At 70.0% G+C, this 57671-nt stretch carries 37 protein-coding genes and 1 pseudogene (1 of these 38 running past the window's edge); 14 read left to right on the forward strand and 24 right to left on the reverse strand.

The window, feature by feature from the left end; all coding sequences use genetic code 11:
* The 3 genes from CcI156_RS11885 to CcI156_RS11895 all read left to right on the forward strand — a co-directional run.
* A partial coding sequence (locus CcI156_RS11885; protein ID WP_076805730.1) for a branched-chain amino acid ABC transporter permease occupies window positions 1-1404 on the forward strand: 1404 nt, incomplete at its 5' end.
* The gene (locus tag CcI156_RS11890) at window positions 1401-2411 is read left to right on the forward strand and encodes an ABC transporter ATP-binding protein (protein ID WP_035733612.1); all 1011 of its coding nucleotides are present in this window, start codon (window positions 1401-1403) and stop codon (window positions 2409-2411) included. The genes CcI156_RS11885 and CcI156_RS11890, both read left to right, overlap by 4 nt.
* Window positions 2411-3139, forward strand: coding sequence for an ABC transporter ATP-binding protein (locus tag CcI156_RS11895; RefSeq protein WP_011434810.1), 729 nt, complete (start codon window positions 2411-2413; stop codon window positions 3137-3139). The genes CcI156_RS11890 and CcI156_RS11895 overlap by 1 nt, the downstream gene beginning before the upstream one ends.
* Window positions 3140-3208: 69 nt before the next feature.
* Here CcI156_RS11895 and CcI156_RS11900 read toward each other — a convergent pair whose 3' ends face one another.
* The 6 genes and pseudogenes from CcI156_RS11900 to CcI156_RS11920 form a co-directional block, all read right to left on the reverse strand.
* On the reverse strand, window positions 3209-4561 hold the full coding sequence (locus tag CcI156_RS11900) for a D-arabinono-1,4-lactone oxidase (RefSeq protein WP_023840859.1): 1353 nt from the start codon (window positions 4559-4561) through the stop codon (window positions 3209-3211).
* Window positions 4562-4732: 171 nt separating this feature from the next.
* Window positions 4733-5881 carry an acyltransferase gene (locus tag CcI156_RS11905; RefSeq protein WP_254847385.1) on the reverse strand — a complete coding sequence of 383 codons (1149 nt, stop codon included), beginning with the start codon at window positions 5879-5881 and terminating at the stop codon, window positions 4733-4735.
* A gap of 287 nt (window positions 5882-6168) precedes the next feature.
* Window positions 6169-7011, reverse strand: a complete 843-nt coding sequence (locus tag CcI156_RS11910) for an SDR family oxidoreductase (RefSeq protein ID WP_011434813.1) — start codon at window positions 7009-7011, stop codon at window positions 6169-6171.
* A 265-nt stretch (window positions 7012-7276) separates the two neighbouring features.
* Window positions 7277-7363: pseudogene (locus CcI156_RS27730) on the reverse strand (VapC toxin family PIN domain ribonuclease); the annotation flags it as partial.
* 188 nt (window positions 7364-7551) lie between these two features.
* A complete protein-coding gene (locus CcI156_RS11915) occupies window positions 7552-12117 on the reverse strand; it encodes a cation-transporting P-type ATPase (RefSeq protein WP_076805685.1) in 4566 nt (1521 codons plus the stop codon).
* Between the two features lie 125 nt (window positions 12118-12242).
* On the reverse strand, window positions 12243-13403 hold the full coding sequence (locus CcI156_RS11920) for a hypothetical protein (protein ID WP_076805687.1): 1161 nt from the start codon (window positions 13401-13403) through the stop codon (window positions 12243-12245).
* 333 nt (window positions 13404-13736) lie between these two features.
* Between CcI156_RS11920 and CcI156_RS11925 the strand changes: the two genes are divergently transcribed.
* The gene (locus CcI156_RS11925; protein WP_011434816.1) at window positions 13737-14612 is read left to right on the forward strand and encodes an SDR family oxidoreductase; all 876 of its coding nucleotides are present in this window, start codon (window positions 13737-13739) and stop codon (window positions 14610-14612) included.
* Here CcI156_RS11925 and CcI156_RS11930 read toward each other — a convergent pair.
* The 12 genes from CcI156_RS11930 to CcI156_RS11985 form a co-directional block, all read right to left on the reverse strand.
* Window positions 14500-15567, reverse strand: coding sequence for an LLM class flavin-dependent oxidoreductase (locus CcI156_RS11930; RefSeq protein ID WP_011434817.1), 1068 nt, complete (start codon window positions 15565-15567; stop codon window positions 14500-14502). The genes CcI156_RS11925 and CcI156_RS11930 overlap by 113 nt on opposite strands.
* A gap of 55 nt (window positions 15568-15622) precedes the next feature.
* Window positions 15623-16216, reverse strand: a complete 594-nt coding sequence (locus CcI156_RS11935; RefSeq protein ID WP_023840855.1) for a hypothetical protein — start codon at window positions 16214-16216, stop codon at window positions 15623-15625.
* A 105-nt stretch (window positions 16217-16321) separates the two neighbouring features.
* The gene (locus CcI156_RS11940) at window positions 16322-17398 is read right to left on the reverse strand and encodes a hypothetical protein (protein ID WP_076805690.1); all 1077 of its coding nucleotides are present in this window, start codon (window positions 17396-17398) and stop codon (window positions 16322-16324) included.
* 135 nt (window positions 17399-17533) lie between these two features.
* Window positions 17534-18019, reverse strand: coding sequence for a hypothetical protein (locus CcI156_RS11945; RefSeq protein ID WP_011434820.1), 486 nt, complete (start codon window positions 18017-18019; stop codon window positions 17534-17536).
* Between the two features lie 247 nt (window positions 18020-18266).
* On the reverse strand, window positions 18267-19166 hold the full coding sequence (locus CcI156_RS11950) for a hypothetical protein (RefSeq protein WP_076805692.1): 900 nt from the start codon (window positions 19164-19166) through the stop codon (window positions 18267-18269).
* Window positions 19163-19642, reverse strand: a complete 480-nt coding sequence (locus CcI156_RS11955) for an OmpA family protein (RefSeq protein WP_232235168.1) — start codon at window positions 19640-19642, stop codon at window positions 19163-19165. Before CcI156_RS11955 ends, CcI156_RS11950 begins: the two co-directional genes overlap by 4 nt.
* Before the next feature lie 140 nt (window positions 19643-19782).
* Window positions 19783-20883: a methyltransferase domain-containing protein gene (locus tag CcI156_RS11960; protein WP_369808177.1), complete on the reverse strand. Its 1101-nt coding sequence runs from the start codon at window positions 20881-20883 to the stop codon at window positions 19783-19785.
* 74 nt (window positions 20884-20957) lie between these two features.
* Window positions 20958-22817, reverse strand: a complete 1860-nt coding sequence (locus CcI156_RS11965) for a serine/threonine-protein kinase (protein ID WP_076805694.1) — start codon at window positions 22815-22817, stop codon at window positions 20958-20960.
* Window positions 22818-22947: 130 nt separating this feature from the next.
* A complete protein-coding gene (locus tag CcI156_RS11970) occupies window positions 22948-24474 on the reverse strand; it encodes a serine/threonine-protein kinase (protein ID WP_076805696.1) in 1527 nt (508 codons plus the stop codon).
* A 103-nt stretch (window positions 24475-24577) separates the two neighbouring features.
* Window positions 24578-25741, reverse strand: coding sequence for a TAXI family TRAP transporter solute-binding subunit (locus tag CcI156_RS11975; protein ID WP_076805698.1), 1164 nt, complete (start codon window positions 25739-25741; stop codon window positions 24578-24580).
* A gap of 194 nt (window positions 25742-25935) precedes the next feature.
* The gene (locus CcI156_RS11980) at window positions 25936-27822 is read right to left on the reverse strand and encodes a hypothetical protein (RefSeq protein ID WP_254847386.1); all 1887 of its coding nucleotides are present in this window, start codon (window positions 27820-27822) and stop codon (window positions 25936-25938) included.
* A gap of 308 nt (window positions 27823-28130) precedes the next feature.
* Window positions 28131-28631, reverse strand: coding sequence for a hypothetical protein (locus tag CcI156_RS11985; RefSeq protein ID WP_076805701.1), 501 nt, complete (start codon window positions 28629-28631; stop codon window positions 28131-28133).
* A gap of 355 nt (window positions 28632-28986) precedes the next feature.
* Between CcI156_RS11985 and CcI156_RS11990 the strand changes: the two genes are divergently transcribed.
* Window positions 28987-30063 (forward strand): non-ribosomal peptide synthetase, encoded by a 1077-nt coding sequence (locus tag CcI156_RS11990; protein WP_108913197.1) that lies wholly within the window; start codon window positions 28987-28989, stop codon window positions 30061-30063.
* 49 nt (window positions 30064-30112) lie between these two features.
* A complete protein-coding gene (locus CcI156_RS11995; RefSeq protein ID WP_011434831.1) occupies window positions 30113-30304 on the forward strand; it encodes a hypothetical protein in 192 nt (63 codons plus the stop codon).
* A gap of 43 nt (window positions 30305-30347) precedes the next feature.
* Here the strand turns inward: CcI156_RS11995 and CcI156_RS12000 are convergent, their stop codons facing one another.
* Window positions 30348-31109, reverse strand: a complete 762-nt coding sequence (locus CcI156_RS12000) for an SDR family NAD(P)-dependent oxidoreductase (RefSeq protein WP_011434832.1) — start codon at window positions 31107-31109, stop codon at window positions 30348-30350.
* A gap of 264 nt (window positions 31110-31373) precedes the next feature.
* Complete coding sequence (locus CcI156_RS12005) at window positions 31374-35258, reverse strand: diguanylate cyclase domain-containing protein (protein ID WP_254847387.1); 3885 nt, start codon at window positions 35256-35258, stop codon at window positions 31374-31376.
* Window positions 35259-36736: 1478 nt separating this feature from the next.
* On the opposite strand from CcI156_RS12005, the gene CcI156_RS12010 reads away from it, so the two are divergent.
* Both CcI156_RS12010 and CcI156_RS24795 read left to right on the forward strand, forming a co-directional pair.
* A complete protein-coding gene (locus CcI156_RS12010; RefSeq protein WP_076805704.1) occupies window positions 36737-38422 on the forward strand; it encodes an acyl-CoA dehydrogenase family protein in 1686 nt (561 codons plus the stop codon).
* Between the two features lie 1379 nt (window positions 38423-39801).
* Entirely contained in the window at window positions 39802-40647 is an 846-nt protein-coding gene (locus tag CcI156_RS24795; protein WP_139341484.1) for a DUF2165 domain-containing protein, read from the forward strand.
* Window positions 40648-41171: 524 nt separating this feature from the next.
* Here the strand turns inward: CcI156_RS24795 and CcI156_RS12020 are convergent.
* The 3 genes from CcI156_RS12020 to CcI156_RS12030 all read right to left on the reverse strand — a co-directional run bounded on the left by CcI156_RS12020 (window position 41172) and on the right by CcI156_RS12030 (window position 44988).
* Window positions 41172-42161, reverse strand: a complete 990-nt coding sequence (locus tag CcI156_RS12020; protein ID WP_076805707.1) for a hypothetical protein — start codon at window positions 42159-42161, stop codon at window positions 41172-41174.
* Between the two features lie 230 nt (window positions 42162-42391).
* Window positions 42392-43570 (reverse strand): cystathionine gamma-synthase, encoded by a 1179-nt coding sequence (locus CcI156_RS12025; protein WP_076805709.1) that lies wholly within the window; start codon window positions 43568-43570, stop codon window positions 42392-42394.
* 38 nt (window positions 43571-43608) lie between these two features.
* Window positions 43609-44988 (reverse strand): cystathionine beta-synthase, encoded by a 1380-nt coding sequence (locus CcI156_RS12030; RefSeq protein ID WP_076805731.1) that lies wholly within the window; start codon window positions 44986-44988, stop codon window positions 43609-43611.
* Window positions 44989-45497: 509 nt separating this feature from the next.
* Between CcI156_RS12030 and CcI156_RS12035 the strand changes: the two genes are divergently transcribed.
* The 4 genes from CcI156_RS12035 to CcI156_RS12050 all read left to right on the forward strand — a co-directional run bounded on the left by CcI156_RS12035 (window position 45498) and on the right by CcI156_RS12050 (window position 53164).
* Complete coding sequence (locus CcI156_RS12035) at window positions 45498-45902, forward strand: YccF domain-containing protein (protein WP_076805733.1); 405 nt, start codon at window positions 45498-45500, stop codon at window positions 45900-45902.
* A gap of 297 nt (window positions 45903-46199) precedes the next feature.
* Window positions 46200-49265 (forward strand): diguanylate cyclase domain-containing protein, encoded by a 3066-nt coding sequence (locus CcI156_RS12040; RefSeq protein ID WP_076805711.1) that lies wholly within the window; start codon window positions 46200-46202, stop codon window positions 49263-49265.
* Between the two features lie 207 nt (window positions 49266-49472).
* Window positions 49473-51206 (forward strand): ABC transporter ATP-binding protein, encoded by a 1734-nt coding sequence (locus tag CcI156_RS12045; RefSeq protein WP_076805713.1) that lies wholly within the window; start codon window positions 49473-49475, stop codon window positions 51204-51206.
* Window positions 51203-53164: an ABC transporter ATP-binding protein gene (locus tag CcI156_RS12050; protein WP_076805715.1), complete on the forward strand. Its 1962-nt coding sequence runs from the start codon at window positions 51203-51205 to the stop codon at window positions 53162-53164. The genes CcI156_RS12045 and CcI156_RS12050 overlap by 4 nt, the downstream gene beginning before the upstream one ends.
* A gap of 106 nt (window positions 53165-53270) precedes the next feature.
* Here the strand turns inward: CcI156_RS12050 and CcI156_RS12055 are convergent, their stop codons facing one another.
* Window positions 53271-54503 (reverse strand): ABC transporter substrate-binding protein, encoded by a 1233-nt coding sequence (locus CcI156_RS12055; RefSeq protein WP_076805717.1) that lies wholly within the window; start codon window positions 54501-54503, stop codon window positions 53271-53273.
* Window positions 54504-54647: 144 nt separating this feature from the next.
* Here CcI156_RS12055 and CcI156_RS12060 point away from each other — a divergent pair, with 144 nt between their 5' ends.
* Together CcI156_RS12060 and CcI156_RS12065 are read left to right on the forward strand one after the other, a co-directional pair.
* Window positions 54648-56726, forward strand: coding sequence for an ABC transporter permease (locus CcI156_RS12060; RefSeq protein ID WP_076805719.1), 2079 nt, complete (start codon window positions 54648-54650; stop codon window positions 56724-56726).
* Window positions 56723-57671: the 5' portion of an ATP-binding cassette domain-containing protein gene (locus CcI156_RS12065; protein ID WP_076805721.1), read on the forward strand. It continues 686 nt past the right edge of the window; only the first 949 of its 1635 coding nucleotides appear in the window; its start codon is at window positions 56723-56725; the stop codon falls past the right edge of the window. The genes CcI156_RS12060 and CcI156_RS12065 overlap by 4 nt, the downstream gene beginning before the upstream one ends.

A 57671-nucleotide genomic window follows, 5' to 3' on the forward strand; every position in this document is an offset into this window, starting at 1 on the left:
GCGACGTCGTCCGCCCGCCCGCCGAGGGCCGGGGCGCCGCTCCCACCCGCCGGGCCGGGTGGCGGGTCTGGTGGCGACCCGGCGGGCGCATCGCTGCGTCCGGCCGTGCTGTTCTCCCCGGCCCGGCTGCGCCAGCTCGGGGTGCTGCTGCTGGTGGGTGTGCTCGCCGCGGTGGTGACCGGTCCGGCCGGGGGCTCCGACAAACCGCTGAAGGCATTTCAGGATTCGGTGCTGGACGCGCGGATCCTGCCCTACCTGGGGCTCGCCGTCGCGTTGTGGATCGTCCTGGCGCTCGGCGTCGAACTGCGGGGCGCGGCGGGCCGGCTGACGGCCGGCATCCGGGGGCCGGTGAGCGCGGCCTACGCCACCCGGGGCGGCCCGATCGCGCTGAACCTGGCGCTTCTGGCGGTCGCGATCATCGCCCCGCTGGTCGTCTCGACCGCCGCGCAGCAGTCGATGGTCAACGACATCGGCATCTACGCGCTGCTCGCACTGGGCCTGAACGTCGTGGTCGGCTACGCCGGCCTGCTCGACCTCGGCTACATCGCCTTCTTCGCCATCGGTGCCTACGCGACGGCCTACTTCACCTCACAGACCGCGATGCCGTGGCACGCGCCCTTCGTGCTCAACCCGTTCTTCGTCTTCCCGATCGCGCTGGTCCTTGCCGCGCTCGCCGGCGTCGTCCTGGGCGCGCCGACGCTGCGGCTGCGGGGTGACTACCTGGCGATCGTCACGCTCGGTTTCGGTGAGATCATCCATTTGATCGCGAACAACGCCGACAACATCACGAACGGTGCCCGGGGGGCCTTCGGCGTTCCGCACCTGTCGATCAACCTGCTCGGCCTCGGCTACGAGTGGGGCATCGATCCGCTGCCGTATTACTACCTGCTCCTGGCCATCATCGTCGGAGTCATGATCGCCTTCGGTCGGCTGGAACGGTCCAGGATCGGCCGGGCCTGGGCGGCGATCCGCGAGGACGAGATCGCAGCCGAGGCGACCGGGGTCGCGACCCTGCGGATGAAGCTGCTCGCCTTCGCTATCGGCGCCTCGGTGTCGGGCTTCGCCGGCGTGCTCTTCGCCTCCAAACAGTTCTTCAACCCGCAGAGCTTCAGCCTGCAGGCGTCGTTCTTCGTCGTCGCCGTCGTCATCTTCGGCGGGATGGGTTCCCGGCTCGGGGTGGTGGTCGGTGCCGTCGTCCTCCAGGGCATCGCCTTCTACCTGCGCGACAAGGTCCCGCCCGCGGACCGGTACATCTACTTCGGCGCTGTCATCGTGATCATGATGATCTTCCGTCCGCAGGGACTCGTGCCGTCGCGCCGGCGGCGTCGGGAGATCCAGCTCGCGGAGGCCGGCATCGGCGCGGCGGACTCCCTGGGCGCCGCGCCCACGGGGGGCAAGCCGTGACCAGGGGCGGAGCGCACCGCGTCTCCCCGCCGGGACACCGGCGCTCCCGGGACCGGCAGCGCGGGAGCAGCCAGGGCCGCGGGAGCAGCCAGGGCCGCGGGGACAGCCAGGGCCCGGGGGAAGCCGGGCGCGGCGGAGGCCCGGAGGACCTAGTGGTGGAGGCCCGCGACCTGGCGCTGCGGTTCGGGGGTGTGACCAGCCTCGACGGCGTCTCACTGCGCCAGCGCCGGGGCGAGATCCTGGCGGTGATCGGACCGAACGGGGCCGGCAAGACCTCGCTGTTCAACTGCCTCACCGGGGCATACCGCCCGCAGCAGGGATCGGTCACCTTCTGGCCCCGGCCCGGCCGGCAGGCCGAGCTGGTGGGGCGCAGCCCRCACGCCATCACCCGGCTCGGCGTCGCCCGGACCTTCCAGAACATCCGGCTCTTCCCCGCCCTGTCGGCGCTGGAGAACGTCCAGATCGGGACCGAGGTGCGGCAGCGGTACGGGCCGCTGGCCGCGGTGCTGGGGCTGCCGGGCGCCCGGCGGGCCGAGCGTGACGGCGTGCGGCACGCGCTGGAGCTGCTTGAGCTCGTGGGCCTGCCGCACCGGGCGCACGAGCTCGCCTCGTCGCTGCCCTACGGCGAGCAACGCCGGTTGGAGATYGCCCGGGCGCTCGGTACCGAGCCGCGCCTGCTGCTGCTCGACGAGCCCGCGGCCGGCACGAACCCGGCGGAGAAGCGTGACCTGGCAGAGTTGATCATCCGGATCGCGGGCACCGGGGTGTCGGTCCTGCTCATCGAGCATGACATGCGGCTGGTCATGTCGGTGGCGACCTCGGTGGTGGTGCTCAACTTCGGCCGGATCATCGCGTCCGGCACGCCGGTGGAGGTCCAGCGGGACCCGGCGGTCATCGAGGCGTACCTGGGCCTGGCCGACGCCGGCGCGGTGGATCCCGATGTGGTGGATCCCGATGTGGTGGATCCCGGCGCGGCCGGCCCCGCCGGGTGGAAGGAACTGCGCTGATGCTGCTGACCCTGGCCAATGTCGAGGTCGCCTACGGCGCCGTCACCGCCCTGCGCGGCGTCAGCCTGGAGGTGGCCGAGGGCGAGATCGTCACCCTGCTCGGGGCCAACGGCGCCGGCAAGACAACCACGCTGCGGACGGTCTCCGGACTGCTGCGGCCCCGGGCGGGACAGACGTGGCTGGACGGTCGCCCATTGTCGTCAATTCCGGCGCACGAACTCGTCGGCCGGGGGGTGAGCCACGTGCCCGAGGGCCGGCGAATCTTCCCGAGCATGAGTGTCCGAGAGAACCTCCTGATGGGCGCCTACCACGATCGCCGGCATGTGCGGACCGACCTCGGCCGGGTGCTCGCGCTCTTCCCCCGGCTGGCCGAGCGGATCGCGCAGCCGGGAGGCACGTTGTCCGGCGGCGAGCAGCAGATGCTCGCGATCGGACGCGCGCTGATGAGCCGTCCCCGGCTGATGCTCCTCGACGAGCCGTCGATGGGGCTGGCCCCAATGATCGTTCAGACCATCTTCGAGGTGATCGCGGAGATCAACCGGGAGGGGGTCGCGGTACTGCTGGTCGAGCAGAACGCGGCCTCGGCGCTGCGGATCGCGGGCCGCGGCTACGTGCTGGAGACCGGCGAGGTCGTGCTGGCGGGTACCGCCGCGAGTCTGCTGGCCGACGACCGGGTCCGGCAGGCCTACCTCGGGGAGGACGTCGGCGGCCGGACCACCGCAGGCTGAACCGCCCGCGACCGCTGCTCCGCCCGTCGCCACATCGGCGAGAAACCGCCGTGGCGTGCCGCGGTCGGGTCACCGAGCGTTGGTGGCGCAGGCCGGTGAGCCGAGGACGCGGTCGAGATACGCGTTCGCGAACACCCCGGTCGGGTCGGCGGCGTCGCGCACGGCCAGGAAGTCGTCGAAACGGGGATAGAGCCCACGCAGCGTCGCCGCGTCCAGTGAATGCAGTTTGCCCCAGTGCGGCCGGCCGCCGACCGACAACATGATTTTCTCGGCGAGGCCGAAGTAGTCGCCGTGCGCACCGCGATGATCCACGTGCACGGCGATGTAGGCGGTGTCGCGGCCGTACGCCGTCGATATCGGGATCTCGTCCGCGGCGGCACATCGGACCTCCACCGGGAAGACGGCACGCACGTCCGCGCTCCCCATGGCGTAGACCAGCTCACGCAGCGTCGCGGCGAGATCGGCACGGGGGAGGGCGTACTCCATCTCCTTGAACCGGACCCGGCGGTGGGAGGTGAACACCCGGTAGGACAGGTCGCGGAACGTGCGGCTGCCCGAGGCCCGCGCGCTGACGTGCGCGATGGGCCGCACCGCCGCGGGCATCCGCCGGCCCGTCGTCATCAGCGCGCCGAAGAGGGTGTTCGACACCAGTTCGTCGTCAACCCAGCAGCGCAGCCGGGGCAGCGGCGCCAGGCCGTCGTCGAGCGGACGCCGCTGCCCGCGTCTGACCAGGGCCGTCGTGGTGTGCGGAAACCACGAGAAGCGGAGGTGGTCGGTCTGGTCGACGAGCTCGTCGTAGGTGTCGAGGACCTCGTCCAGGCGCATCGGACCCTCCTGGACCTGCAGGGCGAACAGCGGCACCGCCTGCAGGGTGACCGACGTGACGACGCCGACGGCACCCAGGCCCAGCCGGGCGGCGGCGAACAACTCGGGACGTTCGCCGCGTGAACAGGTGACCACACTGCCGTCGCCGAGTACCACCTCGAGTGCCCGGACCTGGGTGCACAGGCCGCCGAAGCGGCTCCCGGTGCCGTGGGTGCCGGTCGAGATGGCACCCGCGATGGTCACCTCGTCGACGTCGCCCTGGTTGGTCAGGGCGAGCCCGGCCTCCGCGAGCAGCCGGTTCAGCCGGCGCATGGTCATCCCACCGCGCACCGTCACCAGGCCGCTGCCGCCGTCCAGAGCGACGAGGTCGGCGCACCTGTCCAGGCGGACCTGGACGGAGCCCGGGTCCGGGCGGCCGATGGCGCTCATGGAATGGGACGATCCGATCGCCCGGATCTGATGGCCGTCCCGGATGGCGGTACCGACCAGGGCGGAGATCTCCTCCGCGTCGCGGGGGCGGGCGAGGCGCACCGACCGGACGGTCTCGTTGCCCGCCCAGTTGCGCCAGGCCGAGGACTTACCAACGGGCGAGCCCATGGGCACCTCCGTCTGCCGGGACCGATGGCCGCGGTCCGGGGCCGGTCCGAAGTCGGGACCGGCCACCATCGTGAACCGGGCCTTCCCGGCTCCGTCACGCGGGGGGCGGGTGATGGCCGTTCACAGGGCGATGCGTCGTCCGACCTCCGTCCGGGCGGGATGGGCCGGTGGTCACGGACGAGCGACAGGTACGACATGATCCGCGCTTGCGGACTCCGGTGGGATCCGCGGTCGCACATCGGGCAGCAGACTCYGGTAGGCATGACGGGGGGACGATCGTGACCGGAGTACCCCCATCAGCCATCGGCGGGCCGGGCCTTCCACCGTGTGATGCAGGGCCGCGGCGAAGGCGAAGGACAGGGCGAAGTCGGCGAGGATGGCGAGCGCCGTCCCGGCCGCGGTGGTGGCGTCGACCCAGCCGAGTTCCCCGCTGATCGTGAGTGTGGCGGGGTGAATGAGATAGAAGGCGTAGGAGATCTCGCCGAAATAGACGAGTGGGCGGGAGCTGAACACCGGAATCCGGCGGCCGTCCGCCTCACGGGTGCCGGCCAGGAAGATGATGATGGCAAACGCCGGCAGTGTGAGCGTGTCCATGAATCCCTGTAGATGGCCGTAGCGGTAGCCCAGGAGTATCGGGACGACCAGCCAGGCGCAGGAGAAGGCGGTGAGCATCCGACGCTGCCACGGCGTTGCGCGGGCACCCTCACGAGCCAGCAACCCAAGGACCACGCCAAGGACGAACTCGCCGAGCCGCACCGCCGGGTTCGCGTACGCGGCAAGATCGAACCGAGAGCCCGCGGTGCTCGCCGCACATGCCACGGCCGCGGCAGGGAGAACGAACAGGAGCGCGGCGCGGATGCGTTCGGGGTTGGTGCGGGTCGCGAACCTGCGGTACACGTGGGGGAAGACCAGGTAGAAGAACGCCTCGCAGGACAACGACCACAGCACGGCACCACCCCAGCCGAAATAGATCGACTGGGTTGGAACCCATGCCTGGACGAGGAGCAGACTCGGCAGGATGGAGAGGGGCTTCGAGCCGAAGTCCCCCAATGTCCCCAGCGGCCACGCGATCGCGAGCCAGATCCAGATGGCKGCGAAGTACAGGGGATAGACCCGGGCGAACCGGCGCCAGTAGAACTGCCCCGCGGTGATCGGCCTGGTCGCCCAGGTGAGGACGAACCCCGACAGCACGAAGAAGAACGTGACGCCCACGTAACCGATGTTGCCCAGCACCGCGACCACCGGCAGGGTCCCCTGGACGTCCGCGTGGATGTGGCGGAGGAACACCAGAGTGGCGGCGACTCCCCGCAAGCCGGTCAACGTGGGCAGCTCCAGCCCGGTCTGAGGTGCTGGGAGCTGCCGCGAGGGACGGAAGCTCTCCTGCTGGGCGGATTCTGGCGAGGTCCTCCGGGTCAACGCGCCCCCTTGATCGTCAGCCGTGCGTGCCGTCCCAGGCGAGGCCACGGCGATACCTCGGAGGAACAAACACTAACGTAGGTGTTGAATTGCCCATCGCGCCCCCGATCRGGTGAACATCGTGGCGCCGGCAGCCGGCTAGCGGGCGAACCTGGGACCTGGGCGGCAGTCGCCGCACAGCGTTGTGAGGTCTAGCCCGTCTGCGGACGAGCTACGAACGAGTCCACTGGTCCGGGTCCATAGGTGGGGCGTATCACGATCTCGGTGATACTCGCGCGGTCGGGAAGTGCCACTGCCCCGGTCACGACGTCGGCGATGTCGTCGGGCGCGATGAGCAGGTCGGCATTCCACGCCCGCCCCTCGGCCTGGAAGATTTTTTGCTGCATGGGGGTCGCCGTGCGGCCCGGGAAGACCGTGCACACCCGCACCCCGGCAGCCGAGACCTCCGCCCGCAGGCTGTCGGCGATCGCCCGCAGGGCGTGCTTGGCCGCGGCGTACTGGCCGACGCCGGCGCCGGCGGACAAGCCCTGGGTGGAGTTGATGAACACCACGTCGCCACCGGTCCGGACGAGGTCCGGAATCAGCATCTGGGTGAGCACATAGGGCGCGCGTACATTGATGTCCAGCTGTTCGTCAAGGTCGGTCAGTGGGGCGTCGGCGATCGCGCCGCGGTGGTAGGCCCCTGCCGAGTGCACCAGGATCTTCAGGTCCGTGGGCTGATCACGGACCATGTCGACCAGACAGCCGCGGTCCGCGGGATCGGTGATGTCCGCAGCCTGGTGATGGATGGTCAGACCGACCTCGTCGGCCTCCTTGACCATCCTCGCCAGCACCTCCTCATCGCGACCGGTCGCGATGACAAATGCGCCGGCCCGCGCCAACCGAAGGGCGACGGCGCGCCCGATCCCGCTGGAGGCACCGGTGACCAGTGCGCCGCGGCCGGCGAGCTGGGGCAGGTGGGGCAGGTGGGTACGCGGACTTCCGCCTAGCAGATGGTCGGCACAGGCGATGGCCAGGTTCTGCTTTGCCGTCACTGCTTGGACGCTCCTCGGCAGAGTGGCGCAGGTCGCTAACCTGGACGAACACGAGCAGGCTGCCGCTGGGATCCGCGGACGGGTCCCGTTCGCCAGCGCGAACACGCGTCGATGCGGGTCGATCGCGGCTATCTGCGGCGAAGTAGCCACATCCCGCACGGTTGCGACTGTACCATCACGTAACGGTCGAGTATGCGTTGGCGCCCAGGGCCGCCCCAGCTCTCCAATCCCCGCCAGGAACGCGGTCAGGTCGAGTGGAGCGACCGAGGCCGGCGGCTTCCGCTGTCGCTGCGATCAGCGGATCGGGGACGCTCGGGGCCCGGTGATGGCCGGCTGCGGCGGCAAGCGTGCGGYGCGGATACTCGACACGCGAGATTCCGGCTCGGGCGGAGGCAGCGTCGAGCTTGGGGAGAACCGCGTCGGCACGTCACGTACGAGGATGTCRGCCACCGGCGTCACCTCACAGGTTCAATATCAGATTCCTCAATCGCGATATCATGGCCGCTTCTGTGCGGGCACCTACCCCACTCACCTCGCAACTCACCTCGCACGTACCCAAAGGTGTCCTGCGGCGGACTGCAGCCCGGCGGAGGCTTGGAGGAGGAAGGAGAGCAACGTCCCCGCCAGCGACGCGCCGATCGCGATCGACCAGCCCGCCGGACCGAGCGGGGTGCAACCGAAGAACTGGCTGACGCCTGGCATCTGCACGATGGCGGCCAGGACGACCGCCGAGGCGGCGATGCTCAGCAGGACCGTCCGGCTGCGGCCGCCGACGAGCAGCGTCTGGCCCAGTTGCGAGCCGACGAGCGCGGCGAGGCCGACCGTGTTCGCGTGCCGTCGGYGCCCGGTGAGGCGGGCGATGATCCAGGCACCCGTGGCGGCGAGGGTCGTGGCGACCGCCCGCACCGCGATCTCCCGGTTCAGGGCGGTACCGAGGGAGCGCTCCGGGCCCTCGCTGAGGAGCTGTCCGGTCGCCTCCGGATCCGGCTCGCGCAGCGCGACGGCCAGGGCCGGGGCGAGATCGGTGAGCAGGTTGACGAGCAGCAGTTGCCGCGCGGACAGTGGCGACCGCCCGGTGGCCATGGAGCCGAGGAGAGTGAACGCGATCTCGCCGAGGTTCCCGCCCACGAAGATGCCCAGGGCCTGGCGGACCGAGGCCCACATCGAACGGCCCTCGACGAGCACGTCGATGATCGTGTTCAGCTGGTCGTCCGTCACGATCACGTCGGCGGCGGCCCGGGCCGCCGGCGTGCCACGCCGGCCCAGCGCGAGGCCGACGTCGGCGAGCCGGATGGCGGGCGCGTCGTTGGCGCCGTCGCCGGTCATCGCCACCGTCTTGCCCAGCCGCTGGTAGGCCTCCACGACCCGCACCTTATGCAGCGGAGTGCTCCGGGCGATCACGGCCACCCTGGGCAGGACCGCGTCCAGGGCCTCGTCGTCCATGGCTTCGAGCTCGACACCCGTCAGCATGATCTGGTCGTCGGTGAGCACTCCCAGTTCGGTGGCGATCGTCCTGGCGGTGGCCGGATGGTCTCCGGTCATCATCAGCACCTGCACGCCCGCGGCGCGCAGCGCCTCCAGCGACGCCCCGGCCGTGGTCCGGACCGGGTCGGACAGGACGAGGAAGCCGAGGAAGGCCAACTCGGCCACGCTGTCATCGGTGAGTTCCTCGTCCGCCGGTCGGGGCGCGGACCCCAGGTCGCGATCGGCCACCGCGAGGACGCGGTAGCCCGCGCCCGCGAGCCGGCTGTGCTCCTGGATGAGCCTCGCCCGCCGGCGGTCGTTCAGCGGTGCCGTTCCGTCGGCGGTCCGGATGCGGGCGCACCGTGGCAGCAGCACCTCGGGCGCCYCTTTGACGCTCAGCACCGTGGTCGTGCCGGCATCCCCCACTGCCGCGTGGTAGCCGCGGCCCGGCTCGAAGGGAAGCGAGGCCGTCGGCGACCACACGGCGAGACCGTACTCGCGGGTCACCGCCGCCGCGGCCGCTCCCTTCTGCACCGCGCGATCGGTCGGATGCGGCAACTTCTTCTTTCCTTTGCCGCGCGGCGTGGCGCGTAGCCCGGCGGCCAGCACCCGCCGATGCGTCGCTCCGAACTCGGTCACCGCGGCGGTGTGCGTGCCGTCCGAGACGGCGTGCAGGCGGATCCTGCCCTCGGTGAGCGTTCCGGTCTTGTCGAAACCCAGCACGTCCACCCGGCCGAGGGTCTCGATGGTGCGGGGGTTGCGTACCAGCGCGCCCCGTGCCGAGAGCCGTCGGGCGGCGGAAAGCTGGGCGGCGGTCGCGAGGAAGGGCAGCCCTTCGGGCACCGCCGCGACGGCGAGCGCCACCCCGGCGCTGAGCGTGTCCCGGATCGGCAGGCCACGGATCAACCCGGAGGCCAACAGTGCCCCGGCGGCGGCGAGCGCCACCGGAATGGTGAGATCGGTGATTGTGGACAGTCGCGCCTCGACGCCGCTGAGCCGGGCGGGACCGGCGGTCGCGGCCATGCTGCGCCCCGCCTCGGTGGCCGAGCCGGTGGCCACCACCACGCCGGCGCCCCGCCCGCCGGCGACGGTCGTTCCTTCGTAGATCATCGAGGAGCGGTCTGCCAGGTTGGCGGCTGCCACCGGTCCGGGCGATTTCGTGACCGGCATGGACTCGCCGGTCAGCGACGACTCGTCGACGTCGAGCCCCGTCGTCGACAGGAGCCGGCAGTCCGCGGGGACGACATCCCCGGCCCCGACCATGATGATGTCGCCCGGGACCAGGTCGTCCGCCGGCAGCTTGGTCTCCTCGCCGTCCCGCAGCACCCGGGCCGGAACCGCCGAGACGGCGAACAGTCGGGCGAGTGCCCGGTCCGCCCGTATCTGCTGGACCGCGCCGGCGAACGCCGAGCCGATCGCGACGCTGAGCACCAGACCGGCGTCCAGCACGGAACCGGTCGCGGCCGACAGCGCGGCGCCGCCGAGGAGGACGGGGGTGAGCGGGTTGGCCAGTTCGGCCGCGAACGCCCGGACGAGGCTGGGCGCGGTCGCCTGCATCGACACCGCGCCGTCCTGGCGGCGTCGCGCCGCCTCCTCGGTGGACAGCCCACCCGGGCGGCTGTTGTCCAGCAGAGCCAGGCAGTCCTCGGCCGGCAGGATGTGCCACGGGGTACGGGGGACTGCGGGCGGCGGGGGGCGGCGACCCAGTTCCCGCGCCGCCCAGATCCCCTCGCCGAGGGCGGCGGTGACCGCCGCGGTGACCATTGTCATGGCCCGGGAGACCAGCCGCGGGTCGGCCCCGGTGAGCATGGCCAACGCACCGGCACCCGAGCCCACCTGGGCGAGCCGCACCGCGTGCCGGCTCACCTGGGCGGCCGCGGCGACCGCCTCGATCACGAGGCTGGCGGCGGCCAGGTCATTCCCAACCAGGATGTGCGCCCCCCAGGCCGGCGAGCCGTCGTGGCCGTTCACGCCGACGCCGCAGTCCGCGGTGCCGACCGCGGCCCGTCGGCGGGACACGACCAGGACGCCGCCGCGCTCGGCCTGCAGACCGCGGATCGTCCCGACCAACCGGTCCCCCCCGGGTACCCCGGGAAGGTTGTTGGTGTCCTCCACTGTTCCGCCGGCGCCGGCGGGAGGGTCACCGGCGATGAACACCGCCCGCCCGGAACGGCGGCAGGCGGCCAGCAGGTGGTGGCTCCCCTCCGCTCGCCCGGGTTCGACCGACACGATGGCCATCAGCCTGCTGCCCTGAGCCAGACCGAGCACCGTGTCCGCCCCGGACCGGGCCAGTTCGCGGCGCTCCCGGACACCGGTCCGGCCGCGCAGGCCGAGCTGTTCCACCGGCCCGAGGGCCCAGCCCTCCGCGGTGGCGACGGCGCTGATACCGGCCGGACGGAACAGGGCGTGCGCGCGGACCGCGACGTCGCTGCGGTTCGCACCGGCCAGCGGCACGACGTCGGCGATTATGCGTTCCTCTCCGCGCAGGACGTCGGCGTCGATGACGATGGTGTCGACGCGGTCGAGCACCCGCAGGGCCGCCGAATCCATGACGTGGACGCCGCGGCGCGCCAGGACGCGGGTCAACTGGGCGGCGAAGCCCTCCCGCCCGACCCGGGCCGGGCGTGGCAGCGAGGTGGCGGCCAGCGCCACGGCACGGCGCGGATTCCCGGTGGCGGCGGTGGCGGCCGCGAACCCGCCGAGCCCGCCGAGCACGGCGAGGTCGGCGTAGCGCTCCACCGGACCGTCCGGCAGCGGTCGCGGCCGTTCGGTCACCACCGGCTCGGCCGCGGCCCAGTCCGGATGACCGAGCAGCCCGTCCCGAGCCGCCATGAAGGCGTCCCGGCGCGCACGCGCCTCGCCCAGCGCGACCATCCGGTAGCCGGCGTCGACCGCGAGACCGAGATTCCCCTGCGCCAGGGCGAGGGCACCGGCGTTGACCAGCCCGAGGACGACGTCGGCCCGGCCCGCGCCGAGCATCTGCTCCACCCACCGGCGCAGCCGGGGTTGGGTGTCGACGAGGGTGACCAGCGATGCGATCTCGATGGGCAGTGGCACCGCCCGGGCGAGCCGGCCCGCCGACGCCAGCGCGAACGCGACCCCGTCGGCCGCCAGTGCCGCGGCCGTCCGGCGGACCGGCGCCGCGAACCTCGCCACCGCTCCCGGCTTCGGTTCGAGCGCGACGCCCTCCACCCGGCCGAGGGCCGCGACCAGGTCATCGAGGGTGGGGGGCGGTTCGGCGAGCCCGATCAGGACACATTGCAACGGCTCGTTGACCCGGGCCCACGCCACCCCGGGCTGATTCTCCAGTACTCGTTCCAGCTGCCGGCGACGGGATTCGCCGGCAGGCCCGGAGATCCCCCGGATCCCGAGACTGAGAAGGTGGTGGGCGTCGGCCCTCCCCCGCGGTTCGCCGGCCGCCGTGGAGCCGGCGATCTCGCGATCGGCGCCGTCGCGATCGGCGCCGTCGCGATCGACGCCGCGGGGCGTGGGGGGCCCGGGTGCGAGGGAACCGGGCTTTGAATCCGGACTCCACCCGGTCCGGGTATGGGCAAGAACCGTATGGGCGAGAACCGGCTGGGCCACCGCCCCCAGGAGGGCGCTCGGCACGCGCAGGACGGTCCGGGCTGCGGGCAGACGCATCCGCGMGGCCTCCTCCTCATCATTGCGTGATCATCGCGTGCGGCGGGCGCGGGCCACGGCTGCCTCGTAGTCCTAACCGACTACCCTCTCCGCACGCGTACTAACTGATCGTTCTAGGAGATCAGTTAGTACGAGGACCGGACGCCGTGGCTCTGCACCGCCCCCCGGGCGGTGGCCAGCGCCTGCGGTGAGAAGTTGATGTTGGACTGGTCCATGAAACTGAAGGCGAACAGCCCGTCCAGGCTGAGCTTGCGCACCTCGTCACCGGCGAGCAGGGCGTGCATGTCCGCGTCCCAGGCCGCCTGCGACCCCGACTTGAAATGCGCCACCATGACCGGGCCGTACTGTCCCAGCAGCTTCGTCATGTTCCGCACGTCGGCGGCGTTGGAATCGTTCCCCATCGCCTGGAAGCTCTGGAAGTCCGACGCCCGCAGCACGTCCGCGAAGTGTGTGATCAGAGAGCGGCCGCCGCCCTTCACCGGATCGTCCCAGCGGCTCTGCCAACCGCCCCAGCCCAGCGACAMCCGGGCGTTGGGCGCCCCGGCATGGAAGATCTCCTGGGTCGCCAGATAGCGGTCCTGCAGAGCCCGGTAGTAGTTCGTGGTCTCGGGTGTGGCGGCCCACTCGTTGGACTGGCACGGATATGTCTGCAGTTCGGTGAAGAGCGTGACGTAGAGCGCCGGGCCGTTCGCGGGTCCGGCGAAGATCGAGGCGAGCTCGCGGGCGTCGGTGAGAAAGGCGCCGGACAACGGGTACTCCCGGCCGCAGGCGGGGCCATGGGAGGTCTGGAAGGTCCCCACGCTGCCGGTGCCGTCGAGCCAGACGACGAGATGAATGCCGTGGCCGGAACGGTAGACCTCGGGAATCAGGTCCGCCCGCCACTTCCGTAGAAAGCTCAGGTCGCCCGGGCCGTTGTACCAGGTGGTGAGAAAGTCCAGGTTCCCGGCGAGCGGCGAGGCGAGGGCGCTGTCGAGCGCCGGCCCGAGACCAAAGCGCAGCTTGCCCGGCTGGGTCGCCGGGACGGGTCGGATTCCCGCCGCCAGCGCCCGGCCCCAGGGGCCGGGCCGCGKATCCCCTTCATCGTGTGGTGCATGGGCGCCGGGTGGTGCATGGGCGCCGGGTGGGCCGGGAAGGCTGGCCGCGCTGGTGGGCCCTGGTCTGTCCGGGCTACTGGGCCCGGCCGCGCTGCTGCCGTCGCGGCCGCGGTGTTCGTGACCGAGGGTCGCGACAAGAACAGCACTCATGGCGAGGAGGACGAGGACGAGTGCGCCGGGATGTCGCGGCATTCGACTACGTAGGGACACGATCCTCCTGCCGCGGTTGCCGGGTAGCGGCGAAATTGTAGTTGATTAGACGCGCATCGGAGTCATTCTTCGTGGGTGAGTCGAGCGGAGCGGGTGAGGGACTCTGACGGCGATGGTGACTTWCCGTAGTAATTTTCGCCGGGTTGTCGATGCTTGGCGTGAGCGATCTGTCGCCTAAGGGAAAATCCGCCTAGTGCCGGGTGAGTGCTCCTCCTTCCGGGTGTTCGATGATGGCGTTTCCTGACATCGCCCTGTGGCGTGCCCGGCGCGCCCGGCGCGGACGCCCGTGCGGAACCCCGGCTGAGCAGGAGGAGCATGACCGCCGACCCGGATCTTCGGATGAGCACCGCTCTCATCACCGGCGCATCCTCGGGCATCGGCGCGGCGTTCGCCGAGGCATACGCGGACCGTGGAGCCCGGCTCGTCCTCGTGGCGCCGTCCGAGCCGAGGCTGTGGATGGTCGCGGAGCGCCTCGGCGCCCGGTACGGCACCGAGGCGCACGTCATCGCGGTCGACCTCGCCGACGAGCGTGGTCCGGACCGCCTCGCCGAGGCGGTCGCCGAAGCGGGCCTGGAGGTCGACATCCTCGTCAACAACGCCGGGTTCGGGACACGCGGTCCCTACCACGAGCTGTCCGCCGACCGGGATCACCGTGAGGTGATGCTGAACGTGGTGGCTGTCGAACGGGTCGCGCACCTGTTCCTGCCGGGCATGGTGGCCCGGGGCCGCGGCACGGTCATCAACGTCTCCTCCACCTCGGGTTTCCAGGCCGTCCCGTACATGACCGTCTACGGGGCCTCGAAGGCCTTCGTCCTGTCGTTCTCGATCGGCCTGTGGGCCGAGTACCGCCGGCGGGGGGTGCGCGTCCTCGCGTTATGCCCCGGACCGACCGACACCGAGTTCTTCGAGGTGCTGGGAACCCGGATGTCCGCCGGTGGCCGGTTGCGGACCACGGACGAGGTGATCGCCACCGCGTTCCGTGCCCTCGACCGCGGCCAGCCGTACGTCATCGACGGACGGCTGAACTACCTGACCTCCAACGCCTCCCGGCTGCTGCCGCGCGGACTGGTCGCGCGGATCACCGAACGGGTACTGCGCCCCGGCCGCTCGCGGCCGCCGGACCCGTCGATGTCAGTCCGCCGAGTTCGGCCACCAGCTCGTAGGAGCGGATCCGGTCCGCCAGCCGGGTGACGTTGGTGACGACCATGACCTCGTCGGCACCCGTCTCGTCGAGCAGCGCGTCGATCCCCGCGCGAACCGTCACCGGGGAGCCGACGATGTGCGAGGCGGTGGCGGCCTCCGCGATCGACCGCTCCCGCGAGGTCCACGGGTAGGCGGCGGCCTCCTCGGGCGAAGGGAACACCCCGGGGCGGCCGCTACGCAGCCGCAGCATCGCCAGCCGCTGCGGTCCGGCCAGCCACTGCGCGTGCTCGTCGTCGGCGGCACAGAGCACCGCGGCGGCGACGATCGCATACGGTCGTTCCCGGCCGGGCGAGGGACGGAAGGACTTCCGGTAGAGCTCCAACGCCGGCACCGTGTTCACCGAGCTGAAATGGTGCGCGAACGCGAACGGCAGGCCGAGCATGCCGGCCACCTGGGCGCTGTAGCCACTCGATCCCAGCAACCAGATGGGCGGTACCTCGGCCCGCGGGAACGCGGTGACGCCGCGCCTCGGGTGCGAGTCGGGGAAATTCCCCCCGGCCAGAAAGGTCGTCAGTTCGGCGAGCTGCTCGGGGAAGTCGTCGATGGCTGACAGATCGCTGGTGCGGCGTAGAGCCCGGGCGGTCGCGGGATCGGTGCCGGGAGCACGGCCGACACCCAGATCGATCCGTCCCGGGAAGAGGGTGCCCAACGTGCCGAACTGTTCGGCGATGGCGAGTGGCGCATGGTTGGGCAGCATCACCCCACCGGACCCCACCCTGAGGGTGGTGGTGGCCGCGGCGACCTGACCGATGAGGATCGAGGTCGCCGAGCTTGCGATCCCCGGGATGCCATGATGCTCGGCCAACCAGTATCGGGTGTATCCGAGCCTTTCGGCATGTCGGGCGAGTTCGAGTGTCCCGTGGACCGCGTCGGTGGCGGGGACGCCGGTGCCCACCGGGACGAGATCCAACACGGACAGGGGGACAGGTCGGGCCGGGCTCACGGCTGGTTATAACGAAGCATCCGGCCGCGCTCTTCCCCGGGCACCCCGGGGGCCATCAGCCGCCGACCGTCTCCATGTAGTCCTCGGCCACCTCGTCGAGATCGTCCGTCGGATAACCGAGGGCGACGCGCACCCGCCGCCGGCCGACCAGCAGGAGATCGAGCATGAAGTCGGGGACCGTGGCGTGCTCGCAGCGGTGGTAGCCCATGGTGAACCAGGCGTGGGCGTCGGTGAGCAGACCGATTGACTCCAGGCTCTCGGCCACGGCCTCGTAGACGCCCGGATCGACCGACCGGGACGCCTTCAGCTCGGCCCGCAGCGCGGCCGCGTCGTCCTGCTGACCGTTGCGCAGCAGGCCGTCATGCAGCCAGACGCGGGGATCGACCGGGCACTTGCCGCCGTCCGCCACCGCCGCCCGGTAGCAGCGGATCGCCTCGTCCCAGTCGTCCGCGAGCCCGTACTGGCTGCCCGCGTCGACCAGCAGGGATGCCCGGGTGACGCGTTCGCTGTGCGTCTCGCTCCGTTCGGCCAGGGCCTCCAGAGTGGCCGCCGCGCCGCGATGGTCGCCGTTTCCCGCGGCCTTGAAGACGATCTCGTCTACGTCGTCATCCGAAAGGCCGTCATCCGAAAGGCCGTCATCCGAAAGCATGGGAATATTGTCACCCCCGGTTGTGGGGCCGGCRCGCGGGCGGCGTGCTCTTCGATGGCGGTCTCATATGGTACCCGTCAGCCGGATCGGTACCCGTCAGCCGGATCAGGATCGACGGGCCATCTTGAGGGTCTTCTCCAACTGCTCGCGGTCCACCTCGGCGACCCGGCCGTTCGTCGGGACGGTCGGGATGTGGCCACCGCCGAGGACGAGGTCGGTGGTGTGCCGCAGGCCCATGTCCTTCTGCTCCACGTCAAGGATGGCCTCCTCGACCCGGTAGAGCTTCTCGATCCTGGAGACCTTCGCCTCGACCTGGGCCGCGACGATGCGCAGCCGCCGTTCGGCCTTGGCCAGCCGCCGTTCGAGCCGACGGTCGACGATGTTGGGCATCGGCTCGTCCCGTTCCGTCGGGTCGTGCAGGTAGAGCTCGACCGCGACGGCGACCAGCGKGATCAACGCCTGGAACACGATCACCGCGCCGCCGGTGCTCTCGCTGGCCGATCCCTGGGTGCGCACCAGCACTCCGGCGATGGACAGCAGCAGGAAGATCGCGGTGGTGAGGGTCAAGGCCAGCGGCGACGACTTCGACTCCACCAGCTGCTCGCGGATCTCCGGATCGATCTTGAACCGGCCCGCGTCGGCGTCGGCGAGCATCTGCTTCTGGGCCCGTGCGAGGATCGACGCCTTGATGCCGTGGGCGAGCGCCACCCCGGCGATGAACACGGCGACCCCCAGCAGGCCGCCCAGCCACCATTCGGGCCCGTACCCGCCGACGTCGGCGAGGACGGCGTAGGACTGGGCGAAGACGTAGAAGTCCAGCGCCGCGAGCACCGTCAGCACCGCGGCCCGGGCCGGGCCCGCCAGTGCCATCTGCGGGATGCGTTCCTGCACCCCGACGCTGCGCCACAGCCGGCCCTGCTCGACCTTGTTCTTGATCAGCTCGGTCCGCCGCTCTCGGCGTTCGGCCCGGGAGTCGATCTCCATCCGGAGCTCGGCGATCAGCTCTTCCAGGGTCCGTCCGTCGGCCCGGACCGCGGCGCGGACCTCCTGGACCTCCGCGTCCTCGAGGCTCTTGAGGACCTTCGGGCGGGTCTCGGCGCCCGCCAGCGCAATGTCGGCGTCTCCCACCCGGCGGATGAGCTGCTTGGCCAGACGCCCTGGCTGGTTTCCCCTACGCAGCACCTTGGAGGTTCCTACTTTCCGATCTCGGTCCTTCCGGGTTCGACCGGACGGGTTCGACGGGACATTCGACGAGAGGTTCCACGGAGCTGTCGGCCTCGTCGGCTGCTGGTCGGTGTGGTTGGCGTGGTCGGCCGGTCAGTCGATCGGACGGGCGAAGGTGCCGCCGACGAAGCAGAGCATGGCGCAGACGATGCCGAGCACCGAGGCGACCATCGCCTCGCGCGCACCCTGGGCCTCGTCACCGGAGAAGACCATGGTCAGTACGAGCGTGCCGACCCCGACGACCGCACCGACGGCCCCCAGCAGGAACCGTCGCTGGATGGTCTCCCGCGGCGGCAGCCTGGACAGCGCGTCGATCGGGGCGATCCGGCCGGCCCGGGCCTGGTTGCCCACACGGCGGCGGATGTCGCGCAGTCGGAAGGTGTTCCCGGTGATGAAGAAGCTGAGCGCGGTCACGATCATCGAGCCGGTGACGGAGACCTTCGCGAACGGCGACGAYAGGGTCAGCCAGACCCAGATCTCCAGCACCGCGAGCATGAGCAGACAGCTGGTGATCACGACCGTCGAGCGCATGAGGGCCGGGCTGAAATGCTGCTCCTCGGGCTCGTGAAGAACACCCATGGGTCGCCTCCTTGCGTGGGTTTCCACCGGTGCTGTCGCGATCATCAGTGGCTCGGACGTGTCGGCGTGGTGCGCGCCGCGGCGGATGCGGACGGGGTGTTCCGGGATCTCGGGTGCTCCGGCGACGGTCGCGGCYGGACTTGAGGTGGCGGTGAGAGTGGTCAGTGCAGTGCCGCTTTCGATGGGGCCGGGCTGGTCGGGGGCATGAGGATGATGACGCCGGGTGTCCGGCCGGGGCGGGGCCGTCCTAGCTGCAGTCACTGCTGATCCGTCGGCACAGCTCGCCCTTGAGGTAACGGGCGAGGTCCTGCTGCGGGCGGTCCGCTGATCCCTCGTTGACGCCGATGAAACGCACCCTGTCGTTTCCGACGGAGGTGATCTGCCGCGTCTCGAAGCACCGTTTGACCAGTGCCTCGGCGATCGACACGGAGGCCTTCTTACCGTCGACGTTGAGGCAGTCGGACTCCTGGCCGGTCCCCAGGAGGTCCGTCCAGACCAGCACGGTCACCTCGTTGACCTTCACATCGGGCGTGGAACGGACGGCGTTGATCTCGTCGTTGATGCCGGCGAGCAGGCYCGTCACGCTGCCCTTCGGGCTGACCCGCTCGGTTTGGACGATGTGGTCGATCTCCTGACTGAGCACCTTCGACGCGGCGAGCCGGTCCTTCTCCTCGCGTCGGTCGTTGTTCCGAGTGATCTGGAACATCCGGTCACCGTGGAAGCAGTCCGAGTAGGTCATCGGGCCGCCGCCGCTGGCGACCAGCCGGATGTACTCGCCGTTCTTCAGCGCGGTGTCGAGATAGGGCTGGGTCCGGGCGGTCACCCGCCCGGCCGTCTCGGGCGAGTTGTCGGACAGGTCGAGAAGGATCAGTAGCAGGGGTGCGCCGTTGTCCGGGGCCTTCTCCTGGTATCGGGTGCAGTCCAACGGAGCGGAGGCGTCGGCCCTGCCCAGCAGACCGCCGGTGTTGCAGGCGGTGAGCATCGGCGTCGCGAGCAGCGTCGCCGCGACCAGACCGGCGAGCCGCCTGCGCCGGGCCCGTCGCCGCGGCCCGGCAACCATCAGATCGTCCTCGGTGGCATCCTCGGCCGCCACCGTGGGAGCGACGGGAACAGCGACGGGAACAGCGACGGGAACATTGCTCGTCATCGCAGCACGATCTCCACTCGGCGCCGGCTCGCGTCGGCGACGCCGTCCTGCGCGCCTTCCTCGCCCTTGCCCTCGACCTCCAGCACCGAGCCGGGGATGCCCTGAGTAGCAAGCCACGACTCGACCGCCTTGGCGCGATCCTGCGACAGCCGCAGGTTGTCCTCGGTCCGACCCAGCCCATCGCTGTACCCGATGACCGCGATGTGGCCGGGGTGTTCACGGATCGACGGCAGAATCTGCCCCAACGCGGTCACGGCCTCCCTCCGGAGCTCACTGCTGTTCGAGTCGAACAGGTAGTCAGCGCTGACCGTCGTCACCTGGCTGCCGTCCGGCTGGGTGATGAACTTGCTCARCGGTGGCAACGGATCAGCCGCGACGGCAGGCGCGATCCGGGTAGCCCGTGGCGCCGGAGTGAACGAGGCGGTGTCGCCGCCGCTGGAGGAGCACCCGGCCACGAGCCCCAGCGCCGCTGTCATGACCACGCCCGCGCACGTGCGGACGGCCGGATTGCCGCGTCGCCTGAACGTGGCATCTCCGGGTGTGGAGTGAGCGTGATACACGGTCTGCCCCTAACGGCGAATCCGGGGCTCACCATAACGGGGGGGATCGGGCCGTCTCACCGCACCCTGGGGCGTTGTTCGCATAGTGTGTCAGCCCGTCGCGGCGTTGAGTCGGTGGCCTGGTACGCGCCGCATCCATGCTGATCGGCACCCGAGGCCCCGGAAGGGAGCTGGGTTACGAAGATCGAGGTGGAGGGGACGTATCCGCCCCGGATCGGTCCCCATTGCCCCCAGGCCCGCTCCTGGCCAGGAGGCCATTCCGGCTCGATGACGTCGAGCAGGATCAATCCCGCGGCGACGATCTCGCGGACCCGGTCGCCCATTGTGCGGTGCGTCTCGGTGTAGATCGCGCTGCCCTGCTCGTCATGCTCGGTGTAGGCGCGTCGGTCGAAGTAGCTGTGGAAGACCCGCAGGCCGTTCTCGTCCGGGTCATCCGGCAGGCACCAGACGAACGGATGGGTCGTGGAGAACACCCAGCGGCCGCCCGGCCGCAGCACCCGGGCGATCTCCCGCATCACGGTGCCACTGTCGGCGACGAACGGGACCGCGCCGAACGCCGAGCAGGCCACGTCCACGCTGGCGGCCGCGAACGGGAGCGCCGTGGCGTCCGCCTGGACGAGCGGCACATCGATACCGGTGCGGATCCCGAGCGCGCGGGCCTGGTCCAGCTGTCCGCCGGACAGGTCGAATCCCACCACCCGGGCGCCCTGCCCGCGCAGCCAGCGGGCGCACTGCGCGCCGCCGCAGCCGACTTCCAGGACCACCTTGCCGGCGACGTCGCCGAGCAACCCGATCTCGGACTCCCGCAGTCCCTCCGGGCACCAGCAGAAGTCGCTGTCGCCGAGGAACGCGCCGTGCTCCGACTGGTAGTCCGCCGCGGCATCGTCCCAGTAGAAGCGGCTCGCCCGGCGGGCCGTGTCCGGGTCGATGTCACGGTAGCCGTAGGCCGGCAGCGGCGCGGAACCGTCCTGATCGGTGTGGCTTGGGCCGGTGTGGCTTGGGCCGGTGTGGCTTGGGCCGGTGTGGCTTGGGCCGGTGTGGCTTGGGCCGGTGTGGCTTGGGCCGGTGTGGCTCGGACTGGTGCGGTCGGTCGGGCCGGTGGTGCCGATGCTGTCGATTGTGCCGGTGCTGTCGGCGATGTTGTCTGGACTTTCCACGGTGACCCATGCTGGCATCCGGACCCGCGGCCACTCCGCTCGGGATGGGCGTTCAGGTCACGACCGGGGCCTGTTTACGGAGCGTGATGGGTGACGGCCGCGCCGATCACCGCGCGGTCCTCGGTGATGGTGACCGGCGTGTACACCACCACGCCGGCGGGATTGCGGTCGACGAGACGTCCGCGGCGGCTCTCCCCGACAAGACGGGCCCGGCCCTCCAGCGACCCCACGCCCACCTCGTGGTCGGCCGGGCCGAACGGGCCGGTACCGACCAGCCCGGCCTGCTCGGGAACCTCGGTCACGTAGATCCGCACGATCGCTCCGGGCACGGTCGTCCAGCGCAGGACGGTGCCGCCCAGGGTGGAACGGGCCTCCAGATCCACCACCGCGCGCGGCCGTGCGACGACCCGCACCAGTACCTCCGCGGCACCCGACGGGGCGACGAGACTATCCGAGGCGTCCGCTCCGGCGACCCACACCTGGTAGCGGTAGATCGCGCCGGGCGCGGTGTCCTGGTCGAGGAAATAGCCKTCGGATCCGCGGAACCGGCGCTTCGCGCCCGACAGCGGGGAGGTCTCGGCGAAGGTCCGTTCGATGACGATGCAGCCCTGCCCCGGAACCGGTCGCCAGGACAGCGCGACCGCGTCGTCGATCATGCTCGCCCGCAGYGCCGTGACGGGCGGGAAGAGCGTGCGGGTCGGGGTGCGGACCGGTACGGACCGCAGCTGGCCGGATTCGCCGGACACCGTGGTGACCACCTCGTGCCAGTGCGGGACGCCCCTGGGCACGCCGGCGTCGAACAGCTCGGTGGCCGTGGTGATGCCCAGGCTGCGTTCGCGGCGGCCGCCGGGGGCCGTGGGGTCGACAAGAACACGCGACACCCGGTAGGAGGCGCCCTGCGTGGTCGATGGTTCCCATCGGAGCAGGACCGCGCCGTCCTGCTCCACCGCGGTGAGCTCCGTCGGGGCRGCAGGACGGCCGGTCTGCGGCGCGCCGGGATCGACGTGTCCGCTGGGCGCCTGGCCGGGCACCTGGCTGGGCGCCGCTCTGGCGGTGGGCCCTGGATGCCAGGACAGCTCGTCAACGTGGGCCGCCCGACGCGGCGGATCGGCCTGGGCCGCCCGGGCGAGCAGCTCGTGCGCCCGGGCCGGGGTCATCCGCCGGCCGGGGTCCTTCTCCAACAGGCCGTCGAGCACCGCGGCCAGCTCGCCGGCCCGGTGCGCCTGGGCGGGCGGCTGCAGCAGGATGGCCGCGAGCATCGCGCCGAACGTGTCCCGCTCGAACGGCGGCCGGCCCTCGACGGCGAAGTACAGCGTGCCGCCCAGGCTGAACAGGTCCGCCTCGAAGGTGGCGGGCTGGTTGTTCAGCCGCTCCGGCGCCATGTAGAGGGGGGTCCCGAGGACACCGGTGACGGTGAGGGTCGGGTCGCCGTCGCCGGTGGCGATGCCGAAGTCGGTGAGCACGACCCGTCCATCGGTCCCGATCAGGACGTTCGACGGCTTGACGTCACGGTGAACGATGCCATGCGCCCGTGCCGCGACGAGGGCATCGAGCACCGCGGTCCCGATCCGGGCGACCTCGGCAACGGGCAGGGGCCCGTCGGACCGGACCACCTCGAACAGGGACCGGGACGGCACGAGCTCCATTACGATCCAGGGCAGGCCGTTTTCCAGGAGCACGTCGAGGATGGTGACGACATGCGGATGGCCGCGAAGCTTGGCCGCATGGCGCGCCTCCCGCAGGGCGCGTTCGACCCGGTCTGCGCGTTCGGCCTCGGCGACTCCGCCGGCGAACTCGATCTCCTTGAGGGCCGCCTCGGTCTCCAGTACGGAGTCGAAGGCACGCCACACCGTCCCCATCGCACCCGCACCCAGCCGCGCGACGAGTCGGTATCGGCCCGCCACCATACGGTTGCCTACCGGAACGGTAGCCACGACACCCCCTTGGCTTCCTCCATTGTCGCAGGACAGCTTCCCAGGTGGACGGAAATATCGAGACGCTGCCGAGCAGCCCGCTCGCCGGGGTCGGGTCGGGTGACCCCGGGCTGGGCCGGGGTTGGGTCGGTCAGGACGGGTCGGGGCGTTCCGGCACGAGGTGCTGGCCGGGGGCCGCGGCGCCGTGCAGGCGCAGGGTCGCCCCGGCGGCGTCCGTGCCGGCTTCCCCACCGGTGTTCGTACGGGATACCGGGTGGGTCGGTTCCAGGAGCCGGTGTGACCCCACCGGCTCACCCGGTCCGTCGGTTCCAGGCCGATCCCCCGGGGCCGGCCGGGACGGCGCCATGGCGCCCGCGAAGGCCGTGGCGACGATCAGGGCGCCGGCGACCGACAGCAGCACGCGATTCGGCTCGTCAACATCCAGGACGCGCGCGAGCAGCAGACCGATCCCCGACCCGCTCACCGCCGCGGCCACGGTCGTCAGGACACCGATCCGCCGGTCGCTCAGGAAGATCATTTGCCCGCAGATGAGGCCGATTATCGCGGCGGCCACCGGCCCCACGACGGCATGGCCGGTCCGCTCGGTTTCGGCGGCCCAGACCCCGACCGTGGCGGCCAGACCGGTCAGGGCGAGCAGCGCGGTCAGGACCGATGGCCGTGACGAGGACGGGGATGGCCGTGACGGATGCGCGGGCCCGACTGCGGGGAATGACGGCGTCGGGACGGGTGAGGGTGTGGGGGGAGGGGTTGCCGGCGGGCCGGGATTCGGGGTCGGCCGGGTCTGCTCGCGGTTCGGTTCCGCACCCGTGACCGGGGGGACGTCGTTGCTGGCGTCGGCCGTCTCCTCGGGGGAGAGCCGCTGGGTGAGCAGGCGGACGAGCTCGCCGGCGGAGGGCCGGTGCCCGGGGTTCTTCGTCAGGKCCTGACGAACGGGACCGAGCAGCCGCTCGGGCACGCCGTCGAGCTCCGGCTCGGTCGAGCTGATGTGCAGCGCCACGATCTCCGGCGCCTCGCCGCGGAAGGGCCGCCGCCCGGTCGCGGCGAAGACCACGCAGCATCCCCAGGCGAAGACGTCCGCGGCCGATCCCGCCTGCTGGCCGTTGATCTGCTCGGGGGCCATCCAGACCACGGTCCCGACGAGTTCGCCCGCCTGGGTGTAGCCGGTGTAGTCGGCCGACCGGGCCACCCCGAAGTCGATGACCTTGGGACCGGCCCAGGACATCACGATGTTCGCCGGTTTGAGGTCGCGATGCACCACGCTGGCGGCGTGGATCGCCTCGAGGGCCGCGGCGAGACCGATCGCGAGCCCATCCAGAGGGCGGCCCGTGAGCGGGCCGCCCTCCTGGACGGCGGCGCGCAGGGTGGGGCCCGCCACGTATTCGGTCGCGAGCCAGGGCTTCGGCCCGTCCACCTCGGCCCTGATCACCCGGGCGACGGTGTCGGCTCGCACATGCCGGGCAGCCGAGACCTCGGAACGGAAGCGGGCACGGAACTCGGGGTCACTGGCATGCACCTCGTGCGGCACCTTCACCGCGACGGGCTGGTCGTCCGGTCCGAATCCCAGGTAAACAACGCCCATGCCGCCGGCGCCGATGTGATTGTGCAGGCGATAGGGCCCCATCACCCGCGGGTCGGTGTCGTTCAGTGGTCGTAGCACGGCTGGTCCTCGAGCGTCCCTGTCCCCGGCGGCACTGCCTTTGGTGGCGCTGTCACGTTGGTGGCGCTGTCACGTTGGTGGCGCTGTCACGTTGGTGGCGCTGTCACGTCGCACCACAGCCCGGTGGCCGTCGGAATCTCTGAACGTAGTATTCCGCGGCGGCCCGATGCAGCGGTATATAGCAGAAAAGTGGCCCCTCGTAGACGGACAGCGCGTCCGGGACCGTCCGTCCCCSGGGGTTGTCGCCCCACAGCTCCTTCGCGTAGTCCTGCGGATCCCGGAACAGTTCGGCGGTCGCCCGCCTGACCAGCACCGGATCGGCGTCCGCATGGGCGAGCAGGCCGTTGGGGATCGTGACGGTCCGGACCGGCGAGATCCCCCGGTAGTCGTCGGGTCCGAGGCTTCCGGTGCCGAAGACCGGCCCGGCGAAGAAGTGCCCGCGGGACCGGTAGAACTGGTCCCAGTCGGCGGTGATGCCGTCCTGGTAGCTGGACAGGTCGAGCAGGCGCAGCCTGGCGCCACCGGCGATGGCGTTCTTGATCTGCCGGGTTCCGGCTCCGCCCGCCCAGACCACCGCGTCCACCTTCCCGGCGGACAGGCGGCGCAGGGCCTCGTCGATGGAGGATTCGTCCAGTTCGCCGCGGCAGTCCTCGGACAGGGCCACCCGCAGGAGCACCTCGCTGATCTGCCGGACCCCCGATCCCGACCGGCCGGCGGCGATGGGTCGGTGGCAGAGATCGGCGAAGCGGGTGATGTCGACGTCATCCGACCTGCTGGTGGGGTCGCGCACGATCACGTGCAGCAGGTCCTGATGGACGGGTCCGATGGTGCGCAGACCCGCCACCGGGTGGCCACCGCGGTTCGGATCGAACTGGTTGACCCCCTCCGCCGCGTCGACCGTCGTGTTGAGCTGCGCGATCGCCAACCCGCAGACGCGGCTGTCGGGTGATTCCAGGTTATAGATGTTCTCCGTGGAACCCGCCGTTTCCACGACGTCCACGTCGAAGTGTTCCGGGGCGGCTTGCAACCGGGTCCGCAGTACCCGGGCAAACTGGTTGTAGGGTGACCCGACACTGCCAGTGAAGATCTGTACCGAAGTGCAGGCGGATCGGCCCGCCGGCGGCCAGGCGGCCGCCCTGGAACGATCGGACGTGGTAATGAGCAAAGTGACGACGGCGACGGCGAGAACCACACCGATCACCACGGTGAGGCGTTGCCGTCGGGTCAGCCTTTCCGGCCGGGACCCGGCCGGTTGGTCCGTCGACACCGCGCATCCTCCGCTCTGGGATGTGGATCATTGACGACCATGGTCGCGGAATGCGGGAAATCGTAGAGGAATCGGCAGAGCAGGTTCACAGCCGGGGGTGCGGTGGTAAAGCGCCCCGCTGCCAGCTTCTCGGAAACTCTTCCGGAGCGCGATTCCCGGCGGGCCTTCGGGCTTGTCCGGTGGACGACACGGGGTCACCGGTGGCGAGGCCAACGTCCGGCTTCCCGGCCTGGGAGCCACAGGTCGACCCCGCCGACCCGGCTGGGAGCCGCGCCGACGAGTTCGCGCAGCAGCGTGCGTAGCTCGGCGGTCCGCCGCGCCGGTCCCAGCACGACGGCGTCCGGGGCGAGCCGTTTGTAGGCCGCCCGCAGCCGCGGCGATCCCGACATGGCAGCGGCGGTCGTCGCGCCGTTGTCGATGTCGATGAGGGCGGACGTCAGCGCGTCCGGCGGGCTGTGGAACGCCGCCCGGCCATCGGGCCCGGGGACGGTGCAGTAGCAGCCGGGGATGACGAACCGGAAGTTCGCCCTGGYCTGCCACAGCATGGCCTCGGCGTTCTGGGGATGGGGAAAGGGGACGACGAGTGCGGTGGCACCCTGCGGAATCAGGGTCACCCCGTCACTGGTGAAGAACGCGGGCGTCGTCATCGACGTGGTGAGCATCGGGGCGGGGACGAGCGCCACCAGGGCCGCGAGTGTCAGCAGGCCGGCTCCCAGCCGGACGGTCCTGGTCCGGACCCGAGCGGGGATCTCCCGTCCGGGGTCCGGATCGGCGGGCACCGTCCGGTCCGACGCCAGCCGGTCAAGCCCGGTCGCCACCACGATGGCCGCGCACATCATCACGTATAACGCCAGGCGGGAGGGCAACACGTTGCCGAGTACCGGCACGTGCTGAAGGGGCAGCCACGGGAGGGGAACGCCGGTGTCCCGGCCGTCGACATGCAGGTGACCACCGAGTGAGAGCACGGCCATGACCACGCCGAGCGGAGCGAACACCCCGACCGGCGGAGGCCGGCGCGCGCCGCCCGTCGCGACGACGACCACGACGACCAGAACGATCAGTGGAGCGCCCAGGTAACCGCTGACCTCGACCGCGTTCCCCGTGAAACCGAGGCTGTGGCGCAGCGCGCCGTCCGGGGCGACGGCCTGCATGGGCGTCGGCGTGACGAAGGTCAGCAGATCCGTCACGGCGATTCCATCGGGTTGGATCGAGCCATGGATCCGCTGGGCACCCAGGAACTGGGTGCCCAGCGGCCAGGCGAGCGCGACCGCGGCGACCCCGCCGGCCGTGGCGAGGCCGGTCAGGGCCGGTCGTAGCCGCGATCGGATCCGATCGCGATGACGTACGGCGAGGATCACAAGGCCGAACGTGGCTGCCAGCGCGGATGTGGCGAGCAGCTCCTCGCCGATCAGCGCCTGGGCGATGATCGCCAGGCCGAGCAGGACGCCGGTGCGCCGCGGCCCCCGCCCGCGGACCACGAGATCGTCGAGGAGCAGCAGGAGAACCGGCGGGAACGGCGCGAAGGTCAGATGCAGATGACCGTAGGACGCGCCGATCATGTGCGGTCCGAAGCCGTACAGCAGGCCCGCCAGCGCCGCCGGTCCCGGACGTACCCATCGGCGCAGCACCCAGAACAGGGCGAATCCGCTGATCACGGGCGCCAGAGTCAGCAGCACCGTCAGCGTGGTCACGGGGCCGCCCAGCAGCGTGATCGGYGCGGCCAGCGCGCCCAGTAGGAGCACGGGTGTGCTCCACAGGACGTCGGCCCCGTCGGGGGCGTTGATGTGGTGCGTCAGGAACGGGTTGAGCCCGTCGGCGAGCGCGTGCGGCGTCCAGCCGAGGAACCAGGCGAACAGCATGGCGTCGTTGCCGCCGTAGGAGACGTTCCCGAGATTCCCCCACGCGGAGTGGAAGATGCCGATGGCCACCGCCAGGTATCCCACCGCGACCAACAGCGGCGGAGGAACCTGGATCCGCCAGGACCGGATCTCCGGCGCCGGGCGTGCACTGTGGCCGGGAGCATGATCGGTACCGTGACCGGAGATGCCTTCGGCGGCCCCAGCGGTTTCGGATTGCGTCACGACGGCCCCCCTCGTGTGCCCGTAGACCCCGATCCGCCCCCTGCGGACGGGATGTACGGGGCGTTCACGACCATAGTCGCCCTGATTGCCTCCGTAGCTACATAACGTGATGATTTGGCGGTATGGGGTGACGGTCCACCCGCGACACGGCACAGGGAGGGATACCCGCCGGGGGAGAGTTCCTCAGCCGGCTGCGGAAACCCTCGCCGGTTTTCCGGGACCGCGTTCGTTCCCGCGGGTCCGGCGGTTCCCGGTGCTGGGCTGTCCGGTGCTGGGCTGTCCGGGCCGTTCCGGTGCGGCGCGCGGTACTACCCGGCTGCCCGGTCCTGGCCGCGGGGCGTGGCGCTCGGATCCGCCCATTCCRCCACCAACGCGGCGTAGCTGCGATAGCGCGCAACGGCGTAGTCGTCGGAGACGACGCCGTCGCGGTCAAGCACGGCGACGGGATAGCCGCGCTCCGCGCGATAGCCCCGTTCACCGACGATGACCCGCCCCCCGAGCCGGACCACTCCGACGACGTACGGCAGGGAGGTCCAGCGGGGCGGGCGGGCGGCGGCCAGGATGCTCGGGTCCCGCCAGGCATACAGGCCGCAGGCGCAGTGCTCGTCCGGGACCCGTCCGTGGCCCGCGCCGGGCTCGCCGGGCTCGACGTCCCGGTCCGGCCGGYGGGTGCGCAGGCAATGTGCCTCGGTCATGCCGTCGGCGCGCCAGAGCAGCAACCCGGGTGGAAACGGCGACCACGGCGTCCAGGCAGGGCGTAGCTGGCCGCGCGCGTCCACCGCCCACTGCCGCCAGCCGAGCAGGCTCACCMGGGAACCGGTTCCAGGTCCGGTTCCGGCGCGGCCGGGACCGGGATGGTCAGCGGCTCGGAGTCGGGAAAGCTGATCGGCTCGTCTTCGACGATCCGTTCCGGTCTGCCCACATCACCCACACGTCTACGGTGAGCGCCCGATACCGAGCCGTCAATGCCCCCGGCGGGTAGCAGGCACCCCATCGGGGTACGGGCCCTCCCGCCGGGGGCGGGCCGACCGGCGGAACCAGGCGCAGCGCCGCAGGCCGCGACCACTGGTTCCCACGAACGCCTGGTCGGCGTGTCGATGATCTCCACCGGTGGTGTTCAATGTGCTCTTCGCCTAGTCCTGTGGKGTGATGTCGTTGCCGGGCATGTCTGCGGCCGATCCGTACCAGGTGGCCGCGGCCCTGCTGTGGGCCCGCGTCCTCGGTCTCGAGACCGTCGGTCTGCATGACGACTTCACCGATCTCGGCGGTGATGCGGCGACCGCCCAGGAGCTGGTGGCGACCCTGTGCGACGAGTTCGGGGTCCGGCTGCCGAGCTCCGTGGTCGCCCAGGCGCCGACGCCCGCCGCGTTCGCCGAGGTGTGGGCCGCCCGGCAGAGCGAGTCCGTCGGGCATCCCACCGTGATGCCGCTGACGCCCGACGGTTCCGGCACCCCGTTGTTCTGCTTCCCGGAGGCTGGTGGGCCGGCGATCGGTCTGCTCCCGTTCGCCCGGTACTTCGCGGGCGAACGGCGAGTCTACGGGATGCAGGCGCACGCCCTGGAACGGCGGGGCGTCCCCGACTGGTCGGTGTCGGCCGCCGCCCGGCGGCACGTGGGGGAGATCCGTCTTCTCCAGCCGACGGGTCCCTACCTGCTGGCCGGGCACTCCTTCGGCGGACTGATCGCGTTCGAGGCCGCGCAGGTCCTCCGGAAGGCGGGCCACGAGGTCGGCCTGCTGGCGTTGATCGACACCTATCTGCCGGGTACCTCGCGGCTGACCCGATCCGGGGCGATCGTGCCGACCAGTCAGTTGGAGGGAGCGCATCCGGACTCCCCAACACCGCCCGACGCCGGTCGGGGGATCGGCCCACTCGCCGCCGACGACGGGCCCACGCTGACCCCGCGGGTGGTGGTCGACCGCCTGCGCCAACTCGTCGAGCTGCCGCTCGCCGGCGTGGTCCGCTTCCGGGGGATGCACCAGTACGACGTCTTCTACAACCAGGGGCGCATTCTGACGATGACCTACCGCCCCCGCACCTACGATGGCCGGACGACGGTCTGGCTCGCCGACGACCACGACGAGATCGAGGCCTGGCGGGGCGTCCTGACCGGGCCCGCCGCGATCCGCCGGATCGGCGGGGACCACCGCGGCGTCCTGCGGGAACCGCTGGTCGCCGAGGTGGTGGCCGAGCTGCGCCACGAGCTGGCGACGGTGCCCGGCATCGACGGCCGCCGGGTCTGATCTCCTGCGGATCGCCATCTCCACGCCGCCCGCGGAGACGTTTGCCGCATTGCGGCGGCGCTACCCGCAGGTCGACCCCGAGCGACTCCTCCCGGTCGGGTGGGACGCGGCGCGTTCGTTGATCGCCGAATATCTTGCCGCCGGGATGAGTAAGTTCGTCGTTCATCCGGTCACGACACCCGGCGGATGGCCGGATTTCTTCGACGCCTTCGCCGCCGAACTCATGCCGCTCGAGACCTGATCGGCGGGCGTTTCTGGCGAGTCGGACGATATGGACGGAGGGCTCAGGTGATGGTGAAACCGCCGTCGACGGCAAGGGTCTGCCCGGTGACGAAACTGCCGGCGTCGGAGGCCAGGAAGAGCAGCGCCGCGGTCAGTTCCTCCGGTTCACCGAAGCGTCCGCCGAGGACCCTCGGCAACTGGGTCTCGAGGTACTCGGGCTGGTACGCGTCGGTCATCTCAGAGTGGAAGAAACCCGGCGCCAGCGCGTTCACCCGGATGCCGCGTCGGCCGGTCCATTGCTGGGCCAGATCGCGGGTGAGGCCGACGAGTGCGGCCTTRCTCGCCGCGTAGGCCGCCTGCGGCAGGCCGGCGGTCGTCAGACCGAGAACGCTGGAGATGTTAACGATGCTGCTGCCGGGTCGCATGACCCGCGCCGTCGCCTGCGCCATCCAGTAGCAGCCGCCCAGGTTGACGTCGATGACGGAGCGGAACTGTTGCGGGGTCTCCTTGAGCGCGGGGACGGCGGTGCCGATCCCGGCGTTGTTGACCAGGATGTCGACCCGGCCGAAGGTCTCCATCGCGGCGGCGACAAGGTGTTCGCAGGAGGCGGGGTCGGTGACGTCGGTGGCGACGGGCAGGGCGCGGCGGCCCTCCTTCTCCACGAACTCGGCGGTGGCGGTGAGCCGGTCGACCCGGCGGGCGCCCAGGGCCACGTCCGCGCCGGCCTCGGCCAGGCCCCGGGCGAAGTCCACCCCGAGACCAGAGGACGCCCCGGTGACGACGGCGACCCGACCGTCCAATCGGAAACGGTCCAATACGGACATAGAGTGCTCCTTCACGATAAGGCGGCTCGCGCCTGATCATGGATCCCATCCCGGGCCGGCGAGCGATCCGGGCTTCTCGCGCCGCCATCCTTGCAGGTCCCGGCGGCTGGCCCTACCAGGCTGCCGGCAAACGTGTTCCGGAACATGTGATCTGTGGGTCGGGGGGTACTGACGACGTGTCGGTTACTTCGACCTCACCGGCTGTGAAGCGCGACAATCCCGCGCACGTCGACAGGGCGACCGAGGGCCTCGGGAGAGCGGAGGTCATCGCGCCGCGGGGGAGATGGAGCGTCGGGCCCGGGCGCTCGTCTTCGCCTCGTACATGTCCGTATCGGCGTGCCGGACCACGCTCTCGGGACTGTGCGAGCCGGCGCCCCCGACGGYCTGCGAGGACGCCAGGCCGATCGTTGCTTTGACCACAAGGGTGTTGCCGGCCACGGTGAGGGGTGCCTCGACGAACTCGCGCACCCGCTGCTCGGTCTGGCGCATCGTCAGGGGGTCGGCCCCGGGCAGCACAATGACGAACTCGTCACCGCCGAGTCGGAACGCCTGCCCAGCATGTGCTTCCGGTCGGATCATCTCGGGACCGATCATCTCGGGACCGATCATCTCGGGACCGATCATCTCGGGATCGATCATCTCGGGATCGATCGTCTCGGGATCTATCAGCGCGGGACCGATCGGCTYGACCGGTCCCGCGCTGGCCACCGACGGGCCCGGGGCGAGGACGTCGGCCAACCGAGTGGCGACCGTGCACAGCACATCGTCGCCCACCTGGTGACCGAACGTGTCGTTGATCGGTTTGAAGTCATCCAGATCGATGAGTAGAACCGCGAACGGAGTCTGCTCCCGAGCCAGTTGATCGAGGAATTCGGTAAGCGCCGCCCTGTTCGGCAGGCCGGTCAACGGGTCGTGGGTGGCACGTTTCCGTAGCTGCTCCTGCAACTGACGACGTTCGCTGATCTCGTGGCAGGTGAGCAGGACACCACCGTCGAAGCAGCCCGGCCCGGACGCGGGCCGCCAGGCGCCGGCCTCGATGTCGAACCAGCGATGGTCGCCGTTAACCGTCTGCATGCGGACGTCCAGCAGGGACCCCGGTCYACCACGCTGCCGGTCCGCGAGGAAGGCCCGCGTCGCAGCCTGGTCCTCGGGATGGACCAGGTCGATGAGCGGCAGCCCGATCATGGCCTTGACCGGGTAGCCGAGCAGGCTTTCGACCGCCGAACTGATGAAGGTCGGCCGGCCCGCACGGTCCAGGTTGACGATGATGTCGTGCGACTCGTGCAGCAGGGTCTGCAGCCGCGCCCGGTCGCGCCGGACCGCCTGCTCTCCCCGGAAGATCATTTTTGTCAGGCCTGAGAACGTGACGGTCACAATGCCGAGCAGCAGCAGATCGCCGACGGCATGGTTGTCTCGCGGGTCGCGCGGCAGCGGGCCGTTCTGTTGCAGGATGAGGTATCCCCACGTGGGATGGCCGGGGATCGCGGCGGCGACGGCGACGTGACCGCCGCCGTTGCGCACCGTCACCTGCCGGCTCTGGCCTGGCTTGATTGACCGCAGCTCCGTGYCGTCAATCAGGGCGATCCCGACCGCGGACGGATCGTCGGACAGGGCGATGCGCCCGGCCTCGTCGACGATGACGATCCGGGTGTCCTCTCCGGTGCCGCTCGTCCCGGTACCCCCGCCGCCAAAAACGCGGACCATCTCGGCTCCCGGCATCCCGGCTCCCGGTCTACCCATGACCAGAAACGCGGCGCTGCGTCCGTCCCGCACGATCGGCACGATGCTGTACGCCCGAACCCGATCGCCCAGGTGGAAAACAGGGATGTTGATTCCGCTGGTGCGGGCGAGAGCCCAGATCCGGTCCCGTGGGGGGAACGGGATCGTTGCGCCGGTGGGTTGGACCGCCGTCGGCCTGCCGTCGAGATCGACCAGTGCCAGAACGGTGTCGGGGCCCGCGAGCGCCGATCGGGAGACCGACGCCAGCACCCGCTGGTCGACAGCGGGTTCGGTCAGCGACCAGGGAAGTCTGGAGATCRGGTCGATCAGGCGCACGGGTTGACCCAGGTCCGCGACATACTCGGCCAGACGGAGGACGAGGGAGTGGGTCTCGGCGGTGTGTTGGGCCTCGTCTCGCCGCCGGTTGGCATTCTCGATCTCCAGGGTGACCGCCGTGGCGGCCAGGATGACGGTCCCCAGCACGAGCAGTGGGATGGCTCGCCCCAGCTGCTCGCGCACGGTTGTCCGCCAGCGTCGAGGAGACAGCGGATGCCCGGTCCGGCCCGCGGGTGACGATCCGGAYGCGCCTGGGGATCTGGGCGGGCCTGGGGATCTGGGCAAGGCTGGGAAGGACATCGAGCGCGGTCGGGTGACCGGGGATCGCGGCATGATCCGGTCGGTGGCGAGGAGCACAGACGCGGACGGTGCGGGCGCCTTGAGCGTGGTGGTCTCGGCCGCTGGGGGGTCCGCCATGGCATATCGTCCCGGACCAGCCTGCTTGGCCTTGTACATGGCCTCGTCGGCCGCGCGCAGCAGCCGCCCGGAATGGCTGGGCCGGCTGACGGCCAGCGCTACTCCGACGCTTGCGGCGACGCAGACCTCGTAGCCGTCGACGAGGATCGGTTCCCGTACCGCGCGGATGACCCGACCGGCCATGGTGCGAGCGGCGATTTCGTTCGCGCGCAGCAGCAGGACCCCGAACTCGTCGCCGCCGAATCTCCCGGCGACATCGTCGGGGCCCAGCAGTGTTCGGATCCGTCCACTGATGACCTGCAGCACCCGGTCGCCGGCCGCGTGGCCGAAGGTGTCGTTGACCGGCTTGAAGCTGTCGAGGTCGATGAACAGGACCGCGACGCCCCCAGCCGCGGCGAGGGCATCCTCTAGCTGCTCCTCGAAGGCGGTCCGGTTACACAGTCCGGTGAGTACGTCATGGCGCGCCTGATAGCCGAGCTGGTCCAACAACTGCTTCCGTTTACCGACCGCATGGCAGGTGATCAGCACTTCGCCGGATCCATCCCGGGTGGACAGGTGGCGGGTCGCGACGTCGAACCACCGGGATGTGCCGTTCGCCGCCGTCATCCGAATGTTGAGCAGGGACCCGGCAGCGGGGTTCTCGATCAATCGTACGAGCCGGTGGGCGTCGTCCGGGTGCACCAGATCCGCGACCTTGCGCCCGAGCCAGGTTTCCTGGGAATGGTCGAGTAACGGGACGATCGCGGGGCTGATGAACGTGAGTCGTCCAGTGAGGTCGGTTGTCAGCACGATGTCATGGGCCGCCGCGAACAACGCGCACAGCCCGGCCCGGGAGCGCCGAGCCGCCGTCTCTCGCAGCAGGCCGACGAAGACGATGCTCAGGACCGACGTCAGCGCGAAGGCCAGCAACGTCAGATTCCGTTGGTTCCGTCGGGCCCGGAGGTCGGCGTTCAGCGAGTCCGTGGCCTGCCGGAAGTAGGTCAGGTACCCCGTCGTCGGCTGCACCGCCGTGATGTTCGTGATCCTCCTGCCGTTCTCGGTCGTCTCCCAGATCCGCGCACCACCACGCTGGGCGTGGGAGCGGGAGAGATCGGCGGTCGAGAGGACCTGCCGACCCAGCATGCCCGGCTCGGTGGATGCGATCGGTACCCCGTCCGGGCCGACCGTCGACATGCTGCCCCGGCCGACCCCGAGCAGGGCCGTGATCCAGTTGGTGAACTGGAGGTTGGACTCTTCGGTGGACACGGCGACCAGGACGGCCCAGGGCCGCGGACGGCCGACGGGAACCACCGTTGCTCTGACGCGGCCATCGTGGAGGGCGAAGACGGGGGACACCGCGGGAACCCCGGACCAGGCAGCGGACCAGGCCTGCCCCAGGTCGGCGGGGACTATGGAGTTCCCCCGTGGATAGGAGGCCGTGGTATGGCCCGCGGTGTCGAGCAGCGCAACCACCCGGATGACATCGCCGGAGTGAGCGATCTGGAGCTGCGGGAGCAGGGCTTCGTTTCCCAGGGGGTCACCGGGCTGGAAGGGCGTCCGATCGGTCGCGGACTGCATCGCCGCCGGGTTATCGACGATCGCCGCCCACTGCGCGAGCCGCTTGACCAGCTGGGAACGTTCGTTGAGGCGGTCGATCTTCTCCCGGCTCAGCAGATCGGAGCCCRTCCAGATTGCCATGGTACCGAGGACCGCAACCGTGAGTAGTCCGACGATCAGCGGGTGGATGAATCGCCGCCGGAGTCGCGATCCGGCCCGGGCCGCCGAGGTTCTGATTGCGGCCGTGACTCGCCCGGGCGCTTGCCGCCCACCGATTCGGCCACCTCTGATCATCTATATGCCCCGTCCGACAACCGTGCCCGGACTCGACGGATCTTACCGTGAGTGAAGACTTTCTGTTTTCCGTGCCGTCGAATCATCCCGGTAGTGGGTGAGCATACGAGTATCTGTGCCACGAGTTTCACCGGCCGCCRCCCGTGACAGAACTCCACCGCTTGTGCCGACACGGACCGGCGTATTGGGCTGGGTGACCCGGCGCGTTCGCGGGATGGAGGAGATTGCCGAGCGAGAATGATTCGACTACTAGAGGTGTCGCTCTGAATACTTTAAGGCTTGGATGGTCGGTCGATGGGCGGCATCAACTCGACTACGGGTTACTGCGTATAACGCTATGTATAGCACTGGGTGCTGTTGGTTGGAGCTGGGGAGCTGTGATGTTGGTACCGCCCGCGACCGGTCCCCGCATGCTTCTCGTTCCCTTCGGCGTTATCCAATACTCTCCGTAACACCCGKCCGGTCTAGCCCGATCGAGTATCGCGGAAGATGATCATCTGCTCACCGCGTGCGTTGCTCGAGCCGGCGGGGCTTCGTGGCAGCGGGACCGCCGGGTGAATAAGAGCGCGTGACCGTCCCTGCCTGCCCGCCGGCTCCTCGTCGAGGCGTCGGCGAGGGCGCGGGGCGGCTTGGTCGAGCAGTGTGTCGGCTGCTTCCGATCCGTTCCGCCGGTGGCTGGCTTAACGGGAAACGGCATTCTAGCCCGGACGGCGGTCCGGAGATTCACCGCGCCTCGGGTGGGCCGGAGCGTGCGGATTTCTTCGCCCGGACGTGGCCACCGGTCGATTTACCTGGTTCTCGATCCGGCCTAGTGCCCGGACGTCAGGGCGCGACGACATCGTCCCGGCGTTGGATGCCGAATGTGTAAAAATCTTTGGGCGCAATAGCCGGACGCCGGCCGGGAACAGCCCACCTGTTCGGGGCCGGCGGCAGGGATCTTTTCTGGTCCGCCGTGGGCCTTCGCCGCGGGAGCGGATCCTCTTCGGCGCGGCCGTGATCCGCACGGCCCCGCCGGGTACACGGCCCGTGGATCCGGCGAGAGCGCGCGATGCGACTGGTCCGACGCGGCCAGGAGTGGCACGCTTCATACCAGTGCCGACGGGCCGTGCTCGGACGCGGCTCGGCTCATGTGCGGCACTGTCGATGTGCGGCCCGGCCGAGGCCGATGTGCGGCCCGGCCGAGGCCGATGTGCGGCCCGGCCGAGGCCGATGTGCGGCACTGTCGAGGCCGATGTGCGGCCCGGCCGAGGCCGATGTGCGGCACTGTCGAGGCCGATGTGCGGCACTGTCGAGGCCGATGTGCGGCCCGGCCGAGAGGAGGGCCGGTGATCTCGCCGACCACCGTCAACCGGACAACGGCGGTTCCCGGGACGTGTTCGTCCCGGACCCATGAGGTGACGAACCAGCCTCCGCCCCTCGTGGGGCACGATGCGGCGGCCGATCCGGCGCTGCTGGCGGCCCTCGCGCGGGAGGGGGCCGGCTGGCATATGGACGATCTGCACCGACTCGGTCGGTTGGCCGGCAGCGAGGAGGCCGCCCGCCAGGCCGACGAGGCGAACAGGTTCCCGCCGCAACTGCGCACTCATGATCGTTACGGGTTTCGCGTTGACGAGGTGGACTTCCATCCCTCCTGGCATGCCCTGATGGAGGTCGCGGTACGGGAGGGCTTGGCCGGGGCGCCGTGGGCCGACCCGCGTCCCGGCGCCCATGTCGCCCGCGCCGCGGACATCCTGGTCTGGGGCACCGTCGAGCAGGGCCATCTGTGCCCGGTGTCGATGACCTACGCCGTGGTGCCGGCGCTGCGCGCCGCCCCGGAGCTCGCCGCCCGCTACGAACCGTTGCTGACCAGCCGCGTCTACGATCCGGGTCTGCGCCCACCCGAGGGCAAGGCCGGCCTGCTGGCGGGCATGGGCATGACGGAGAAGCAGGGTGGCTCGGACGTCCGTGCCAACACGACGACGGCGACGCCGGCGGGCGACGGGACCTATCGGCTGCGGGGGCACAAGTGGTTCACCAGCGCCCCGATGAACGACGTCTTCCTGGTCTTGGCCCAGGCCCCCGGTGGCCTGTCCTGCTTCTGGGTGCCACGGGTGCTTCCGGACGGCGTCCGCAACACCTTTCGCATCGCGCGGCTGAAGGACAAGCTCGGTAATCGCAGTAACGCCAGCGGCGAGCCGGAGTTCGACGACACGGTCGGTTGGCTGGTCGGCGAGGAGGGCGCAGGGGTCCGGGCCATCATCGAGATGGTGGCGATGACCCGGCTCGACTCCAGCCTCGGCTCGGCGGCGGGGATGCGTGCGGCCGTCATGGCGGYAGCCCACCACGTGCGTCACCGACGCGCGTTCGGGAGACCGCTCATCGATGCTCCGTTGATGCGCAATRTGCTCGCCGATCTCGCCCTGGAGTCCGAGGCCGCGACGACCCTGGTGCTCCGGGTGGCGGGCGCGGTCGACCGGGCGGCCCGTGGCGATCGTCAGGAACAGGCGTTCGGACGGTTGGCGATCGCCGTCGCGAAGTACTGGGTGTGCAAGCGTTCCCCGGCGCTGGCCGCCGAGGCGCTCGAATGCCTGGGGGGCAACGGCTACGTGGAGGAGTCCGGGATGCCGAGGCTCTACCGCGAGGCGCCGCTGAACGGCATCTGGGAGGGCTCGGGCAACGTCAACGCGCTCGACGTGCTGCGCGCGCTCACCCGGGAACCGGCCAGCTTCGCCGCCTTCGCCACGGAGATCGACGCGGCGCGTGGCGCGGACCGCAGGCTGGACGCGGCCTGGGCCCGGTTGCGCGCTGTCCTGGACCGGTCCAAGGACGCGGAGTTCGCCGCCCGGCGCATCGTTGAGCGACTTGCCGTCGTCCTGCAGGGCTCCTTGCTGGTGCGCTACGCCCCGAGCGCCGTGGCCGACGCGTTCTGCGCCACGAGAGTCGCCGGTGAGGGGGGACTGGCCYTCGGTACCCTGCCCGATGCCGCTGATGTGCCAAATATTCTCGGCAKAATTCCACCGATGGGCGCCTGAGATGATTCGCTCGGTGTTTCCTGACCTTGGCGGATAGGTACTAGAAACTCTCCGTAATCAATGCTGCGCCATCGGGTGGGGGATGTGCCCCTAGGGTGGAGACTGACTGCGCCCTGGAGGGTTCCATGGTGTTCTTCTGCTTGGCTGTCGCCGGGCTGATATTGATCGCGGGCGCGCTCGGCCTGGTGCGGGGACGCGCGGAATGGGCGTGGATCCCCAACCGCCGTACGGCCGGCGCGGTTGCCGGTGCGGGATCCGCGGCGCTCGTCGCTTTCGGGCTGCTCGCATCCCGAGGAGTCGGGGTCGGCGACGGCAACGATCCGGACCTGCCCGTGAGCCAGGCTGTCCTGCCCGCACCGACTCCCCCATCACCGTCCACGCCAGCATCGCCACTTTCAGTGCTATCCGCGACGTCCGTCGAGCCCGGGTCCACGTTGCCCGCGGACACCGACGCGGATCGGGACCTGGCTGCGGACAGGGCCGCACGTCGTCCGGCGCCGTCCGATGACCGCGGCGGACCCCAGCAGTCGCGTCCTCCCACATGGGACACCTGGCCGCCGTGGGCGTCGCCCGCGGACAGCCGGTCGTCGGGGACGTTGCAGCTAGGGACGTTGCCGGTGGAGACGTCGCCGGCGCCGACGCTGCCGTCTGCTACGTCCTCGCCGGGGACGTCGCCGGCGGGGACGTCGCCGCCGGGAACCCGGCCGACGGGAACCCCGCCGCCGGCGCATGGTCGGCCCGACACCCGCCCGGACGACCGGGGAACCGCCGGGGACGACCGGGGAACCGCCGGGGACGACCGGGGAACCGCCGGGGACGACCGGGGAACCGCCGGGGACGACCGGGGAACCGCCGGGGACGACCGGGGAACCGCTGGCGGTCGCGGAACCGCCGGTCAGAAGTCCGACGGGCGCGACCATGCCGGGCGCGACCATGCCGGGTCCGACCGACATGCCGGGTCCGACCGAGGAGCCGAGAGCGCGGCCCCGACACCACGCGACGGCGGTCGCCCCTCACCCGGATCACCTGGATCGAGTGATACGGGTCGTGGCGCGGGGGCATCGCGGCAACCGAGGGAACCGGGGGRTCGGTCCGTCTCTAGGCCGGCGAGTGGACCGTCGGCGAGCGGGGCGGGGTCGCCGTCCGCTCCGCCGCGCACGAACGAGGGCTCGCCCAGGGCGACCGGGCAGCCGGTCGGCTCGGCCCGGCCGGCTGTCGCCGCCGGGCCGGCGGACGGATGATCGTTCTCGCTCGAGGTTGTCGGCTGCCGCGCTTTTCCGGGTACACGGAGGGCGACACGACGTTCTGGTATTCGTCTCGTTACTTTCAGTGAGTTACGGTTCGGGTTCTCGTGCTGATGCTGAGACCTGGGGGCCCCGATGGCGGCGGTTGCGATGATCATCGCTCTGCTTGCGGTGATGGTGATGCTGATCGGTGTCACAGGCATCCTGCGTGGGCGGGTCGGCTGGGCCGGAATTCTGGACCGGCGGCGAAGCGGCGCGGTCGCGGCGGCTGGATTCACGGTCGCGGTCATCGCCTTCGGGCTCGCCGCGCCCGGCGGGCCCAMCCCGGGCGACGTGCTGATCCAGGCCGATCGACCGTCGTCCGATCGGCTCGTCCGGGCCAGGACTGATGACGATCGGGACGACGACCGGTGGGCGGGCCGCCGCGAGCAGAGCCGATCGTCCTTCCCCACCCGGTCCACCTACCCCGACCCCGTCCACCCCGTTCCCGGCGTCCCGGGAACGGACGGAGCACGGACGTTGCCACGCCTCGTCGCCCCTTCAGGCGATCCGGATTCCGCCGGGGGCCCGACCGCACCTTTCGTCGAATCACGGCCCCCGTCTTCGCCCACGCGCCCGCCGTCGGCCGACGGCGGGCGGCGGGTGTCATTGGTTCCACCCGTCGCATCGGATCGGGCGGATGCCTTCGGACCCGATCCGGGGGACAGGAGACTGCTCCCTTCGGTGCCCAGCCGCCGGACCGCGCCGCGTCCGTCGTCGAACCCGTCGGAAGCGCGGCCGTCCGGCGGACTGCTCCCCGCGCCCGCGGGCGGGTCGGTCGATCCCGGACCGCCCGCACAGGCCGGTCCGACGGGGGGCGGCAGGGCGGACGGCCGGGGCGACGACTGCGGCCCGGCGACGGCTCCCGGACCGATTGTGGTGATTCCCGATCTGTTCGGCTCCAAGCAACAGGCTGATGCCGCGATGTGCGCGGATCCCTGAGCGGGTCCGGCGTTTCAACCCGCCGGTGTGGGACCGGCGCGGCTGGCCGCGACCAAGGCGACGACCGAGGGGCGAGCCGAAGCACTTTTGTCTCCACCGGCCCGGTTCGCATTGTCGCCTACCCGATAATGTACCGCCGTGCCTATTCCTTATCCCGTTCTCGCTCAGGCGACACCGCCGCCGCTGCCGATCGCCTCGAACACTGCCCTACAGAAATCCGTAAATCTTAACCCGTCGAATGAACTGCATTATTCCAACATCTTGTCGCCGTTGGTTGTTCTGATTATGGTTGTTGCTGGCCTGCTGCTGCTGCATGGACTCCGCGCCGGTGTGYGTCCCTGGGCTCGACGCCGCGTCCTCACGGCCGGGGTCCTCACGGCCGGCGGTGTTGTGGCCAGGGCTGTTGTGGCCAGGGCTGGCATGGCTGATCGGGCGCCGTGCGCCGGTATCCCGGTGGAAGGCCCCGGCGCCGGGGGCGTGCCGGCAGATGACGTCGTGACCGCCCCCGGACGTCAACGACGCGATCAGAGCGGGGACCACTCCTGGGCCTGGATGACGAGTCCGGACCAGTCCGCGCCCTGGCTGCGGGCGCGTTCGGCGAGAAAGAGGATTCCGTTCGACAGCCAGCTGCTCGGCCGCACGGCGGATGCGGCGAGCGCTCTGGTCGCGAGGATCTCGGCCTTGTCCAGCTCGCGTGCGCGCATCGCCGCGGATGCCTGGTAAAGGCGGACGGCGGCGAGAGCACCGGACGCCCGGGAACGGTCGAACAGTTCGGCTGCCTCGCTCAGCCGCTCATTTCCCTCGTCCAATGCGCCGGCGGCGACGAGTGCCGCACCGCCGAATGTCGGCAGATACCCAGGATGGATACCGTCCAGGCTGTAACCCACCGCACCTGCCGGGAGCTTTGYCGCGACCGATCCCGCTGAGCGCAGCACGGCGACGATATCGTCGGTAGGCAGGTGGCACGCGGCCATGATGTGCGCCTCGGTGGTCATCGCCAGGACCGCGGTGTGCGCGTGTGGTGCCGTGGCCTGGGCCGCCCGCGCCAGCGCCAACCCGTCGCGGGTGCTCTGGAAGGAATAAGCGGCGAGTTCAGCCAACACGACTCCGGCGTGGGCGGCGGTCGTCGCGTCTCCTACATGTTTCGCGAGGACGAGCGCCGCCCGCGCCGAGACTGTGGCCGGCCTGGCCATGCCGTTGTCACCCTGTGCCACGGAGGTCATGAGAAGAATCCGGCCATGCGCTCGTATCCAGTCCCGGCGCAGGGCTGAGCCCAACCGCCATCGGCCGATCGTCCGCGCATGGTGCTCCAGCGTCGCGAGGCGCTCGACCAAGTCGGCCGGCGCGGTGGTCTCCCAGCGGCGGGCGAGGGACTCCAGACCGGCCTCGACCTGGTGTAGCGCTGCGCGGCTGTCCATCGCCGAGGATGTCATGTCGACCGCCTCGGCGGCTCCGAGGACACCGAGTAGCGCGCTCGTGGTAAGGATCGTTCGGCGGTCCGTCGATGCGTCCATGTGGTACTCCTGACGATCGCGACCTGGCGGACTGGGCACATGTCCGGCGTATGYGCACGCGCAACCATTGCTGTTCTCCGCCCGAGGGTCTCGACACAGTAAGGTCACGGTAACCGGGTACGGGGCGCTATGTCGCCGCCGCGGGTTAAGGTTTGGACTTTTTTCGCTGGTTCGCCCTTCCGTACCGGACGCGTGCGCCAGAAGCCACCACTCCCGAAACCGGGGCCGGGCTACGCGGATCCGTCGGAAAGCCCGCGCAGCGCCTGGTGCAGATCGGCGACGAGGTCGTCCACTGATTCGATCCCGACCGAGAGCCGAACGAGGTCCGCGGGTACCGCGAGCGGCGAGCCCTCCACCGAGGCATGGGTCATGCTCGCCGGATGTTCGATCAGGGATTCCACCCCACCCAACGACTCGGYGAGAGTGAACAGCCTGGTCCGGCCACATGCCGCCACGGCCGCCTGGGGGCCGGCCCGAAGGGTGAACGAGACCATTCCCCCGAAGTCGCGCATTTGCTTCGCGGCGATGTCGTGACCCGCATGGCCGGTCGAACCCGGGTAGCGGACGGCCCCGACAGCGGGGTGCGTGGCGAGCTCGGCCGCGATACGCCGAGCGTTGTCGCAGTGCCGGTCCATCCGAACGGGGAGCGTCTTGACACCGCGCAGTACCAGCCAGCTGTCGAAGGGGCCGGCGACGGCGCCGGCCGCGTTCTGCAGGAACCGTAGCCGGGCGCCCAGGTCCGGATCGCCGACCACGAGCGCGCCGCCGACGACATCGCTGTGGCCACCGAGATACTTCGTCGTGGAATGCACCACCGCGTCCGCCCCCAGGGTCAGTGGCTGCTGCAGGTAGGGCGAAGCGAACGTGTTGTCGACCGTCAGCAGCGCCCCCGCGTCATGCGCCAGCGACGAGAGAGCGACGATGTCGGCGATGGACAGCATGGGATTGGTCGGGGTTTCGCACCACACCAGTCGCGTGGTGCCCGGACGGATCGCGACTCGCACCGCATCGAGGTCGGTGAGATCGATGCTGGTGTGGTCGACGCCCCAGTCGGCGAGCACCCGGGCGATGAGCCGGTAGGTGCCGYCATAGGCGTCCGCCGGGATGATGACGTGGTCTCCGGGCCGGCAGACGGTTCGCAGCAGGGCGTCCGCCGCCGCCATGCCGGAGGAGAAAGCGAGGCCGACCGTCCCGCGTTCCAGTGCGGCGAGGCAGGTCTCCAGCGCGGTACGGGTCGGATTCGCCGAACGACTGTACTCGTAACCGCTCCGAAGCCCACCCACGCCATCCTGGGCGAACGTCGAGGACTGGTGGATCGGCGTCACCACCGCTCCCGTGACGGGATCGGGCTCCTGGCCGGCATGGATCGCGATGGTCTCGAATCCCTCAGYGGGCTGCTCCATATGCATGACGCCACGCTAGGGCGTTCTCGATGATCGGTGCCGATCTAGCGGACGGCCAGGAAACTCAGCAGGTCGGCACGGGTAAGGATGCCGACGGGATTACCCTCGTCGTGTACCAGCACCGCGGGTTCGTCCCCGAGCACCGCGACGATCCGGGCCAGTGGCTCGCCGGTACCCACCATCGGAAGCGACGGCGACAGATGATCGGCGACCGGAGCGTCGATGGCGGACCGGTCGGCGAAGACCGCCGCGAGCAGATGCCGCTCGATGACGRAACCCRCGACCTCYGCCGCCCGCAGGGGCGGTTCGTGCCGCACCACCGGCATCTGCGACACGTTGTACTCGCGCAGGTAGGAGATGGCGGCACCGACTGTCTCGGCCGGGTGGACATGCACCAGATCGGGGGGACCACTGGTCTGTTCGGCCTTGTTCCGCAGGACGTCCGAGACGGTCGGCTCGTTCGACGGCGGCTCCAGAAAGCCGTACTCGTACATCCATTCGTCGTTGAAGATCTTCGACAGGTATCCGCGGCCGGAGTCCGGAAGCAGGACCACAACGGCGTCGTCCGGGCCGAGCTCGCGAGCGACCCGGAGGGYGACTACCACCGCGAGCCCRCCTGATCCGCCCACCAGCAGCCCGCATTTCCTGGCCAGCTCGCGCGTCATCAGGAACGAGTCGCGGTCGCTGACCGCCTCCACCCGGTCGACGACCGTCTTGTCGTAGGTCGTCGGCCAGATGTCCTCCCCGACGCCTTCGACGAGGTAGGGCCGGCCGCTGCCACCGGAGTAGACCGAACCCTCCGGATCCGCGCCCACGATCTGCACGGTTCCGCCGGACGCCTCCTTGAGGTAACGGCCGACTCCACTGATCGTCCCGCCGGTCCCGATGCCGGCGACGAAATGGGTGACGCGACCGTTCGTGGCCTGCCAGATCTCCGGCCCGGTCGTAGCGTAGTGCGCAGCGGGATTGTTCGGGTTGGAATACTGATCCGGGCTCCAACCACCGGGAGTCTCGCGGACGAGCCGGCGGGCCACCGAGTAGTAGGAGCGGGGGTCGTCGGGTGCCACTGCTGTCGGGCAGATGACGACCTCGGCGCCGTAGGCGCGCAGGACGGCTCGTTTCTCTTCGCTGATCTTGTCGGGCATGGTGAACACGCAGCGATAGYCCCGCCGGGCCGCCACCAGGGCCAAGCCGACACCGGTGTTTCCGCTGGTAGGTTCGATGATGGTCCCACCAGGCGGAAGCAGTCCGGYCTCCTCGGCGGCGGAGACCATGGTCAGCGCTACCCGGTCTTTCACCGATCCACCGGGATTAAGGTACTCCAGCTTTGCCAGCACCGGCGTCGGCGTCGTCTCGATCGTCGGTGTGATCCGGACCAGCGGCGTGTTTCCGACAAGATCGATTACGTGGTCGAATGCCTGCATATCGGTCATCCGCGCATCACTTCCGCTCTCGAGAGAGGTAACCGGGGCGACACCTCGTGTCCACGGCGGGCGGGAGCCGGTTGGGCTACCCGAACCGGCTCACCTCCTGGATACCGACGACCGTGGCCGGGAAGCTGCCTGCGCCAGGCGGCGGCGTACGTCACCTGCGTTCGTGCGGCCGCGGCCGGTCGGTCGCGACCGGCCGGCATGGACTGCTGTCATGACAGTAGCGAGCAGGGCCGGAACGTGCCGGGCCGCGTGGCATCCACTCCGTTTGCGATGGCGTCCCCGGGGCAGATCATCGTGGTGTACCTGACGGTGTGTCATCGTGGTGTACCTGACCGTGTTCGGACGGTCGTGTTCGGACGACCTGGGCTGGATTGGTACGATAAAGTCGGTGCCGATCGACGAGTGGCGGCCGATCGACAGTGGCGCTGATGCTTCCGGCAGGCTTGCCATCGGCGTTCACCACGATCCCGGTGTCGGATCGGGAGAGAGCGGGTCAGCTCATGCGCCTCGTGCTCAACGTCATCTGGTTGGTATTCGGTGGTTTCTGGCTTGCCGTCGGCTATGCCCTCGCGGCGCTTGTGTGCTTCATTCTCATCKTCACGATTCCCTTCGGGATCGCCGCCCTGCGGATGGCGAACTTCACCCTGTGGCCGTTTGGACGGCGCATTGTCGACCGACCCGGCGCCGGCGGGGCGTCCCTGGTCGGAAACGTGCTGTGGATCCTGCTGGCCGGTTGGTGGTTGGCACTGGGACATCTCACCACCGGCCTGGCACTCTGCCTCACCATCATCGGTATCCCGCTCGGGTTGGCGAACTTCAAACTGATCCCGGTCTCGCTGCTGCCGCTGGGTAAGGAGATCGTGGACGTCGACGCCCCCGCGGTCGGAGCTCGCGCGGCATTCTGAGCCGCCGCGGCAGGTCGAGCGTGCTCGGACCGTGCCGCGCCGCCGCGCGAACAGAATGCCGGCCGCATGATCACAACGACATGATCGACTATGCCGTCCCGCTCCACCGGTAGCGTCGCCAGCATCGCATACGTGCTTATACCGGTCTCATCTCGGGCGTCGCTCGCAGATCGGAGCATTCCGTAGGCGACAGCAGGCCCACAATGGTGTAGTAGATTTGATGGTGTGGAATGTGCGCGCAGGCCAGGAGGGTGACGCGGAAACCTCTGGGCTCCCGAGGAGGGAGGTGAAATCATCGTGGACATCTGGGATGACCTTGCGCAGCGTAACAGCGCTCACCTGCGGGAACGATTCCTGACGGGGGACCTGGTAGCGGAAGGACCACAAAACGCGATTTTGGGTTCGTGGTGGCGCAGCCAGGTACTGAACGTGAGCCCGGACCGGTGCTCCCCCGTCTATGATCCGGATCTTGATCTGGACACGCGCCTGGTCCGCGCGGCCGACCCGGTACTCGACCGACTGGCATCCATGATCGCCGGGACCTGGGTGTGCGTGTGTCTCACCGACGACCAGGCAAGAATACTGGCGCACCGGGTCGGTGAGRCATCCTTCGGCCTACACCCTGGGTTCTGCGTCGCCGAGCACCTGGTCGGCACCAGCGCCGTAGCCCTCGCCCTCGTGGAAAGGCGCCCCGCCCGCGTCTCGGGCGCCGAGCACTTTGCTGACCTCTACCAACCGGACGCGTGCATATCCGCTCCCGTCCGCGACCCCCTCAGCGGGCGTATCGAAGGCGTGTTCAGCCTCATTTGCAGGCTCGCCGAGGYGAATCCGTCGGCGGAAGCCATGGTGGGGGAGGCTGGCCGCGCTATCGAACATCGCCTGCTGGAACAGGCGAGCGAGCGGGAACGCGCCTTGCTCCTGGYGTACCGGCAGGCCAAACACCGGATGCGGATACCGGCTGGCGGCGCACAGTTTCCGCTTGATCTCGATGCCGGGTCCGGCATCGAGATCAAGCACGATACTCGGCTGGTTTTGCAGGAGAAGGCCGCTGAACTGATCGCAGCGGGCCGGCCGACCGCCATCGAGGTATCCCTGCCGCACGGTCAGACTGCCACGCTGGTGTGCAGGGAGGTACGGACGCACTCCGCAGTGGCCGGGCTGGCCGTCGAGGTCGTCCTTCCCTTCGGGCCGCCCCGTCGCCTCATGACCAGCGCCGCGGCTGTGGCAGGACACCTCAACAGCCAGCCGCGGGGGGCCGACGCCGGTGCCCCGTCGGCGCCGGGGCTTTTCCTGCCGTATGCCGCGCTCAGCGCGCCCAGGCCGACGCCGCGACTGCCGGCGGGTGCACCCGACGCCACCCGCCCGGCCAGCACACCCGTGGCCAGTGCGTACCCGGCCAGCCGGCAGCCCGCCATCGGCGCGTCACTGCTGGCGATCGGGGAACAGGGAATCGGCCGTCTCGCGGTGGCGGCACGGCGACGCCTCACCCTGCTGTACGAGGCCAGTATGCACATCGGGACCACCCTCGACGTGACTCGGACCGCCGAGGAACTGGCCCAGGCAGCCGTGCCCGAACTCGCCGACGTCGTCACGGTGGACCTGTCGGAGTCTGTTCTGCGGGGCGAGGACTCGCTGCGTCCGACCGCACTGCTGCGCCGCGCCGCCCTGCACGRCATCCAGGAAGGCCTCGCTCTCTACCCGGCCGGTCACCAGATCAGCTTCCTGCCCTCCACGCCGCAGGCTCGGTGCCTGGCCAGCGGGCGAGCGGTGCTCGAGGCCGACCTGCACGCGGCTCCCGGTTGGCAGGCCCAGGACCCCGAACGCGTCGAGCAACTCCTCGCGCAGGGGATCCACTCGCTCATCACCGTCCCCCTGTGCGCCCGCGACGTGATGTTCGGGGTGGCCAGTTTCTGCCGCTCCCGGCAACCAGAGCCCTACGAGGACGACGACCTGGCCCTGGCCGAGGAGTTGGCCGCCCGCGCGGCGCTGTGCCTGGACAACGCCCACCGCTACACCCGCGAACGACAGCTGCACCACCAGGCCCTGCACGATCCGCTGACCGACCTGGCGAACCGCACGCTGTTGACGGCCCGACTGCAACGCGGACTTGCCCGGCGCCTCCACGACAATACGCAGGACGACACGCAGCTTGCACTACTGTTCTGCGACCTCGACGACTTCAAGAGCGTCAACGACAGATTCGGGCACGCGGCCGGCGACGACCTGCTTCGCGTAACCGCGGGTCGGCTGACGAGTTGCGCCCGTAGCACCGACACGGTTGCCCGCATCAGCGGCGACGAGTTCGCGGTCCTGCTGGAAGGCGGCTGCGTCGACCCCGAGTCCATCGGGCGGCGGATCCTGGAAACACTCCGCGTACCCTTGGTACTCGCCGGAACGGTTCATACAACCCAGGCCAGCATTGGGCTGGTCGTTGTCGACCCCGGCACTCAGGCCACCGCGGAAAGCGTGCTGAAACAGGCGGACTCCGCCATGTACGCCGCAAAACGGCGGGGTAAGGGCACCCTGGTGGTGTACCGGCCGGAGCTGTGCCCCGCCAGCGCCGAGGACGCCCTGCGCACCAGCCTCACCCACGCCGTACGCGGCGAGGATGGCGGCGGTACCCTCAACGTCAGCTATCAGCCGATCATCGAGCTMCACACCGGTCGGACCGTCGGTGTCGAGGCGGCGCTTCGGTGGGACGACCCGTCCTCCCGATCCGTTCCCCACCACCGTCTCACCCTCACCGCCCAGCAGACCGGGCTGGCCCCCGCACTGGAGCACATCCTGCTCGACCGGGCCTGCCGTGACCTCGGCCGATACCGAAGCACGGGCCATCCGGAGGTGGCCCTCCACATCCCCGTCTCGATCCTCGATGCCGCTGACGCCCGGTTCACGACCGAGGTGGTCAATGCTCTGACCGTCCACCACCTGCCACCCGATGCTCTCGTGCTCCGCGTCGCCGGCGCGACGCACCACACCGATCAGGCTGCCCTGCGGGCGCTGCGCGGACTGGCCGCACGAGGTATCAGGCTCGCGATCACCTATCCCGACGCCGAGGACCTCTCGTTCGATCCCCTTCTGCCGCTTCCCGTCCAGATCATCGTGCTCGACGCCRCCGCCACCCGGCACCTGACCGAATCGCTGACCGACGGCCGCACCCCCGGGGAAGAAGAAAACGACGGCACGCTGCGCACGGCGTTYCTCGCCACCATCCGCGGACTGGGCATTTCACTGCTGGGCACCGGCATCGCTGACGCGAAGCAGGCCGCCACCCTCGCGCACAGCGGCTGCGGCCTTGGCCAGGGCAGCCTCTTCGGCGGACCCGCACCGCTCGCCGACATCCCCGGCAGGTATCCGACATGAGGTAGCCGCCATGTCTCCAGTGCGCGGCACTGACCCTCGACTCTCCAGTGCGCGGCACTGACCCTCGACTCTCCAGTGCGCGGCACTGAAAATGCCTTGACCTGATGTTGGGTTGACGTCGTAGGGTCGCAACACGTCTGCAGTGTGCTTACCCACCGTTGTCGCGATCTACCGGTTCGACCACCAGCCGCCACCGAGAGGGACCGTATGCTGATCCGACTTCTGCGGGCTCACCTCGGCCCCTACGGCCGGCCGATCTCGATACTGGTCCTTCTGCAGCTGGTGGCGACGATCGCCATGCTCTACCTCCCCACCCTCAACGCCGACATCATTGATCGTGGAGTGGTCATCRGCGACACCGGCTACATCATGCGTATCGGTGGACTCATGCTCGGTGTCAGCGTCGTGCAGATCGTCTGTGCCGGCGCCGCCGTCTTCTTCGGAGCCCGGACGGCGATGGYGCTCGGTCGGGACATCCGGGCGTCGGTGTTCGACCGGGTCCAGTCGTTCTCGGCCCGGGAGGTCGGCCGCTTCGGCGCGCCCTCTCTGATCACCCGGGCCACGAACGACGTGCAGCAGGTGCAGATGCTGATGTTAATGAGCTTCACGCTCATGGTCTCCGCGCCGATCATGTGCCTGGGCGGCATCATCCTGGCGGTCAACCAGGATGCCGGGCTCTCGCTCCTGCTCGTCGCGATCACTCCGGTCCTCGCAGTGATCATCAGCTTGATCGTGCGACGGATGCGGCCGCTGGGCCGGGCGATGCAGGAGCGCTTGGACGCCGTCAACCGGATCCTGCGGGAGCAGATCACCGGGCTCCGGGTGATCCGCGCTTTTGTCCAGGACGACTATGAGCGGCGCCGGTTCGCGGTGGCTGACGCCGAACTGACCGACATCTCGTTGCGGTTCGGTCGACTCATGGCGTTGATGTTCCCGCTCGTGCTCACCGTGGTCAACTTCTCGAGCGTGGCCGTGCTGTGGTTCGGTGCCCACCGTATCGACGCCGGCCAGATGCRGATCGGCGCGCTGACAGCCTTCCTCAGCTACCTGATGCAGATCCTGATGTCGGTGATGATGGCCACCTTCATGTTCATGATGATTCCCCGCGCCGAGGTGTGCGCGGAGCGCATCCAGGAGGTGCTCGAGACCGACTCCACGGTCCTGCCACCGCAGAACCCGGTGCGGGAGCTGCGCCGCCACGGTGACCTGGAACTGCGGGGCGTCGGGTTCCACTACCCGGGCGCGGAGGCGCCGGTCCTGCGCGCAATCAGCCTGCGCGCCCGGCCGGGTCAGACCACAGCCATCATCGGCAGCACCGGTAGCGGCAAGACAACGCTGCTCGGTCTGGTCCCGCGGTTGGCCGACGCCACCGAGGGCGCCGTCCTCGTCGACGGCGTCGACGTCCGCGATCTCGACCMGGCGCTGCTCGCCCGGACCGTCGGCCTGGTTCCACAGAGGCCGTATCTGTTCTCCGGCACCGTCGCGACCAATCTGCGCTACGGAAATCCGGACGCCACCGACGACGAACTGTGGCGCGCGCTGGAGATCGCGCAGGCGAAGGACTTCGTCGAAGCCATGCCGGACGGTCTCGACACCGCGATCGCCCAGGGTGGCACGAACGTCTCCGGCGGCCAGCGCCAACGGCTCTCCATCGCCCGCGTGCTCGTTCACGGCCCGGAGATCTACCTGTTCGACGACTCCTTCTCGGCCCTCGACTACGCCACCGACGCCCGCCTGCGCAGGGCGCTCGCCCACGAGACCTCCGCCGCGACCGTGGTGATCGTCGCTCAGCGGGTCGCCACCATCCGGGATGCGGATCAGATCATCGTGCTGGACCACGGTGAGGTGGCCGGCGTCGGCACCCACCAGCAGCTGATGGCCGACAACACCACGTACCGCGAGATTGTGCTCTCCCAGCTCACCGAGGAGGAGGCGGCATGAGCAGCCCGGTACCGGCACCGCGCCGCGGCCCGGCCCCGACGGCCGGGCCCGCTCGGTTCTTCGTGGGCCCGGGCGCGACGGAGAAGTCGATGGACTTCGCCGCGTCGAGCCGCCGGCTGCTCGGACTGCTGCGACCGCAGCGTCACCTGCTGATCGCCGTCGTGGTCCTGGCGACGTTGAGCGTCGGCCTGAGCGTGATCGGTCCTCGCCTGCTCGGCCACGCCACCGACCTGGTGTTCGCGGGGATCTTCAGTCGGCGGCTGCCAGCCGGCAGCACGAAGGAACAGGCGGTCGCGCAGCTGCGTGCCACCGGCCACGGTACCCAGGCGGACCTGCTCGCCTCGCTCGACGTGACCCCCGGTCATGGCATGGACTTCGATGCCATCGGTGTCGTGCTGCTGGGGGTCGTGGTCGTCTACGCGGTGTCCGGATTGTGCGGTGTGCTCCAGGCCCGGCTGGCGAACCTGGCCCTGYAGAGAGTGATCAGTGATCTGCGCCGCGACGTCCAGGCGAAGATCTCGCGGTTGCCCGTCCGTTACTTCGACGGTCAGCCGCGAGGCGAGGTGCTCAGCCGGGTCACCAACGACATCGACAACTTCGGGCAGAGCCTGCAGCAGAGCATGTCGCAGATTGTCGCGTCGACGCTGACGATCGTGGGCGTGCTATCGATGATGCTCTGGATCTCCTGGATCCTCGCCCTGATCGCGCTGGTCACGGTGCCAGTGTCGATCATGATGGCGACCCGGGTCGGCAAGCTGGCTCAGCCCCAGTTTGTCGCCCAGTGGCGGATCACCGGTGGTCTCAACGCCCATATCGAGGAGATGTACACCGGGCACACGCTCGTGCGGGCGTTCGGCCGGYAGGAGGAATCCGCGGAGATCTTTCGTGAGCAGAACGAGCGGCTCTACGCCGCCAGTTGGCGCGCGCAGTTCATCTCCGGTCTCATGCAGCCCTCGATGTTGTTCATCGGAAACCTGAACTACGTGCTGGTAGCTGTGATCGGCGGCCTGCGGGTCGCGTCCGGCTCGCTGTCGATCGGTGACGTCCAGGCGTTCATCCAATATTCTCGGCAGTTCAGCCAGCCGTTGTCCCAGGTTGCCAGCATGGCGAACCTGGTGCAGTCCGGGGTGGCCTCCGCGGAGCGGGTGTTCGACCTGCTCGACACCGTCGAGCAGGAACCCGACCGGGCGGTTCCGGCGCATCCGGAGCGGCTTCGTGGCCGGGTGGCCTTCGAACGCGTCTCCTTCCGCTACGAACCGAACAAGCCGTTGATCGAGGACCTGTCACTTGTCGCGGAACCTGGTCACACCGTCGCGATCGTCGGGCCGACCGGCGCCGGCAAGACCACTCTGATCAACCTGCTGATGCGCTTCTACGAGGTCACCGGCGGACGGATCACCTTGGACGGGGTCGATGTCGCGGCGATGTCGCGGGATGAACTGCGGGCCAGCATCGGCATGGTCCTGCAGGACACCTGGCTGTTCGGCGGAACGATCGCGGAGAACATCGCCTACGGTGCGGAGGGCGCCACCCACGAGCAGATTGTGGCGGCGGCCCGCGCCGCGCACGTCGACCGGTTCGTCCGCACTCTTCCCGCGGGTTACGACACCGTGCTCGACGACRAGGGGGTCGGCGTGAGCGGCGGGGAGAAGCAGCTGATCACCATCGCCCGCGCCTTCCTCGTGGAACCTCTGATCCTGGTTCTCGACGAGGCGACGAGCTCGGTGGACACCCGTACCGAGGTCCTCATCCAACGGGCGATGTCGACCCTGCGGGCGGGGCGGACCGCGTTCGTCATCGCGCATCGGCTGTCGACCATCCGGGACGCGGACACCATTCTCGTGATGGAGAACGGAGCCATCGTCGAACAGGGCACCCACACCGAGCTCCTGGCCGCCGATGGCCCATACTCCCGGCTGTACCAGTCCCAGTTCGCCCAGGCCGTCGTCGAGATCTGACCGTCGAGATCTGACGGTCGAGATCTGCGTGAGCGGTTGCGCCACCGGCCCGTGCGTGTGACAGCGGGGATGAGCACGAGCCGGACGGCTTGTTAGGCGAACGTGGTCAGTTGATCAGTTTGATGAGCTGGCGCCCGTCGAGCCAGTTGCCRGTGACATCGGTGAACGTGTTGTTCTTCCACGCCAGCAGCCGCACCGCCGTGTTGCAGATCGCCGGGAAGATGTCGATCTGCTTGCCGTCGCAGGTGAACGGATGGGCCATGACGTTCGGGCGGTCGTGGGAGGCGCGAAGCGCCGTGAGCAGGGCGGCCGAGGTCGGCTGGGCGGTACCGGCCAGCAGCGACCGGATGTTGAGGACGGCGGAGAAGGATCCCTGCGACGACGAGGACCGATCGGCCTCCGGGATCGCCTTACGGAACGCCGCCGTGTCGGCGTCACCATCGCTCGTCCCGACCGGTAGGTAGCTGGATGCGAAGTAGAGGTTGTCGGTCCGGCCGCTGGCCGCGCGCGGCACCGCGGGGGTGGTGCAGGGACCGATGAAGTAGATGTCGCTGCGGATGTTCAGCGCCGCCGCGGCCTGGACGATCCGGGTGCACGTCGCCGCCTGGAACACCACGATGATCGCGTCCGGCTTGCCCGCCGCGACCTGGGTCAGGGCCGGCGCGAAGTCTGCCGCGTCGGATTTCTCCGGCACCAGTTTGACGTCGGACACACCYTTATGGTGCAGGACGTTCTGCGATCCCTGGATAGCGGCGGACAGCAGGCCGGGCAGGTCGAGGTACAGGGCATGCACGCTGCGCACATGCCGGATGTTCGTCAGATAGTCGGTGAGGCCGAGCAGCTCGCTGAGCGAACCGCCGGAAAATGCGAAGGCGTTGTGTGAGCCGAGTTCTCCGCTCAGTTGAGGAGAGCCGGTGACGTACGGGATGTGGGCGGTCTCGTATATCGGCATCGCCGCCTCCGCGCCGAAATCGATCMCGCCGACCACCGCGAGTGGTTTCGTGGCGACAAGCCGGTTGGCGCAGTTCTGGGAGGACTCCGGCGAGCCGTCGGTTGCGCAGCTGATCAGCCGGAGCGGTCGACCGTCGAGCCCGCCCAGAGAGGTGTTGGCGTAGTCCACGGCGGCCTGAGCGGCCTTCCGGGTCTCCGGGTATGACCCGACAGTGCTGTTCTCAACCGTTACGAAGCCGACAGTGACCGCAGGCCCGGTCAGGCGGCTCGCCGCCGCGCTGCCACCGGCAGCTGCGCCGGACGAGCCACCGCGCTGACTMGTGCACCCGGCGACAACGACGGACAAGGCTACGGAGAACGCGAGGAGGATGCGGGAGGCTTGTCTCACGGCTCGTGAAGCTACACTTCTGTCGTCCAGTTCTGGGGGCTTGACCGTCGACCGGCCGGACGGGGACTGTTGTGTGACCATGCGTCCGGTCTTCATCGCAGTTCGGATCTCTCTATCTGCAATAGATGCGTCTACGGGGGCCCGGTGACAACGTATATAGCAGCATTGCTGCTCGGCCTTGGCCCGGGGGCCGTGTACGCGGCGCTCGGGCTAGGGCTCGTGCTCACCTACCGCGCGTCCGGCGTGGTRAACATCGCCCATGGGGCGTTCGCTATGTACGCCACCTACCAGTACGCAGAACTACGGGAGGTCGGGGACCTCGTACTGCCCGTCGTCGGGATGCCGCCAAGAATTCATCTCACCGACACGCCCACCTTCGGGCTAGCCCTGTCAGTATCCCTCGCAATGGCGGCAATTCTAGCACTGGCATCCTATCTGGTGGTTTTTCGGCCCTTGCGGCGTGCCCAGCCGCTGATGACGGTCGTGGCGGCGGTCGGCCTCACGATCGCGCTGCAGGCCGTCGCCGTGCTCCAGTTCGGATCTGACAACAGGTTCCTCAGCCCGGTGCTGCCGCAGTCACCGCTGTCCCTGCTGGGCGTGACCGTGGCGAGTGACCGGCTGCTGCTCGCCGCGTCGGTCATCGTGGTCGCCGCCGGTCTGTGGGCGATGTCGCGCTGGACGTTGTTCGGCCTGGCTACCCGCGCCGTCGCCGAGGATGAGCAGACCACCGCGCTTCTCGGCCGGCGGCCCGGCTGGATCGCCGCCGTCAACTGGGTCATGGCGGCCGTGCTCGCCGCCCTCGCCGGGATCCTCGTGGCGCCGATCAGTGCGCTGAATCCGACGAGCTACTCGCTGTTCGTCGTTCCCGCGCTCGCCGCCGCTCTGCTCGGTGGCCTGTCCTCGTTCGGTCTGACCGTCGTCGGAGCTCTCGGCCTCGGCATGACCCAGGCCGTCCTGATCCCGCTGCAACAGGACGTCTCCTGGTTGAACCAGCCGGGACTGCGCGCGCTGCTTCCGATGCTTCTGGTCATCGCGGTGGCGGGCCGGCGCGGGGATCTCATTCCCGGTCGCGCCGCGGGCGTCGCCGTGTCGGCTCCGATGCCGGTGGTCGACCCGCCGGAGTCTCCCCTGCGCCACCTCGCGGTCGGTGTGCCGTTCGGGGTGGTCGCGATCCTCGTGCTGGCCGGCCCCTACCGGCTCGGCCTCGAACGCAGCCTTGCCGGCGCCGTGGTGTGTCTGTCGTTCGTCGTGTTGACCGGGTACGTCGGACAGCTCTCGTTGGCACAGATGACCCTCGCCGGTGTCGCCGGCTTCCTGTTGGCCAGACTCCAGGGTGAGCTGGGCGTGCCGTTCCCGATCGCACCCCTGCTCGCCACGGGTGCCGCCGCCGTGGCGGGCCTGCTGCTGGGGGTGCTGTCACGGCGGCTGCGTGGAATCGACCTGGCATTGATCACTCTGGTCGCCGGCGTCGCGATCCAGGAGGTGGTGTTCGGAAACCCGCTGGTCACCGGCGGGTTGGCCGGGTCGGTAGTACCGAGTCCGAAGATCTTCGGCCTCGATCTCGGGCTCGCCGGTGCCGGGTTCCCCCGGCCGCAGTACGGGCTGCTGGCGTTGGYCGTGCTCGCCGCGTGCTGCTACGGAGTCGCCCGGCTGCGCACCGCGGACCTGGGCCGGCGCATGCTGGCCGTGCGCGCGAACGAACGGGCCGCTGCCGCGGCCGGGATCGACGTCCGTCGTACGAAGGTGCTCGCCTTCACCCTCTCCGCCGCGATCGCCGGTCTCGGCGGCTGCCTCATCGGCTACGGCCAGGGACGTCTGTCCTTCGACTCGTTCGGCGTCACGGCCTCGCTGTTCTTCCTGGCGATCGCGGCCGCCGGCGGGGTGACGAGTGTCGGCGGAGCGTTGCTGGGCGGTCTGCTGGTGCCGGGCGGAATCGTGTTCATCGTGCTGGACCAGGTTGCCGGGCTCGGCAAGTACCAGTCCGTGCTGTGCGGGATCGCCGYCGTGGTGCTGGCGGTGCTACGTCCGGCCGGGCTCGCGTACCGACCGCATCGGACGGCTCGCGCCGATCATCAGGGCCGCGCGGATCGGTCGGGTGGCACGCATCGGACCGGTCCTGGGCAGCGAACGCGTCGAGGAGATCACGTGCGACACCCGCAGCCGCCGGACCAGGGCCGGCCGAGCCTGACCCCGCATCCGGTCAACCCGGGCGGAGCCCCGTGACGGCGTTGCTGGCGGTCGACATGCTCGCCGCCGACCAGGGCCGCACGCGCATCCTCGAGGATGTCTCCTTCACTCTGTCGGCAGGCACCATCACCGGGCTCATCGGACCCAACGGAGCCGGAAAGACGACGTTGATCGACGCCCTCACCGGGTTTGCGTCGATCAGCGCGGGTACCGTCACGCTGGACGGTGCCGTGCTCGTCGGACTGCCGGCGCATGAGCGGCTGCGGTTGGGGCTCGCCCGCACCTTCCAGGCGCTGGAACTCTTCGACAGTCTGGAGGTCGGGGAGAACCTGGCCGTCGTCACGCCCCGGGCACCCGGACCCGCGACCGGGCCAGATCCGGCCCGGTCGCTCGGGCTCGCCACGATCGCCGATCGCCTGCCGTCGACGCTCTCCCACGACGAGCGGTCCTCGGTGGCTCTCGGCCGCGCCCTCGTCGCCAGGCCGAAGGTCCTGCTGCTGGACGAACCGGCCGCGGGTCTCGACCCGGCCGCCCGCCGGACGCTCGCCGACCGGCTGCGCCGCATCGCCGCCGACGGCATCGCCGTGCTGCTCGTTGACCACGACGTGAAGCTCGTCTTCGACGTATGCGACCACGTCCTCGTCCTGGACGGGGGCCGCGTCGTCGCGCGCGGTCGATCCGCCGAGGTGCGCGCCGATCCGGCGGTCCGCGCTGCCTATCTGGGCGGTGGTGGGCCCGACGGCGGCGACCGCGCCGGGACCGCCCCGGGACCCGGGCCCGGCTCGGCCTCTGCTCTCGACTCCGTGTCTGCTCTCGACTCCGTGTCTGCTCTCGACTCCGTGCCTGCTCTCGACTCCGTGCCTGCTCTCGACTCCGTGCCTGCTCTCGACTCCGTGCCCGCCTCCACCCCGGCGCCGGCCCCCGGCCGAGGCGGGGGCGATCTGCTCGTACTCGACCGGGTCACGAGCGGATACGACGGAG

Source organism: Frankia sp. CcI156 (assembly GCF_001983015.1).
Lineage (GTDB): Bacteria > Actinomycetota > Actinomycetes > Frankiales > Frankiaceae > Frankia > Frankia casuarinae.

Excerpts from the sequence above, each read along its gene's own strand:
- CcI156_RS11895 (WP_011434810.1), top strand. The coding sequence starts at position 2,411 with ATGCTGCTGACCCTGGCCAATGTCGAGGTCGCCTACGGCGCCGTCACC.
- CcI156_RS11900 (WP_023840859.1), bottom strand. The coding sequence starts at position 4,561 with ATGGGCTCGCCCGTTGGTAAGTCCTCGGCCTGGCGCAACTGGGCGGGC.
- CcI156_RS11925 (WP_011434816.1), top strand. The coding sequence starts at position 13,737 with ATGACCGCCGACCCGGATCTTCGGATGAGCACCGCTCTCATCACCGGC.
- CcI156_RS11935 (WP_023840855.1), bottom strand. The coding sequence starts at position 16,216 with ATGCTTTCGGATGACGGCCTTTCGGATGACGGCCTTTCGGATGACGAC.
- CcI156_RS11990 (WP_108913197.1), top strand. The coding sequence starts at position 28,987 with ATGTCTGCGGCCGATCCGTACCAGGTGGCCGCGGCCCTGCTGTGGGCC.